The organism is Aliirhizobium sp. YIM B11859, assembly GCF_057163345.1.
Map to the genome: position 1 here is coordinate 499930 of NZ_JBXHAY010000002.1, position 57671 is coordinate 557600.

General features: G+C 60.7%; 46 protein-coding genes and 1 tRNA gene (1 of these 47 running past the window's edge). 20 read left to right on the forward strand and 27 right to left on the reverse strand.

What is annotated here, in order from left to right; all coding sequences use genetic code 11:
• The first annotated feature begins 81 nt into the window (after positions 1-81).
• The 4 genes from prmB (at position 82) to AC2GXZ_RS08730 (ending at position 5271) form a co-directional block, all read left to right on the forward strand.
• The gene (gene prmB, locus AC2GXZ_RS08715) at positions 82-996 is read left to right on the forward strand and encodes a 50S ribosomal protein L3 N(5)-glutamine methyltransferase (RefSeq protein ID WP_483758758.1); all 915 of its coding nucleotides are present in this window, start codon (positions 82-84) and stop codon (positions 994-996) included.
• Positions 997-1084: 88 nt separating this feature from the next.
• Entirely contained in the window at positions 1085-2335 is a 1251-nt protein-coding gene (locus AC2GXZ_RS08720) for an NAD(P)/FAD-dependent oxidoreductase (protein ID WP_483758759.1), read from the forward strand.
• A gap of 238 nt (positions 2336-2573) precedes the next feature.
• On the forward strand, positions 2574-3968 hold the full coding sequence (locus AC2GXZ_RS08725; protein ID WP_483758760.1) for a glutamine synthetase family protein: 1395 nt from the start codon (positions 2574-2576) through the stop codon (positions 3966-3968).
• A 1-nt stretch (position 3969) separates the two neighbouring features.
• The gene (locus tag AC2GXZ_RS08730; protein ID WP_483758761.1) at positions 3970-5271 is read left to right on the forward strand and encodes an NAD(P)/FAD-dependent oxidoreductase; all 1302 of its coding nucleotides are present in this window, start codon (positions 3970-3972) and stop codon (positions 5269-5271) included.
• A 100-nt stretch (positions 5272-5371) separates the two neighbouring features.
• Here the strand turns inward: AC2GXZ_RS08730 and AC2GXZ_RS08735 are convergent, their stop codons facing one another.
• The 5 genes from AC2GXZ_RS08735 to AC2GXZ_RS08755 all read right to left on the reverse strand — a co-directional run bounded on the left by AC2GXZ_RS08735 (position 5372) and on the right by AC2GXZ_RS08755 (position 9653).
• Positions 5372-6028 (reverse strand): TetR/AcrR family transcriptional regulator, encoded by a 657-nt coding sequence (locus AC2GXZ_RS08735; RefSeq protein WP_483758762.1) that lies wholly within the window; start codon positions 6026-6028, stop codon positions 5372-5374.
• A gap of 263 nt (positions 6029-6291) precedes the next feature.
• Entirely contained in the window at positions 6292-6816 is a 525-nt protein-coding gene (locus AC2GXZ_RS08740) for a gluconokinase (RefSeq protein WP_483758763.1), read from the reverse strand.
• A gap of 172 nt (positions 6817-6988) precedes the next feature.
• A complete protein-coding gene (rirA, locus tag AC2GXZ_RS08745; RefSeq protein WP_483758764.1) occupies positions 6989-7459 on the reverse strand; it encodes an iron-responsive transcriptional regulator RirA in 471 nt (156 codons plus the stop codon).
• Between the two features lie 440 nt (positions 7460-7899).
• A complete protein-coding gene (locus AC2GXZ_RS08750) occupies positions 7900-8022 on the reverse strand; it encodes a hypothetical protein (RefSeq protein WP_483758765.1) in 123 nt (40 codons plus the stop codon).
• Positions 8023-8156: 134 nt separating this feature from the next.
• Entirely contained in the window at positions 8157-9653 is a 1497-nt protein-coding gene (locus tag AC2GXZ_RS08755) for a CoA-acylating methylmalonate-semialdehyde dehydrogenase (protein ID WP_483758766.1), read from the reverse strand.
• 109 nt (positions 9654-9762) lie between these two features.
• On the opposite strand from AC2GXZ_RS08755, the gene AC2GXZ_RS08760 reads away from it, so the two are divergent.
• Complete coding sequence (locus AC2GXZ_RS08760; RefSeq protein WP_483758767.1) at positions 9763-10662, forward strand: LysR family transcriptional regulator; 900 nt, start codon at positions 9763-9765, stop codon at positions 10660-10662.
• Between the two features lie 146 nt (positions 10663-10808).
• On the opposite strand, the gene AC2GXZ_RS08765 is transcribed toward AC2GXZ_RS08760, so the two are convergent.
• On the reverse strand, positions 10809-11054 hold the full coding sequence (locus AC2GXZ_RS08765; protein WP_483758768.1) for a helix-turn-helix domain-containing protein: 246 nt from the start codon (positions 11052-11054) through the stop codon (positions 10809-10811).
• A gap of 241 nt (positions 11055-11295) precedes the next feature.
• Between AC2GXZ_RS08765 and AC2GXZ_RS08770 the strand changes: the two genes are divergently transcribed.
• From AC2GXZ_RS08770 to AC2GXZ_RS08780, 3 genes are all read left to right on the forward strand, one after another.
• On the forward strand, positions 11296-11808 hold the full coding sequence (locus AC2GXZ_RS08770) for a hypothetical protein (RefSeq protein WP_483758769.1): 513 nt from the start codon (positions 11296-11298) through the stop codon (positions 11806-11808).
• A 244-nt stretch (positions 11809-12052) separates the two neighbouring features.
• Positions 12053-13090: an alcohol dehydrogenase AdhP gene (gene adhP, locus AC2GXZ_RS08775; RefSeq protein ID WP_483758770.1), complete on the forward strand. Its 1038-nt coding sequence runs from the start codon at positions 12053-12055 to the stop codon at positions 13088-13090.
• Positions 13091-13457: 367 nt separating this feature from the next.
• Positions 13458-15857 carry a phosphoketolase family protein gene (locus AC2GXZ_RS08780; RefSeq protein ID WP_483759387.1) on the forward strand — a complete coding sequence of 800 codons (2400 nt, stop codon included), beginning with the start codon at positions 13458-13460 and terminating at the stop codon, positions 15855-15857.
• Between the two features lie 93 nt (positions 15858-15950).
• Here the strand turns inward: AC2GXZ_RS08780 and AC2GXZ_RS08785 are convergent, their stop codons facing one another.
• Complete coding sequence (locus AC2GXZ_RS08785) at positions 15951-16712, reverse strand: SDR family oxidoreductase (protein WP_483758771.1); 762 nt, start codon at positions 16710-16712, stop codon at positions 15951-15953.
• A 96-nt stretch (positions 16713-16808) separates the two neighbouring features.
• Between AC2GXZ_RS08785 and AC2GXZ_RS08790 the strand changes: the two genes are divergently transcribed.
• On the forward strand, positions 16809-17726 hold the full coding sequence (locus AC2GXZ_RS08790; protein ID WP_483758772.1) for an AraC family transcriptional regulator: 918 nt from the start codon (positions 16809-16811) through the stop codon (positions 17724-17726).
• A gap of 167 nt (positions 17727-17893) precedes the next feature.
• A complete protein-coding gene (locus tag AC2GXZ_RS08795; protein WP_483758773.1) occupies positions 17894-18547 on the forward strand; it encodes a helix-turn-helix domain-containing protein in 654 nt (217 codons plus the stop codon).
• A gap of 105 nt (positions 18548-18652) precedes the next feature.
• Here AC2GXZ_RS08795 and AC2GXZ_RS08800 read toward each other — a convergent pair.
• Both AC2GXZ_RS08800 and AC2GXZ_RS08805 read right to left on the reverse strand, forming a co-directional pair.
• Positions 18653-18729, reverse strand: a tRNA-His gene (locus AC2GXZ_RS08800).
• A 206-nt stretch (positions 18730-18935) separates the two neighbouring features.
• On the reverse strand, positions 18936-19379 hold the full coding sequence (locus tag AC2GXZ_RS08805) for a phasin (RefSeq protein WP_483758774.1): 444 nt from the start codon (positions 19377-19379) through the stop codon (positions 18936-18938).
• Between the two features lie 237 nt (positions 19380-19616).
• On the opposite strand from AC2GXZ_RS08805, the gene AC2GXZ_RS08810 reads away from it, so the two are divergent.
• The gene (locus tag AC2GXZ_RS08810) at positions 19617-23960 is read left to right on the forward strand and encodes an ATP-binding protein (protein WP_483758775.1); all 4344 of its coding nucleotides are present in this window, start codon (positions 19617-19619) and stop codon (positions 23958-23960) included.
• Between the two features lie 296 nt (positions 23961-24256).
• On the opposite strand, the gene AC2GXZ_RS08815 is transcribed toward AC2GXZ_RS08810, so the two are convergent.
• Positions 24257-26218, reverse strand: coding sequence for an acetoacetate--CoA ligase (locus AC2GXZ_RS08815; protein WP_483758776.1), 1962 nt, complete (start codon positions 26216-26218; stop codon positions 24257-24259).
• Between the two features lie 147 nt (positions 26219-26365).
• Between AC2GXZ_RS08815 and AC2GXZ_RS08820 the strand changes: the two genes are divergently transcribed.
• Positions 26366-28222: an AsmA family protein gene (locus tag AC2GXZ_RS08820; protein WP_483758777.1), complete on the forward strand. Its 1857-nt coding sequence runs from the start codon at positions 26366-26368 to the stop codon at positions 28220-28222.
• A 4-nt stretch (positions 28223-28226) separates the two neighbouring features.
• Here AC2GXZ_RS08820 and AC2GXZ_RS08825 read toward each other — a convergent pair whose 3' ends face one another.
• From AC2GXZ_RS08825 to AC2GXZ_RS08845, 5 genes are all read right to left on the reverse strand, one after another.
• Entirely contained in the window at positions 28227-29048 is an 822-nt protein-coding gene (locus tag AC2GXZ_RS08825) for an ABC transporter permease (RefSeq protein WP_483758778.1), read from the reverse strand.
• Positions 29048-29965: an ABC transporter permease subunit gene (locus AC2GXZ_RS08830; protein WP_483758779.1), complete on the reverse strand. Its 918-nt coding sequence runs from the start codon at positions 29963-29965 to the stop codon at positions 29048-29050. Before AC2GXZ_RS08830 ends, AC2GXZ_RS08825 begins: the two co-directional genes overlap by 1 nt.
• 18 nt (positions 29966-29983) lie before the next feature.
• Positions 29984-31141, reverse strand: a complete 1158-nt coding sequence (locus AC2GXZ_RS08835) for an ABC transporter ATP-binding protein (protein ID WP_483758780.1) — start codon at positions 31139-31141, stop codon at positions 29984-29986.
• 93 nt (positions 31142-31234) lie between these two features.
• Positions 31235-32329 carry a polyamine ABC transporter substrate-binding protein gene (locus AC2GXZ_RS08840; RefSeq protein ID WP_483758781.1) on the reverse strand — a complete coding sequence of 365 codons (1095 nt, stop codon included), beginning with the start codon at positions 32327-32329 and terminating at the stop codon, positions 31235-31237.
• A gap of 131 nt (positions 32330-32460) precedes the next feature.
• Complete coding sequence (locus AC2GXZ_RS08845) at positions 32461-33876, reverse strand: helix-turn-helix domain-containing protein (RefSeq protein ID WP_483758782.1); 1416 nt, start codon at positions 33874-33876, stop codon at positions 32461-32463.
• A gap of 199 nt (positions 33877-34075) precedes the next feature.
• On the opposite strand from AC2GXZ_RS08845, the gene aceA reads away from it, so the two are divergent.
• Both aceA and AC2GXZ_RS08855 read left to right on the forward strand, forming a co-directional pair.
• Positions 34076-35365: an isocitrate lyase gene (aceA, locus tag AC2GXZ_RS08850; protein ID WP_483758783.1), complete on the forward strand. Its 1290-nt coding sequence runs from the start codon at positions 34076-34078 to the stop codon at positions 35363-35365.
• Between the two features lie 262 nt (positions 35366-35627).
• A complete protein-coding gene (locus tag AC2GXZ_RS08855; protein ID WP_483758784.1) occupies positions 35628-35879 on the forward strand; it encodes an SMc00767 family acetate metabolism repressor in 252 nt (83 codons plus the stop codon).
• Between the two features lie 222 nt (positions 35880-36101).
• Here AC2GXZ_RS08855 and AC2GXZ_RS08860 read toward each other — a convergent pair whose 3' ends face one another.
• From AC2GXZ_RS08860 to AC2GXZ_RS08870, 3 genes are all read right to left on the reverse strand, one after another.
• Entirely contained in the window at positions 36102-37946 is a 1845-nt protein-coding gene (locus AC2GXZ_RS08860) for a methyl-accepting chemotaxis protein (RefSeq protein ID WP_483758785.1), read from the reverse strand.
• A gap of 150 nt (positions 37947-38096) precedes the next feature.
• Complete coding sequence (locus AC2GXZ_RS08865) at positions 38097-38231, reverse strand: hypothetical protein (protein WP_483758786.1); 135 nt, start codon at positions 38229-38231, stop codon at positions 38097-38099.
• Between the two features lie 163 nt (positions 38232-38394).
• The gene (locus AC2GXZ_RS08870; protein WP_483758787.1) at positions 38395-39579 is read right to left on the reverse strand and encodes a BaiN/RdsA family NAD(P)/FAD-dependent oxidoreductase; all 1185 of its coding nucleotides are present in this window, start codon (positions 39577-39579) and stop codon (positions 38395-38397) included.
• Positions 39580-39706: 127 nt separating this feature from the next.
• On the opposite strand from AC2GXZ_RS08870, the gene AC2GXZ_RS08875 reads away from it, so the two are divergent.
• The 5 genes from AC2GXZ_RS08875 to edd all read left to right on the forward strand — a co-directional run bounded on the left by AC2GXZ_RS08875 (position 39707) and on the right by edd (position 46641).
• Complete coding sequence (locus AC2GXZ_RS08875; RefSeq protein ID WP_483758788.1) at positions 39707-41149, forward strand: glutamine synthetase family protein; 1443 nt, start codon at positions 39707-39709, stop codon at positions 41147-41149.
• A gap of 10 nt (positions 41150-41159) precedes the next feature.
• Positions 41160-42449, forward strand: coding sequence for an NAD(P)/FAD-dependent oxidoreductase (locus tag AC2GXZ_RS08880; protein ID WP_483758789.1), 1290 nt, complete (start codon positions 41160-41162; stop codon positions 42447-42449).
• 78 nt (positions 42450-42527) lie between these two features.
• Complete coding sequence (zwf, locus tag AC2GXZ_RS08885; RefSeq protein WP_483758790.1) at positions 42528-44006, forward strand: glucose-6-phosphate dehydrogenase; 1479 nt, start codon at positions 42528-42530, stop codon at positions 44004-44006.
• A 6-nt stretch (positions 44007-44012) separates the two neighbouring features.
• Positions 44013-44711 (forward strand): 6-phosphogluconolactonase, encoded by a 699-nt coding sequence (pgl, locus tag AC2GXZ_RS08890; protein ID WP_483758791.1) that lies wholly within the window; start codon positions 44013-44015, stop codon positions 44709-44711.
• Between the two features lie 112 nt (positions 44712-44823).
• Positions 44824-46641 carry a phosphogluconate dehydratase gene (gene edd, locus AC2GXZ_RS08895; RefSeq protein ID WP_483758792.1) on the forward strand — a complete coding sequence of 606 codons (1818 nt, stop codon included), beginning with the start codon at positions 44824-44826 and terminating at the stop codon, positions 46639-46641.
• 81 nt (positions 46642-46722) lie between these two features.
• On the opposite strand, the gene AC2GXZ_RS08900 is transcribed toward edd, so the two are convergent.
• A complete protein-coding gene (locus AC2GXZ_RS08900; protein ID WP_483758793.1) occupies positions 46723-47226 on the reverse strand; it encodes an isochorismatase family protein in 504 nt (167 codons plus the stop codon).
• 89 nt (positions 47227-47315) lie between these two features.
• On the opposite strand from AC2GXZ_RS08900, the gene AC2GXZ_RS08905 reads away from it, so the two are divergent.
• The gene (locus AC2GXZ_RS08905) at positions 47316-48251 is read left to right on the forward strand and encodes a GlxA family transcriptional regulator (protein WP_483758794.1); all 936 of its coding nucleotides are present in this window, start codon (positions 47316-47318) and stop codon (positions 48249-48251) included.
• Between the two features lie 50 nt (positions 48252-48301).
• Here the strand turns inward: AC2GXZ_RS08905 and AC2GXZ_RS08910 are convergent, their stop codons facing one another.
• From AC2GXZ_RS08910 to AC2GXZ_RS08945, 8 genes are all read right to left on the reverse strand, one after another.
• Positions 48302-48658 carry a hypothetical protein gene (locus AC2GXZ_RS08910; protein ID WP_483758795.1) on the reverse strand — a complete coding sequence of 119 codons (357 nt, stop codon included), beginning with the start codon at positions 48656-48658 and terminating at the stop codon, positions 48302-48304.
• Between the two features lie 177 nt (positions 48659-48835).
• Positions 48836-49924, reverse strand: coding sequence for an ABC transporter ATP-binding protein (locus tag AC2GXZ_RS08915; protein ID WP_483758796.1), 1089 nt, complete (start codon positions 49922-49924; stop codon positions 48836-48838).
• A gap of 27 nt (positions 49925-49951) precedes the next feature.
• Positions 49952-51631 carry a beta-galactosidase BglA gene (gene bglA, locus AC2GXZ_RS08920; protein WP_483758797.1) on the reverse strand — a complete coding sequence of 560 codons (1680 nt, stop codon included), beginning with the start codon at positions 51629-51631 and terminating at the stop codon, positions 49952-49954.
• 26 nt (positions 51632-51657) lie between these two features.
• Positions 51658-52839 carry a carbohydrate ABC transporter permease gene (locus AC2GXZ_RS08925; protein WP_483758798.1) on the reverse strand — a complete coding sequence of 394 codons (1182 nt, stop codon included), beginning with the start codon at positions 52837-52839 and terminating at the stop codon, positions 51658-51660.
• Position 52840: 1 nt separating this feature from the next.
• Positions 52841-53854, reverse strand: coding sequence for a carbohydrate ABC transporter permease (locus tag AC2GXZ_RS08930; protein WP_483758799.1), 1014 nt, complete (start codon positions 53852-53854; stop codon positions 52841-52843).
• Between the two features lie 197 nt (positions 53855-54051).
• Entirely contained in the window at positions 54052-55413 is a 1362-nt protein-coding gene (locus AC2GXZ_RS08935) for an ABC transporter substrate-binding protein (RefSeq protein WP_483758800.1), read from the reverse strand.
• A 146-nt stretch (positions 55414-55559) separates the two neighbouring features.
• The gene (gene folD / locus AC2GXZ_RS08940) at positions 55560-56459 is read right to left on the reverse strand and encodes a bifunctional methylenetetrahydrofolate dehydrogenase/methenyltetrahydrofolate cyclohydrolase FolD (protein WP_483758801.1); all 900 of its coding nucleotides are present in this window, start codon (positions 56457-56459) and stop codon (positions 55560-55562) included.
• A gap of 132 nt (positions 56460-56591) precedes the next feature.
• Positions 56592-57671 carry the 3' portion of a GumC domain-containing protein gene (locus AC2GXZ_RS08945; RefSeq protein WP_483758802.1) on the reverse strand. Its footprint extends 690 nt past the window's final position, so only the last 1080 of its 1770 coding nucleotides appear in the window; its start codon lies off the right edge, out of view; the stop codon is at positions 56592-56594.

A 57671-nucleotide genomic window follows, 5' to 3' on the forward strand; every position in this document is an offset into this window, starting at 1 on the left:
CTTGCCATTCTATGCCGGGCTCCGTCCAGCCCTATATGCTGGCAGAGAGCAAAACATCGCAGCGACCGAAGAGAGAGCCCGTTGAGCCAGGACAATATTACAACAGACCTCGTGACGCTGCGCGATTACTGGCGTTATGCGATTTCCCGTTTCAATGCTGCCGAGCTGGGTTACGGCCATGGCACAACGACGGCAGGCGACGATGCGGCCTTCCTGCTGCTCGACAGCCTCAACCTGCCGATCGATGCGCTCGATCCGTTTCTCGACGCGCGGCTTTTGCCTTCGGAACGCACGTTGCTGACCGACCGGATCGAGACGCGCGTTTCGACCCGCAAACCGTCCTCCTATATTACCGGCCATGCCTATATCCAGGGCGTGCGGTTTCATGTCGACGAACGGGTGATCGTGCCGCGTTCGCATATCGGCGAGATCCTTTTTTCGGAATATCTGGGCGGACAGGGCTCGGCCTACCTGCCGGACCCGTTTGCGGTGGAAAGCGCCGTCGATATCTGCACCGGCTCCGGCTGCCTTGCCGTGCTTGCGGCAAAGTTCTTCCCCAATGCAACGATCGATGCCGTCGATCTGTCGGGTGATGCACTGGAAGTGGCGAAGATCAATGTTGCCGATCACGAGGTCGAAGAGCAGGTATCGCTGCATCAGGGCGATCTGTTCGGTCCGCTGAAGGGCAAGACCTACGACCTGATCATCACCAACCCTCCTTATGTCGATCACGCCTCGATGCACGGTTTTCCCGCCGAACACCGTGCAGAACCGGCGATGGCACATGACGGCGGTGAGGACGGTCTCGACCTGGTGCGCCAGATCCTCAATCAGGCCGGCGACTATCTCAATCCCGAAGGCGGGATGATCTGCGAGATCGGCTCGGGCCGCGAGATCCTCGAAGAGGAGTTCCCGCATCTGGAATTCCTCTGGCTGGAAACGGCGGAATCGCAGGATGCCGTGTTCTGGATTTCGGCCGAGGCGCTGAAGGCCTAAACCACCGTCATTTCGAGATTTTTCGTTTGCGCAGCGATCTCCGGAGCGGCATGTTCCGGGGATCGGATGGGTGTGGAGACGAAGAAACATGGCGGCAGCGGATGTCATCGTGCTTGGGGCCGGCATTGTCGGCGTATCGACGGCGTTACAGCTTGCCCGGCGCGGCAAGTCGGTGGTGCTGGTCGATCGGGGCGAGCCCGGACGGGAGACATCCTTCGGCAATGCCGGGCTGATCCAGCGCGAGGGCGTGGTGCCCTACGGCTTTCCCCAGCAGTTCGGCCAGATCCTGCGCTATACGCTGAACAACCGGATCGACGCGCATTTCCATTGGCGGGCTATTCCTTCGGTATCGTCGTTTCTGGCGAAATACTGGTGGCATTCCAATCTTTCCCGCCACCAGCAGATCGCCCGCGCCTATGCGCCGCTGATCGAACATTCGCTCTCCACCCATAACGAGTTGATCGAGGAAGCCGGCGCCGAGAGCCTGATTGCGAAGAACGGCTGGACGGAAATATTCCGCACACCGGCGAAGCGCGATGGCGAGTTGCGCGAGGCGGAACGGCTGAAACGCGAGTATGGTATCGCCTTCGAGGCCTTGTCGGCGGCGGAGCTTGGCGAACGCGAGCCTTATCTTTCACGCGATTTTTCCGGTGCGCTGCGCTGGGAAGACCCGTGGTCGGTCAAGGATCCGCTGGCACTGACGCTGGCCTATCTGCGGCTGTTTGAAAAACTCGGCGGGCAGATGTTGAAGGGCGATGCCCGCAGCCTGTCCAAGACGACGACCGGCTGGCGTGTCGTTGCCGGTGATGGGACAATCGAGGCCAGGGACGTGGCGGTGACGCTGGGACCGTGGTCGGATGTGGTCACGAAGCCGCTCGGTTATGAATTTCTCGTCGGCGTGAAGCGCGGTTATCACATGCATTATGCGCCGAAGGATAATGCGACGCTGAACGGCTGGATCATGGATGCCGAGCGCGGTTATCTGCTGGCGCCGATGCAGCAGGGGATAAGGCTGACGACCGGCGCCGAATTTGCCCGCCGCGATGCGCCGAAAACGCCGGTGCAGCTTGCCCGTGCGGAAGCTGCGGCGAAAGCGATCTTTCCGCTTGGGGAAAGGCTGGATAACGAGCCGTGGATGGGCGCCCGCCCCTGCACGCCGGACATGATGCCGGTGATCGGCAAGGCGCCGCGGCACGAAGGCCTCTGGTTCGCCTTCGGCCATGCACATCACGGGCTGACGCTTGGTCCGGTCACCGGCCAGGTGATCGCCGAGGCGATGCTTGGCGAAAAGACGCTGATCGACATTTCCGCCTATCGCCCGGAGCGGTTTAACGCATGAGCGCCATTCCGGCAGGAAGCTGGCGATCAAGACGGCTGGCTTTTGCCCGAGAGAAGGGCTAGGCTCGGGCAACAATCGAAGGGAACGATGCCCGGACGATCCCATTGATCCCGCCGGGCCGACGCGACAATGGCACGATATCTCATCTACAACGCCAGATTTCTCGACCGTTAGCGGGCTTTAAAAAGCACGAGCGGGCGCAGGCGCGCCCAGGAATGACGCGAATTTCTGGTGTTTCATGGATGATATTGCCGACCCAAGTTCTTCTCTCGACAATCAGACCCTTTTGGATGCGCAGGCGTTTTTCGATGCCAATCCCGATATCGAGGTTCTCGAAGCCTTTGTGATCGACGTCAACGGCGTGCCGCGCGGGAAGTGGGTGCCGCGGGAACGGGCACTCGACGTGTTGTCGAAGGGCATGGCGATGCCGCGCTCGGTCTATGCGCTCGACGTTTGGGGCCGCGACGTCAATGCGGCGGGCCTGGCGCAGGGGACAGGTGACCCGGACGGATTATGTTTTCCCGTTCAAGGCACGCTGTCGCGCATCAACTGGCTGAACCGGCCGACGGCGCAGGTGTTGCTCGGCATGCACGAGCCTGACGGAGCCGGTTTTTACGGCGACCCGCGACAGGTGCTGGCGAATGTCGTCAACGGTTTTGCCCGGATCGGCCTGACCCCGGTGGTGGCGACCGAGCTCGAATTTTACCTGATCGACCCGGTGCGTTCGGCGATCGATCCGGTCCGGCCGCCGAATTCGCGCGAGGGTCGCTGGCATACCGGCCAGACGCAGGTACTGTCGATTTCCGAACTGCAGGATTTCGAGGAGGTCTTTCACGGGATCGCCAGTGCGGCGCGGGCACAAGGAATACCCGCCGATATGGTGGTGCGCGAAAACGGGCCGGGCCAATACGAGATCAATCTCAACCATGTGCCGGACGCGCTGAAGGCTGCCGACTATGCGGTGCTCTTGAAACGGATCGTAAAAGGCGTCGCACGCGCCAACGATCTCGACGCCACCTTCATGGCAAAGCCCTATGGCATGCAGGCGGGAAGCGGCATGCATGCGCATTTTTCGCTGGTCGATGCGAGCGGCCGCAATGTCTATGCCGGCGAGGACGGACCGTCCGACCTCCTGTTTCATTCGGTCGGCGGCCTCTTGGAATATATGGGCGAGAGCATGGCGGTGTTTGCGCCGCATGCCAATTCCTACCGGCGCTTGAGGCCATCGGAACATGCGCCGACCTATGCGTCCTGGGGGTTCGACAACCGGTCGGCTGCGGTGCGCGTCATTACCGCGTCGAAGCCGGCGACCCGGATCGAACATCGCGTCGCCGGTGCCGACGTCAATCCGTATCTGGCGCTTGCAATGATCCTCAATGCGGCACTTTCCGGCATCAAGGAAAAACGCCATCCGGGCGGGGCGATTACCGGCGACGATCACGCGATCAACCACGACCCTTTGCCGACCAACTGGGACTATGCGCTGCGGCAGTTTGCCCGGTCCACTTTCGCCTATGCCACACTCGGCCCGAAATACCGCTCGCTCTATAGTGCCTGCAAAGCCCAGGAACTTGCCGAGTTTTCACTGCGCGTCACCGATGTGGAATACGACGCCTATATAAGGACGGTATGAGATGACGTTTACGGATAACACCAATCCCGGCCATGCCGGTTCGTGGTATGCGGCAAGCGCCAAGGACAAGCGGCTGCGCCCTGCCCTTTCCGGTGATCTGACGGCCGATATCTGCATTATCGGCGCGGGTTTCACCGGCATTTCGGCAGCGCTAGAACTCGTCGAGCGCGGTTATTCCGTCATCGTGCTGGAAAGCGAACGTATCGGCTTCGGTGCATCGGGGCGGAACGGCGGCCAGATCGTCAACGGTTATAGCCGGGATCTCGAAACGATTGCCGGGCGTTACGGAAAAGACAAGGCGATAGCACTTGGCAAGATGTCGCTCGAAGGCGGCAACATCATCCGCGAGCGGGTGCAGAAATACGGCATCGACTGCGGTCTGCAACAGGGAGGGTTCTTTGCCGCCTTTACCGACAAGCAGATCCGCGAGATGGCGCATCACAAGGCCGACTGGGAGCGCCATGGCCATCCGGGTCTCGAAATGGTGTCCAAGGCCGAGGTCGGCAAATATGTCAAGACCGACCGGTATGCGGGCGGGATGATCGATACGCTGGGCGGCCATATCCATCCGCTGGACTACCTGCTTGGCGAAGCGGCGGCCGCGGAAAAACTCGGTACGAAGATCTTCGAGGGGTCGCGGGCGATCGCGGTGGACAAGGACAGGAAACAGCCGGTGGTGAGCACCGGGGCCGGCTCGGTGACCGCGTCCTACGTGCTGATCTGCGGCAACGCCTATCTGGCGCCGCTGATGCCGGAAATCCATGGGCGGATGATGCCAGTGTCGAGCCAGGTGATGGTGACCGAGCCGCTCGAGCCTCACCTGATCGAAAGCCTGCTGCCGGCCAATTACTGCGTCGAGGATGCCAATTATATTCTCGATTATTATCGCCGCACCGCCGACAACCGGCTGCTTTATGGCGGCGGCATCGGTTATGGCGGCAGCGATCCGAAAAACCTGACCGGTGTCATCCGGCCGAACATGCTGAAAACGTTTCCGCAGCTTGAAAACACCAGGATCGACTATGCCTGGAGCGGTAATTTCGCGCTGACGCTGACGCGCATCCCGCATATGGGCAGGCTGTCGGACACGATCTATTTCTCGCATGGCGACAGCGGCCATGGCGTGACCACCACGCAGCTGCTCGGCAAGATCCTCGGAGAGGCGGTCGCCGGCCATGCGGAGCGGTTCGATGTCTGGGCATCACTGCCCAACCTGCCCTTCCCCGGCGGACGGATATTGCGCGTGCCGCTCACCGCTCTTGGTGCATGGTGGTACGGCCTGCGGGACAAACTCGGCGTCTGACGAGGTCTGGAGCATCGACAAGCGGTATCGCCTTCGATGATCCAAACCTCTGATTTTTCAATTGAGGGCGCAGAACCGATACGCCCTTGCCGGATGCCGCTTAAACCACCACCTCGGGGAAATGTCCCTTGAGGAAATAGGTCGCGTGGGTGCGCACGATCGACTTGAACTGGGTGGAGATTTGTTGCGCCTCGTTCGGCACCATCAAGGCAAGGCGCAAAGTAGCGCCGGCCATGTGGAACATCACGAACAGCGTCTGACGGTAGCTTTCGCGCAACTGTTCGGCGACGAAATGCTGCGTCACCTGGAAGAAACCTTCGGCCTGCGCGCGCGTTTCACCAATGTCGAGATCGGCCAGCGTCTTGTCGGCCTGGATGGCGTTCAGGAGGTCTTGGGTGGAGGGCTCGAGCCGCATGCGCTCGTAATACATGTCGAACAGATCGTCCGTCGCCTGCAAGGCGTCCTCGGCAGTCTCGATGCGGGCGATATGGCCGGCAATCAGTTCGCGCACATCATCGACATAAAGCTCGTAGAGCATGGCGATGATCGCCGACTTGTTGGGGAAATACTGATAGACCGAGGCGATCGGACCGCCGGAGAGCGAAGCGATCTCCTTCATGGTAACCGCATCGATACCCTTCTGTCCGATCAGTTCCTTCGCAACTTTCAGGATCTCGCCGATACGCTCGCGACTTCTTTCCTGTTTCGGCACCCGGCGAAGCGCGGCACGTCCCGCACCCTGGCTCGACTCCTGCATGCGATCTCTTTTCCCAACAACACTCATTGAACACACGCCGCCAGTCTTACCGGCAACGCTAATGAAGCGTTATACGTAGGAAGGTTTATTTCAGATCACTTGGCCAAGCAGAAAAGATAAAGAAAAGGTTAATACACGCGATTGTAGAAATTCCGTTAACCAAAGCGCGTTGCGATCATACAGATCGGTCGACCGCTCCTTGGCCTTTTGTTTTCGCGGATGCCGTTTCCTGAGGAGCGCCGCAAAATTTGGCGCGACATGCTCTATCCGTTGTCTCTATCCCAGAGTTGCTTCAGTTTTCCGATAGCATCGTCGACAATATCGCTTACCGGAGCGTCGATATCGACCGTCACGACAGCGGCTTCATCTTCCGGGCTTTCAAGTGTCGCCAGCTGGCTTTGAAGCAGAGCCGTCGGCATGAAATGTCCCTTGCGCGCGCCCATCCGCTCGGCGAGCAATTCCGGTGTGCCCTTCAAAAAGACGAAATACAGCGGCTCGCCACCGGCGGAGCGCAGTTTCTGGCGGTAGCTCTTTTTCAGCGAGGAGCAGGTGAGGACGATATCTCGACCGGCAGCGTGCGCGGATTGCAGTTCCTGGCCGATGATTTCCAGCCACGGCCAGCGGTCTTCGTCGGTCAGCGGCGTTCCTTCGGCCATCTTCTTGACGTTCGCCTCCGGATGGAGCCGGTCGCCTTCGACGAATTGCGAGCCGATACGGCTGGCCAGAAGCTCGGCGATCGACGACTTGCCAGCCCCGCTCACGCCCATAACGATAATCGCCTTCGACATTTTACTCTCCTGCCCTCACATGCGCTTTGCCCGCAGACATATCATTTCAACGCGGCGTGAAAACTCATATTTTCAGTCGGGACAGTCGGCAGGAGATCGAAGCAGAAATGAAAAAACGCCGGGCATGGCCGGCGTTTCATCAAAATCAGCAGGTCTATCTATCCGCCAAAGATCAGGCGGCCGGTGCGATAGCCTTGCGGTTGTCGGTGAGATCGATGCCGAGCAGGAAGTTGATCTGCGGGCGGGCCTTGACCAGGTCGTCGATCGTATAGTCGGCCAGAACGTCGAAGAAAGCGTTCAAAGCCTTGCGCAGCGCCGAGTTCAGGCCACAGCTATCGACCAGCGGACATTCCACCACACCGTCTTCGAAACATTCGGCCATGGCGAAACTGTCTTCGGTGACGCGGATGACATCGAACAGGGTGATCTTGTCGGCCGCGCGGCCGAGCCTGACGCCGCCATTGCGACCGCGAACGGTCTCGACCAGGCCGGCCTTGTTGAGCGGCTGCAGGATCTTGAAGAGGAAAAGTTCTGATACGCCATAAGCCCTGGCGATCTCGGGGATCCGGCTGAGATGCCCATCATTGGCCGCGCAATACATCAGCATCCGCACGGCGTAATTGGTCTGCTTCGTCAAACGCATTTCATTCTCCCGAGGGGGTCTTTTCCCCTGTATATAGCGTCAGCTAGTTTTGAACAATTCCAAATTAGAGATTTTCCGTCGAATTCCGCGGCGCCGGTTGCTGCTTGCCGACCGGACTTCCGGTTTGCAATCCCACGGCAGCCGAATCTTGAGCCTTTATGTCAGGATACGAATATAGGTAAAAGGCGTCTTCGTCACTAGCGGACCGGCAAAGGATTTTTCCAGACTTGTCTTAATCGTTCAGTCGCGGCTGTCCATGACAATGTCACGCCATGACGGCGGGCTTTTCGACGCATCAAGGAGATTGTCGCTGAGGCATGCCGCGAGGCCGCATCACGCCCATCGCAGGGAAAAACAGGTCGGCGCGCAGACCTGGAGGTCCCATGCCTCCATATATAGGACGCAGGGTCGGGCAGGTATTTCAGATCGGCGCTACGGTGTCAGGTCAGCCACGCCATGGCTGCTACGGAAATTCCGGAAAACAACATCGCCACTGCAAACATGGCGGTCCACCGGCCGAGCTTGGCGTATCGAGCTCGTTTTTCGTCCCACTCGTAAACCATGTACTCCCACTCCTACTCACGGTTAAGTTATACCACCGGAGCGTGAGGTCAATGGTTCGTGATGACACATCGTCGCGGCAGGCGCTAATCGCACCTGCCGCGACGAGAAAACCGGATGTCTGTTATTTCATCGTCTATTTCATGACCGGCATGGAGAACTCGGCTCCATCCTTGATGCCCGAGGGCCAGCGGGCGGTGATCGTCTTGGTGCGGGTCCAGAACTTGATCGAATCCGTGCCGTGCTGGTTGAGGTCACCGAAGGAGGAGGCCTTCCAGCCACCGAAGGAGTGATAGGCAAGCGGCGTCGGGATCGGCACGTTGATGCCGATCATGCCGATATTGATGCGGGACGCAAAGTCGCGAGCGGCATCGCCGTCACGGGTGAAGATCGCGACGCCATTGCCGTATTCGTGTTTCAGCGGCAGCGACAGGGCATCCTCGTAATTGCCCGCACGGACGACGGACAGAACCGGGCCGAAAATCTCCTGCTTGTAGATCTCCATATCCGGCGTGACGTTGTCGAACAGCGTGCCGCCGACGAAATAACCGTTTTCGTAACCCTGCAACTTGAAGCCGCGGCCATCGACGACGAGCTTGGCGCCTTCCTCGACGCCCTTGTCGATCAGCCCGTTGATGCGGACCTGGGCTTCCTTGGTAACCACCGGGCCCATATCGGCCTTGTCGTCGGTATAAGGACCGATACGCAGGGATTCGATCTTCGGGATCAGCTTTTCGACGAGGCGGTTGGCAGTCTCCTCGCCGACCGGGACGGCAACGGAGACGGCCATGCAGCGTTCGCCGGCCGAGCCGTAACCTGCACCGATCAACGCGTTGACGGCCTGATCGAGGTCGGCATCCGGCATGATGATCATGTGGTTCTTGGCGCCGCCGAAGCATTGCGCGCGCTTGCCGTTGGCGGCCGCCTGGCCGTAGACGTAGCGGGCAATCGGGGTGGAGCCGACGAAGGAGACGGCACCGATATCCGGGTCCGTCAGGATCGCATCGACGGCCGCCTTGTCGCCATTGATGACATTCAGGATACCGGCAGGAAGGCCCGCCTCGATCATCAGTTCGGCGAGGCGGATCGGCAGCGACGGATCGCGCTCGGAGGGCTTGAGGATGAACGCGTTGCCGCAGGCGATGGCCGGCGCGAACATCCACATCGGGATCATGCCGGGAAAGTTGAACGGGGTGATGCCGGCGCCGATGCCGACAGGCTGGCGGATCGAATACATGTCGATCTGCGGGCCGGCTCCTTCGGTGAACTCACCCTTGGAAAGATGCGGGATGCCGATCACGAATTCGCAGACTTCCAGGCCGCGGATGATATCGCCCTTCGAGTCCTCGACCGTCTTGCCATGTTCCTTCGACAGCATTTCCGCCAGCTCGTCCATGTTCTGATTGAGCAGATCGACGAACTTCATGAAGACGCGGGCGCGGCGCTGCGGGTTGATCGCAGCCCATGCCGGCTGCGCGGCCTTGGCATCTTCAACGGCTGCGCGGATTTCCGCCACGCTGGCGAGCGCCACCCTTGCCTGGACTTCGCCGGTGGCCGGGTTGAAAACATCCGCCGCACGTCCGCTTGTGCCGGCGACATGCTTGCCGCCGATGAAATGACCGATTTCCTTCATGGTTTTCCTCCGAGTTTAATTCCGGGCAGAATGTCACTCGAATTTGCGCAATTCAACGCGATAGTTTACGCAACCGTTGTGCAAAATTCGACATTGGCGAGCTAATATTATGGATTGGGATGATGTCAGGATGTTTCTGGCGGTGGCACGCACCGGCCAGTTGCTGTCCGCCTCACGCAGGCTCGGCATCAATCACGCAACACTCGGGCGGCGCATGACGGCACTGGAGGCTGCGCTGCAAACCCGCCTCCTGATCCGCCGCACCAATGGCTGCACACTCACGGCCGAAGGCGAGATCCTGCTTGCGTCCGCCGAGCGGATGGAGACCGAGATGCTGTCGGCGCAGGCCAAGGCCGCCAGCACCGACAGCGTGATCGCCGGTACAGTCCGCATCGGCGCACCGGATGGTTTCGGGGTGTCCTTCCTCGCCTCGCGCATGGGACGGCTGACCCGCCGTCACCCGCAGTTGAAGATCCAGCTCGTGCCGGTTCCGCGGCATTTTTCTTTGTCCCAGAGAGAGGCCGATATCGCGATCACCATCGAACAGCCGGAACAGGGCCGCCTCGTCTCCTCCAAACTGACCGACTATACGCTCGGCCTTTATGCTTCGCGCAGCTATCTCGACACGGAGGGCATGCCGAAAAATGCCGAGGAACTGAGGCAGCACGCGCGGGTCGGTTATGTCGAGGACCTGATCTTTTCACCGTCGCTGAATTTCACCGGGGAAGTGATGCGCGACTGGGACGCCGGTTTCGAGGTGTCGAGTGCCATCGGCCAGACGGAAGCGGTGAAGGCCGGGGCCGGGATCGGCATCCTGCACGACTATGTGGCACGGCAATATCCCGAACTCGTCCAGATCATGCCGGAGATGACCATCCGCCGCTCCTATTGGACGACCTATCACGAGACATCGCGGGATCTGGTGAGGCTACGGACCGTGGTCGATTTTATCCGTGAATTGGTTGCAGCCGAGAGCGGCATTTTCGTCATGGCACAAGGCGCGGCCTGAAGGCAGATACAGAAAAGCCCGGTCGAAACCGGGCTTCTTCTACAACGCCATATATGGTCGATGACGAACAAGGGGCGCTGCAGCAGTTCAAAGTCCTTGCATTGCGGCGCGTGAAAACCGTTCCGGTTTTCGGCCGATGCGTTGGATCAGGCCAGCAGAAAAGCCGATGGCGGCATTTTCAGTGCAGCGGCAATCCGCTTCACCTTCGACGGATCGGCATTCGACCCTTCCTCGACACCGACGATCTCGTCGTGAACGAGGCCTGTCGTCAGGGCAAGTTCGTCAATGCTGTAACCGGCGGCAACACGTGCCTCGGCGACGGCGCGAGCCACTTGACCGGAAATGACGGCGCCGCTCTGAGATGCCTTGATGTTGCTAATTGAGACTGTCATGGTTTCATCCTTCTTGGAAAAACCCGCCGCTTCTGACGGGTGAAGGCGGTCAAACGACCCAAACTGCGACATGCGGTCGCGGGTAGAAGATAGGCCATCGGGCGCATTGTGCAAGGGGCAATGCTGCACCGCACAAGCTCGGAGGCGAAAAAACGGCGGAGCCTCCGTATTTACCGCCAGAAATCAATACAGAACAAAAGCAGGCCTTCGCGCGTTCTCCTGCCAAATGAGGACGACTGCCATGCCCTATTCCGATTTCATCCGCTCGATACCCGGTCGCGACGGCCATCATGAAACGGATGCACAGCTGTTGCAGGCCGCCCACCAGCTTGTCGACGTCTTCCTTGTCTATCTGCGCGAAAACGACACCGGCGGCGATCTGTTCGACACCGAAGAGCTTCCCGCCTCCAAGGAGGCGCTGATCAATGCCTTCCGGGTGGTGATCGCCACCGAGAGCCGTCCGGGCGTGCGTTCGCTTCTGGTCAAGGCCGGCATGGCACTTGCCCAGTTCCAGGACAATATCGGTGCGCGCATGTCGGTCAGGCCGGCGGGACTGACGGGCGACGGAGCGACCTCGGGCCATTACCCGCATGCCGGCCGTTCCCCAAATGATGGCCTTCGCCATCCGGGTGCCGGCGCATTGCGCCGGTTCGACCAGGCGCTGATGCGGCTTGGCGAGGACCGGACGCGGCTGGTCCAGATGTTCCGGCAGGCTTCGGATATCGCCGAGCACAAACCACGCCATCATGCCTGATCCGAGGCCTGGTCCTCGAGCGTGATCCTCTGCGTGACGCCTGCTGCTAATCGTTTAAATCCGAAGATTGCGCTGGATCAATGAAGTCTCCGGCAATTCTCCTAGCCTCCTTTCACAGGCCTTGAGGGCCTTGCGTCCGACAGGGCGCAGACAAGACGCTGTGACATTTTGGAGGGTGCACATCGGACTTTTTCGAAAACCGGTTTCGGTTTTCGGGTGGATGTGCCGGAGAAGGAGACCCTGCATGCCTCAGACCATGAAAGCCGCCGTCGTCAAGCAGTTCGGAAAGCCTCTTTCGATCGAATGCGTCGCCGTTCCCGTACCGGGTCCGGGCGAAGTGCTGGTCAAGGTGATGGCCTGCGGCGTCTGCCATACGGACCTGCATGCCGCCGATGGCGACTGGCCGGTCAAGCCGAACCCACCCTTCATTCCCGGACACGAAGCTGCCGGCATCGTGGTCGAGACCGGACCCGGCGTCACGGACCTCAAGTCAGGTGATGCGGTGGGCGTTGCTTGGCTGCATGATGCCTGCGGACGGTGCGAATATTGCCAGACCGGTTGGGAAACGCTCTGCCAGAAACAGCAGAATACCGGCTATAGCTGCAATGGCGGGTTTGCCGAATATGTCATCGCGTCTGCAGCCTTTGCGGCGAAACTGCCGGCAGGCATAGACTTTGCGGCGATTTCGCCGATCCTTTGCGCCGGGGTGACGACTTACAAGGGGCTGAAGGAAACCGAGGCGCGTCCCGGCGAATGGGTGGCGATCTCGGGGATAGGCGGGCTCGGTCATGTCGCCGTGCAATATGCCAAGGCCATGGGCCTGCATGTCGCAGCCCTCGATGTCAGCGCCGACAAGCTTGCGCTTGCCCGCACGCTCGGGGCCGACATCGCCATCGATGCCCGCTCGCCCGATGCGGTGGAGCAGGTGATCAAGGCGACCAGCGGCGGCGCTCATGGCGTGCTCGTCACAGCGGTGTCGCCACCGGCTTTCGCCCAGGCGATCAAGCTTACCCGACGCAAGGGCACGGTCAGCCTCGTCGGCCTGCCGCCGGGCGACTTTCCGACGCCGATATTCGACGTCGTCTTGAACCGCATCACCGTCAGAGGCTCGATCGTCGGCACCCGGCGCGACCTTGACGAGGCAATCGCGTTTGCCGCCGAGGGCAAGGTGAAGGCTGAGATCAGCACAGCGCCGCTGGAAGACATCAACGATATCTTCGCGCGGCTCAAGGACGGCACCGTCGAGGGCCGGGTCGTGCTTGATTTCGCACCCCCTGCCTGAGCGGTGGCTGGGAGAACGGCGTGGCGGAGGCCGCGCCGTTCCCCTCCCCCCTCTTTAAGACTTGGACTGGCAATTGCGGGATGTGACCCTATCCTCCCAAGACACCCGCAAAAGCGCAGCGCATTCCGGCCTCCCCCGGTTGCCTGCGCCGCCAGTCCGCCAGAACCGACGGGAGAGCCCTGGTGAGAGGACAGGCCGACACGACCGGCCGCCTGTTCGCCATCCCCGGTGTCACATTCGCGACGCCATAGTCATGACCATACTTGCAGCCGAACAACACCCCTGCCCGGTAGCGACTAACCTTGAGGAGAAAACGATGCAGACGAACAGTCTTGCCCAGCAAGCCGCAATTCAAACTCCCCTGCAGATGTCATCCCAAACCTCGCAGGAGGGCGCGCTTTCCGACGCCGAACTGAAGCTGATGGACCGCTATTGGCGGGCGGCGAACTATCTGTCGGTCGGGCAGATCTACCTTCTCGACAATCCACTTCTGCGCGAACCTCTGCAGCCGCAGCACATCAAGCCGCGACTGCTCGGCCACTGGGGCACGACACCGGGCCTCAACTTCATCTACGCACATCTCAATCGGGTGATCAAAAAGCGCGATCTCAGCGTCATCTATATTTGCGGCCCCGGCCATGGCGGGCCGGGCATGGTGGCCAATACCTGGCTCGAGGGCATCTATAGCGAGATCTATCCGGATGTGTCGGAAGATGCCGAAGGCATGCACCGGCTGTTCCGGCAATTTTCCTTCCCCGGTGGCATTCCGAGCCATGCGGCACCGGAAACCCCCGGCTCCATCCATGAGGGCGGCGAACTGGGGTATGCGCTGGTGCATGCCTATGGGGCCGCCTTCGACAATCCGGACCTGATCGTCGCCTGCGTGGTGGGTGACGGCGAGGCGGAAACCGGACCGCTGGCAGCAAGCTGGCATTCCAACAAGTTCCTCAACCCTGCCCGCGACGGCGCCGTCCTGCCGATCCTGCATCTCAACGGCTACAAGATCGCCAATCCGACGCTGCTTTCGCGGATTCCCGACGCGGATCTGAGGAAGCTGTTCGAAGGTTATGGTTATGAGCCGATCTTCGTCGAAGGCCATGAGCCGGAAGCGATGCACCGGCTGATGGCAGTCGCCATGGATGCGGCGACCGACACGATCCGGGCAATCCAGGACAAGGCGCGTGTCGGTTCGGATGGTGCGGCACATGCCGAGCTGCCGCGCTGGCCGATGATCGTGCTGCGCAGCCCGAAAGGCTGGACCGGACCGAAGGAAGTCGACGGCAAGAAGGTGGAGGATTTCTGGCGCGCTCACCAGGTTCCGGTGGCCAATTGCCGGGAGAACGCCGACCACCGCAAGATCCTTGAAGACTGGATGCGCTCCTACGATCCGGAGGACCTGTTTGATGCCGCTGGCGGACTGAAGGACGAGTTGAAGGCGCTGGCGCCCGAAGGCGAAAAACGGATGGGCGCCAACCCGCATGCCAATGGCGGTCTGCTGCGCAAGGAACTGAAATGCCCGCCGCTTGCCGATTATGCGGTGGATGTGCCGGTGCCCGGCAAGACGATGGTGCAGACGACCGAAATCCTCGGCCGATATCTGCGTGACATCTTCACGCTGAACGACGAAGAGAAGAATTTTCGGGTTTTCGGTCCCGACGAGACGGAATCCAACCGGCTCGGCGCCGTGTTCGAAGTGACCGATCGCGTCTGGATGGAAAAGATCGAGCCTTATGACGTGCATCTTTCGCCCGATGGGCGGGTGATGGAAGTGCTGTCGGAACATCTGTGCCAAGGCTGGCTGGAAGGTTATCTGCTGACCGGCCGGCACGGGTTCTTTTCCTGCTACGAAGCCTTCATCCATATTATCGACAGCATGTTCAACCAGCATGCCAAATGGCTGAAGGTGACGCGCGAACTGGAATGGAGAAAGCCGGTTTCGTCGCTCAACTACCTGCTCACCTCGCATGTGTGGCGGCAGGACCATAACGGCTTTTCCCACCAGGATCCCGGCTTCGTCGATCTGGTCGCCAACAAGAAGGCCGACGTGGTGCGCATCTACCTGCCGCCGGATGCCAATACGCTTTTATGGGTCGCCGACCATTGCCTGAAGACCTGGGACCGGATCAACGTCATTGTCGCCGGCAAGCAGCCGCAACCGCAATGGCTCAATATCGAGGATGCGGCCAGACATTGCCAGGCCGGCATCGGCATCTGGGACTGGGCCGGCAACGAGGATGACGCGATCACGCCCGACGTAGTGATGGTGTGTGCCGGCGACGTGCCGACGATGGAAACGCTGGCGGCGGTGATGATCCTGCGCGAGGCGATACCGGAACTGAAGATCCGCGTCGTCAACGTCGTCGACCTGATGACGCTGCAGGCCAAGGAAGAACATTCGCATGGCTTGAGCGACGAGGATTTCGACCGGATGTTTACCACCGAGCGGCCGGTGATCTTCGCATATCACGGTTATCCCTATCTGATCCACCGGCTGACCTACAAGCGCAGCAACCACCGCAACATGCATGTGCGCGGCTTCATCGAGGAAGGCACGACGACGACGCCTTTCGACATGACCGTGCTGAACCAGCTCGACCGGTTCCACCTGGCGCTCGACGTGATCGAAAGGGTGCCGGAACTGAAGGAAAAGGTGCCGCATGTGGTCGAGATGCTGAACGGCAAGCTTGCCGAACACACGGCCCATGTGCGCGAATATGGCGAGGACCTGCCGGAAATCCTGAAATGGACCTGGTCGGCACGCGGGTGAAGGCTGGCAGTCAGGCCTGAACCAACTTTCGAGGAAGAACCCGCCGGACCGGCTGATGGTCCGGCGGGCTCTGTTTTGATGGGTAGGCGCCAATCAGGCCTGCGCGTTGGCGAGCGCCACCGCATCGGCGCCGGCCGGCAGGCGGATCGGGCAGGACGGGTCGGTCGCGGCACGCCAGACGGCCTCTGCGACATCGATCGACTGCGTGACCGCGCCTTGCTGCATCGTCTGCGTCATCGCAGCGAGAACTTGCCGTGTGTAATCCGCGTAGGCCTCGTGGAAGCCGCCATGTCCCTCGATCCGCGACAATGCCGTTTTGCCGAAACTCGTTTCAGGTGCCGCACCCGGCAGGACGATCCGGGCAGTGATGCCATGCGGCTGCAGTTCCAACGCCAGCGATTCCGTGAACGCATTCACGGCGGCCTTACTGGCGGTGTAGATCGACAACAGCGGCAGCGGCTTCAAGGTCACGGTCGAGGTGACGTTGATGATGATGCCGGCTTTGCGTTCGCGAAACTGCGGCAGAACGGCATTCACCATGCGCATCGTGCCGAAAGTGTTGGTCTCGAATATGTCCCGGATGACATCGATCGGCGTGCCTTCCAGCGCGTTCAGCCAGCCGATACCGGCATTGTTGACCAGAACGTCGATCGGACCGGCCAGATCAACCGCGCGGCGCACACTCTCGTCGTCGCGAACATCGAGCGGGATGATATGCAGGTTTTCCGAGGCCGGCAGCAGGTCCTGCTTCGGCGTGCGCATCGTCGCGATCACCTTCCAGCCGCGATCGAGAAACAGTTTTGCGATGTCCAGGCCAAAGCCGGACGAGCAGCCGGTGATGAGAACGGTTTTCATGATGGCTCCTTTCATGGTTGCCATGTTGAAAGGTAGACATCGCCGACGGGACTTTCTATCATCGAAAGTCCTGGTTTGCTTTTCGAAAGTCCCGAATTGACCGATCCCTTTGCCGATCTTGTGGCCTTGCTGCAGCCCAGCCTGCCGTTTTCGAAACTGGCGAGCGGATCCGGGCCATGGCGGGTCGAGGGACCAGCAACGGCCCGGCCGCTTTTCTGCGTGATCCTGGATGGCGCCGCGCGGCTTTCCCTCAGCGGTGAGCCGCCGATCGATCTTCAGGCCGACGATTTCGTGCTCATTCCGGCCGCCTGCGACTTTGCCATGTCGAGCATCGATGCCGTCGATATCAACAACCCCGCCCATTTCGCGGTGAGCAAGCGCGACGACGAGACGCGCCACGGCGATCCGGACGGGCCTGCCAATATGCGCATGCTGGTCGGCGGGCTGGAATTCGGTTCGCCGGATGCAAGCCTGCTGGTTTCGCTGCTGCCCAGGCTCGTTCACATTCGCGGGGAAAAGCAGTTTGCCACGATCGTGCAACTCATCCGCAACGAGGCGCGCGAGGACAAGCCGGCGCGGGCGATGATCCTGTCGCGGCTTCTGGAAGTGCTGCTGATCGAGGCGCTGCGCTCGGTCTCCGGCACGGCTGCATCCACCGGGCTGCTGCGTGGGCTTTCCGACGACAGGCTGGCGGCGGCACTGCGCCGGATGCACGAGGACCCGCGGCACGATTGGACGGTGGAAAAGCTCGCCGGCGAGGCTGCCCTGTCGCGTTCGGTGTTTTTCGAGCGGTTTCGCAAGGCGATGGGGGTGGCGCCGATGGAATATCTGTTGTCATGGCGGATGGCGCTTGCCAAGAACCTGCTGCGGCGCGGCGAGACCGGCATTAAGGAGATTGCCGATCGTATCGGTTATGGCTCGGCCAGTTCGTTCAGCGTCGCCTTCGCCCGATTTGTGGGCGTGCCGCCCACCCATTACGCCCGCGCAAACACGGGAGATGACAGTCACGACTGAGCCGAATTCCGAGGAGGGATCGAAAGCCGTGGAAACTTCGTCTGCCGCAATTTTGCCTCATTGTCACCCGCGCCGAGTTAGGCTCTGTTGACATAAGTCATTTCCGATCATGCGTGTTTTTATATTTTATGCCCAGAGAAGCCCCGTTTACAGCCGTTTCCCGAAAAATGCTGGATGCCTGGATCGAGACCGATCCGTTACAACCGGTTCAGCCGGAGCAGGTGTATAAAAGCGTTCTGGACATGCTGTCGATCAAGATGCGGCTGACGGTGTTCAGGATCGACGGTAACGATCCGTTGGACTGGCAGATGACACCGGTGAGGCATTCCGGCTTCACGACAAGCCTTTTCGAGGTCAACAAGATCTTCGAGGAGCAACGGATCGGCAATTTCAAGGATCAGGCCTATATGGCCGAAGCCGTCATTCCGCGTCTCAAACAAGTTATCGAAAACCAGCAGCCTTCGATCGAACTGGTGAAAACCAAGATCTTCGGCATCAATCTCGGTTATGACCGGATTCTGATCCCGCAGCGCAACACGGTGCGGCCGCAATGGGTGATCTCGTCTTCCTATGCACGGTTTCTGCTCGATACGCCGAAGAACTACGGCAATTTCGACGTCGGCGACGAAGCCGTGGTGCAACTGCTTCTGGAGGGCTGCACGGCCAAGGAAATAGCCGCCCAGCTCGGCCTTTCGCACCGGACGATAGAACATCGGCTGGAGAAGCTGAAAGAGCGGTTCGGGGCGCGCAACACGGTGCATCTGGTGGTGATGCTGCTCGGCAGCCACGTCAACCGTGACGGCAGCGGCAAGATCAGCTGAAACACCGCACTATGCGTATCCGGCTGCGCGTTGGCGATCATGCCGCAGAAAAATACCCGGCGGTTCTATCCTGCGCTTGGGTAAGACGTGACTTTTAGGGAAAAATGGTACGGTTGGGGGGTCTCGAACCTCCGACCTCAGGTGCCACAAACCTGCGCTCTAACCAACTGAGCTACAACCGCATACATCGCCTCTGCGACGTTCGACCGGTCACATACGGCCATCGAATGAAGATTGCAAGTCCTTTCCGACCGACATAATCGAGCGATCCAAGATCATCGGTGGATGACGTCACCAAAGCCGCGGGTGACGCCCTGTGCCGTGCGCCGCATCCAGCAGAGGTCGATGCGCACATGCAAGCGACCTGCGGAAAAGACAAAGCCAGGGCTCAGGCGCCCTTGACGCCGCCCATGGCCTTTTCGGCGGCCTGCTTGCCGGGTTTGGCCACATCGTCGGCGACTTTCCGGGCCGCCTGCTGCATCGCTCTTGCGTGCTCGACAGTAAATTCCGCCTGCTTGCGCACGAATGTCGCCTGCAATTCCAGGACTTCCGAGAAGGATTTCGCGCTGATCAGCTGTTCCATGTGGGAAAGCGACATTTCGGTATTGGTGCGAAGCGCGTCGATCGCCTTCAGGCCAAACTCCATCGTACCCGCCTGGGCCGAATGGATTGTGGATTGCATCGTCTGGGTGGCTTCCTCGGCGGCGGTTTTCATCCTACCGTAGGTCTCACGGGACTGGGTCGTGCCTTGCTCTGCGAATTCGCGCCAGCCTTGCGTCAGCTTGGCCGGATCGAATGCCGAAAACGAAAATATATCGTCAGTGTAAGCCATGACCAGTTCCTCCATGTTCCGGTACGGCGAAAAAACAGGCATCGCCGAACCTCTCCTGCCGTAAAGATAGTCGATGCTATTGTGCATTGCAACATGAAGTGGCGAACAACCGGCCGGCGTTAACCCTGTTTGCGCGTTCCTTATCCTCCCTTGTGGACCCCCGGAGTGGGGAAGGATATTAACAAGAGGTTAATTTCATGGCCTTATGGGCCAACACGTAAAATCACAGGCTTGCCCATGTCGGACGTGCAATACCCATTCATCGACGTCGCCGTACACGACCGTGTCAGCGAAGCCTTTGCGGCGGGTATGGCGGTCGTGCTGTTTTCACCTGACCTGCGCTCGGTTTCCTGGGCAAACGGCCGGGGGGCGGCGCTGTTCGGCTTCGGCTCGATCTACGACTTTCTCGACCAGGGCCTTGACCGCGGCGAACTGATGTTCCGCCAGGTGGAACCGGTCGTACGCTCGCTGAAGGCTGTCGGCGACCGGCGCACCTTCACCGTGCGCATCGCATCGGGCTTCCTCAGGGTCGCCGTGCAGGCGCGCTGCGAAATGATCCGGATACAGAACAAGCCCTGCATTCTTCTGTCTGTGCCGATCGACAACCAGCGTCTGACGCTTGGGGAACGCGCCGCACGGCTGATCGAGGGTTTTGACGACCCCGAAACGCATATGGCCGTGCTCGACGAACAGGGCACGATCATTGCCCAATCCGGCCAGTTTTCGACGCTTGCCATTTCCGTGCAATCCACCCGCATGCTGGTGTCGATGGTCGGGAACGACCGCCACCGGCTGATCAAGCGACCGATCGCGACCGCCAGCGGATATCTGCCGGCGGCGATCGGGCGCGTGTCGGAAGACCCGTCGCTCAATCTGCTTTGCGTCGTCGGCACCGCCCGGACGCAGACCGCGGTCACGACGACGCCGGAGATAACCGGACCGGAAATCACGGTAGCGGACATTGCGGAAGCAAAGATCGGCGAGCGCGAAAACGAAGAACCGGTGGTTCCGGCAGATGAGGTTTCCAACGAGATCGAAGCTGGCGAGATCGAAGCTGGCGAGGTTGTCGAGACCACGGTCGGTGAGTTGCCCGACTATGAGGAGGCCTTGAATGCCGTTGCGGCGATCGAGGAAAATCCCGAGATCGAGGAAGAGATTTCGCTCGACGATGCCCCGGATAACGCAGGCTTCGAGGCCGCCCCCGAGCACGACACTGCAGCGTTGACGGACAATGGGGCGATTGTCTTTGCCGAAGCCGGGTCCGATGAAGAGATAGACAATGACGGCGAGGCATTTGCCTTCACCGCTGATCACGATCGGCCGGAAGACGTCGGGCCGCGATTTGCCGAGCCCGAGGATTTCGGCGCAAAGCACAGTTACGCCGATAATGTTCCGGTGGAAGACCTGATCCCCTTTCCGGATGAAACGACGGATGCCGGAGAGTGGACAAGAGCCGAGACCGGGGAATTGCCGGAGACGATGGCACTCGAAGAACCGGTCGGTGCGGATCAGGCGGATAACGAGGATATTATCGTCCACGCCGTCGATGGACAGCCGATCGAAGAGAACCAAGCCGAGGCGCCAGCCGTCGAAAGCGATACAGCCGAAAACGGCCCGACCGAGAATGATGTCGCGGAATACGACGTCGTGGACGAACAGCCCGCACCGGTGGTGAATGACGTGCCTGCCTATCTGGTAGAGCCCATCCCGGTCGTCACCGATAGCCATGTCGAACCTGTGCCGTCGCCAACGGTCGAGCCCGAGCCGACACGCCTGCTCAAGACGGTGCGCTTTGTCTGGAAGATCGATGCAAGTGGCCGGTTCAGCGAAGTCTCGCGGGAATTTGCCGACGCGGTCGGCCCGCATGCCGCCGATATCGCCGGCATGGCGTTTTCCGATCTCGCAGCACTCTTCAACCTCGATCCGGACGGCAAGATCGCCGAACTGCTCAGCAAGCGCGACACATGGTCGGGACGGACGATCTGGTGGCCGGTGGAAAGCACCTCGCTGGTCGTGCCGGTCGATCTCGCGGCTCTGCCGACCTATACGCGGGCACGGGAATTCGACGGTTTCCGCGGTTTCGGCATCGTCAGGATGGGCGATGCGGCCGAAGACCCGAATGCAGCCGGCCTGTCGCTCGGAGCGGTGCGGCAGGACGGTCACGAAGAGACCGTCGGTTTTGCCGATGAGGTGATGGCGGCCGGTGGTACGGTTTTCGCAGACGAGCCCGGCGATCCGGTTTCGGGCGACGAAGCGGCCCCCCATCTTGCTGCAGATGATTCCGTTGCGGAACCCCAAATCCTTGAAGAGGACGACGTTGCGACGGTTCAAGATGTGCTGCCCGAGGCGCATGAGCCGGTTTCGGACGGCGAAGCGACCTTCGCTGCCAATGATGATGTGCCGAATGCTTTCGTACCCGGTGACGAATTCGTAGCTGACACGACTGACGGCAATGGTGTCGAGGAAAGCCCGCGTGAAGACACGGTCGGCGGCGCGGACGCGCTTGGCGGTGACGAGCCGGAAGGCGAACGCCCTGCCCTGGCACTGGTCGGAAACCCCGGCCGGCGGCAATCCGACAAGGTGATCCGGCTGGAAGAACATCGTTCGCGGCTCAGCCCCGGCGAACAGGCCAATTTCCAGGAGATCGCCCGCCGGCTCGATACATTCGTGAAATCCGCCGAAGAGGCGGAGGCCGAAGGCAACACGACGGAACAGACAAGCGCCAGCGCGCCGGACGCGGATGATGCCTTCGAACCGGGCCACATCATCGACGGCGTATTGCCCGAAGACGGGCAGGAAAATCCGCAGGATATCGAAGAGCGGTCCGAGGACGTTGCGTCCGAAGCTGACGAGGCGATCGTCAGCCCGGAAAAGGCTGATGCGGCAGAGATGGCCGCTGATAATGCCGCCGAGGAATTCGACACGGAAGAATTCGACGCGGGGACGACCGAGGGCGCTGCAAGCGAAGCCGATCCCGTCATCGAAGAGAGCGCGACGTCGGCCATGTCGGCGCCAGCCGATATCGACGCGGAAGCCGAAAGCTTTGCCGCCATGCTGCCCGGCCGCGATCGTACCGGACTGTCGGCGGAGATCATCGACCAGATGCCGGTAGCACTGCTGGTGCATGCCGGCGACCGGCTGATCCACGCCAATGGCGAATTCCTCAAGATCACCGGTTATGCCTCGCTGGATGCGCTGGCGGATGTCGGCGGACTGGATGCGCTGTTGCAGCGGCAGGAGCTTGAAGACAAGACCACTCATGCCGGCGGCATGGTGGTGGTGCGCGCCGACGACGCGATCGTGCCGGTGACGGCGCGGCTGCAGTCGATCCGCTGGAACGATGGTTCGGCGCTGATGCTGGCACTGATGCCTGTGGCCGGCCCCGAGACCGAGCAATCCGAAGATACGGGCGCCGACGTGCTGCCGCTGCACCCCTTGCGCACCGCCGACCAGTTGGCGAAGCTGCAGGTCGAGGTGGAGGAACTGCGCGCCATTCTCGAAACCGCCACAGACGGCGTGGTGATCATCGGCTCCGAGGGCGACATCCGCTCGATGAACCGGGCGGCAAGCGCACTGTTCAATTTCGATGGCGAGGAAATCAACGGCAAGCCGTTCGTCACGCTGTTTGCCCATGAAAGCCAGCGGGCGATCATCGACTATCTTTCCGGTCTTTCCGGCCATGGTGTCGCCAGCGTGCTGAATGACGGGCGCGAGGTGATCGGTCGCGAGGCGTCCGGCGGGTTCATCCCGCTGTTCATGACAATCGGCCGGCTGACCTCGTCCAATGGGTATTGCGCCGTCATCCGCGACATTACCCAGTGGAAACGGACGGAAGAAGAGTTGCGCACCGCCAAGCGCGCGGCCGAAACGGCCAATGCCCACAAGAGCGAATTCCTGGCGCATGTGAGCCACGAGATCCGCACGCCGCTCAATGCGATCATCGGCTTTGCCGACATGATGGCGTCGGAACGGCTCGGGCCGGTTGGCCACGCGCGTTATATCGAATATTCCAACGACATCGGCCGGTCGGGCCGGCATGTGCTGGATATCGTCAACGATCTGCTCGACATTTCCAAGATCGAGGCGGGTGAGCTGGATCTCGATTTCATCGCGGTCGGTCTCAACGAAACGGTTTCCGAGGCGGTGTCGCTGGTCCAGCCGCAGGCAAACGGCCAGCGGGTGATCATCCGCACCGCCCTTTCCCAGACGGTGCCGCAGGTGGTGGCCGATCTGCGCTCGATCAAGCAGATCGTGCTGAACGTGCTGTCGAATGCGATCCGCTTCACCCCGTCCGGCGGGCAGATCGTGGTGTCGACGGCCTATGAAGCAAATGGCAGCGTGGTCCTGAGGATCCGCGACACCGGTATCGGCATGACCCGCCCTGAACTGGAACTGGCGATGAAGCCATTCCGGCAGGTCGCCGGCGCATCGCGCAAGCGTGGCGACGGCACCGGGCTCGGCCTGCCGCTGACAAAAGCGATGGTCGATGCCAACCGGGCGAATTTCGCGATTTCATCGGCACCCAATGAAGGAACGCTGGTCGAAATCACGTTCCCCTCGCAGCGGGTGCTGGCAAGCTGAACCGTGGTTCCGAACAGCAGAACCGGATCCGATCAACCGTAAAATGTGACAATATGTCATTTAAACACGTTATGCGTGCATAAGCATTTAAAAGAAAGGCAGCCTTGGCTGCCTTTTAAGAAATTGTGCTGTCCAACGACGACTGGGGTGCGGGGGCGCCTCAAAATCTCATCGCATGCCGACATTGATACACCGCATCGGGCCGTTCTGCGCCATGTTTGACGAACGTCACTCAACAACAGCTTAAACCTGTACCGATCCGGATCATCGCGATGTATTGCTGCATTGCAGCAAGGTCAGTCGCCAAGCGCTGCAAGGTTTTCGTAGAGGTTCAGCGCATCCGGATTGGCAAGTGCCTCCCTGTTCCTGACCGGTCTTCCGTGGACGATATCGCGCACCGCGAGCTCGACGATCTTGCCGGATTTCGTCCTTGGAATATCGGCCACCTGGATGACCTTGGCGGGGACGTGGCGGGGTGACGCGCCGGTGCGGATACGGGTGCGGATCGCCTTTTCCAAATCATCGTCGAGGGACAACCCATCGGCGAGCCGGACGAAAAGCACGACACGAACATCATCCTGCCAATCCTGGCCGATGCAGATCGCTTCGGCCACCTCTTCCATCAGCTCCACCTGATTGTAGATCTCGGCGGTGCCGATGCGAACGCCGCCGGGATTGAGCGTGGCGTCGGAACGGCCATGGATGATCAGTCCGCCGTGATCCGTCCATTCGGCAAAATCGCCGTGGCACCAGACATTGTCGAAACGCTCGAAATAGGCGGAACGGTATTTGGACATGCCCGGATCGTTCCAGAACATCACCGGCTGACAGGGAAAGGCACCGGTGCAGACGAGCTCGCCCTTCTGTCCGCGTACCGGTTTTCCCTCGTCGTCCCAGACATCGACGGCAAGGCCGAGGCCCGGTCCCTGGATTTCACCCTTCCAGACGGGTGTCAGGGGATTGCCGAGCACGAAGCAGGAGACGATATCCGTGCCGCCGGAGATAGAGGCCAGATGAATGTCATCCTTGATGCCGTCATAAACGAATGAAAAGCCCTCGGGCGACAGCGGCGAACCGGTCGAGGTCATCAGGCGGAGCGCCGAAAGATCATGGCTCTGTTTCGGGACCAGGCCGGACTTGCGCAGCGCATCGATATATTTGGCCGAGGTGCCGAAGACCGCGAAACCTTCTTCGGCGGCATAATCGAACAGCACATTGCCATCGGAGGCGAAAGGAGAACCGTCGTACAGGCAGAGCGTCGCGCCGACCGCAAGGCCCGAGACCAGCCAGTTCCACATCATCCAGCCGCAGGTGGTGAAGTAGAACAACCGCTCGCCCGGCTCGATGCTGCAGTGGAGGCGATGCTCCTTCAGATGCTGCAGCAACGTGCCGCCAGCCGAGTGAACGATGCATTTCGGGATGCCGGTCGTGCCTGATGAAAACAGGATATAGAGCGGGTGGGAAAAAGGAAGCCGCTCGAATTCAAGCGGCTTCTGATCGTAGGCGGCGGTCAGATCGGGATAGGTGTGCGCAGCCGGCAGGCTTGCAGCAAGGACACCCGCGTCACCGGCATAGGGCACGACGATGACCGACACGGCAAGTTCAGCTGCCACGGTCTTCACCTTGGCCGAGACGTCCTGCGGTTTGCCGTTATACCAGTAGCCGTCACAGGCGATGAACAGTTTCGGTTCGATCTGGCCGAAACGATCGAGCACACCCTGCTCACCGAAATCAGGGGAACAGGAGGACCAGATCGCCCCGAGCGACGCTGCCGCCAGCATGCAGGCGACAGTTTCCGGCATGTTCGGCATCATCGCCGCGACGCGGTCGCCTTGCCTGACACCTAGATCGCGAAAGGCCTGCTGAAGTCTGGACACTTCCGAATGCAGCCTGCCCCAGCTCCAGTCGTCACGGACTTTGTCCTCGCCACGGAAGATCAGCGCCTTCGCCTCTTGATCGTCTTTATGGGCGAGCAGGTTTTCGGCAAAATTCAGCCGGGCATCGGGAAAGAAACGCGCCGCCAGCATGTCGTCGCCATTGACCAGCGCCGTCTCCCCGCGCTGCCCCACGACGCCGCAAAAGTCCCATATCGCCGACCAGAAGTCCTCGCGTTGCGCCACCGACCAGGCATGGAAGTCGTCATAACCGGAAAATTGCGTCGCGTGGCGTTCCTCGCACCGGCGCATGAACCGGTAAAGCGGTGTCGCACGCTGTCGTTCTTCGGACAGGGTCCAAAGTGGCTTATCCTGATCGAGCATGTTCTCCCTTTCCTCGCCGTCACGACCGGCCTCCTCATGCCAGCGCGTGCTTATGTGCATAAAATGTCGCATGTCGTGCCGGTGCAAGCTCTTTGTCCGGCGCCCGCCTGAATTGCGCCTCATCTGCATTTCCTATATGCGCCTTGCATGTTCATCAAAGCCGCCCAGACAATTCGCAGGCACGCCCGCCGGCCCTATGGCCGAGCGCTGATGATTGCGGCTGTCGTGATGATCCTCGCCGGTGCCCTGTTCCGTATCGTCACGCCCTTCCTGATCTCCGAGGCCATGGTACGGGAGGACATGGAACAGGCGGTCGAACGATGGACCGGCCACGAGGCGACGATCAGCGGCGTTTCGACCATCCGCTTCTGGCCGCATCCCGAAGTGGTGCTCTCCGATATCACCATCCACAATGACGGAGAGGGCGAACGCAAATTGCTGGCGACGATCGACGAATTGTCGGCCTCGTTCGACCTGGCGGAGGCACTGCTCGACCAGCCGGTCTTCGAGGATTTCCATCTCGTCAATCCGCATGTCTATCTCAACCGCGGCCAGGACGGCCGGCTGCAATGGGCACAAGGCGGACTGCTGGTGGACGCAATCGCCAAGGCGGTTGCCAATGGCAGTCGCCAGTCGCTGCCGCAGGAACTTGATGCGCCGATCGGCGATGTGCAGGTTACCAATGGCGTGATCGAAATTGCCGGAGGCACCCATGGGCGCAACCTGCGTCTCGATGCGATCAATGGCCGAGTGGGCTGGCCGAGCCTTTCCGACGCGGCCCTGATCCGGGGCGAGGCGATGGTCCACGGCCGCAAGTTGGGTGTCGACCTGCGCAGCACTCAGCCGCTGCTGCTTCTCGACGGCCGAAGCGGAGAATTCCAGGGCCGGGCGAATACGGATATCGGACAGGCGAAATTCGACGGTGTCGCGAGCCTTACCAGGCGCGGTTATTTTTCCGGCGACGCAGAATTGCAGACATCCGACATGCCCGCCATGCTGCGCTGGTTCGACGTCGATCCGGCGCTGGTCGACGGGCTGCAATCGGCTTCGGTGGCCGCCAAGGTGATCGCTGACCGGCAGGAGCTGAGGTTCGAGAACCTGGAACTCGGCCTCAATAACGAACATGCCACGGGGTTGATGGAACTGGACACACCGGCGTCAGGACAGCCGCGGCTGACCGGGACGCTCGCCTTCGACCACATCGATCTACTGCGCCTGCTTGCAGCCTTGCGGCCGGCGATCAGCAAGGATGCAGAAGCCCTGCCCTCGCTGATCACCGATCTGGAACTCGATCTCAGGATTTCGTCGCAGGTCGCCGCCTTCGGTGCGATCCAGATCCGTGACATTGCGCTTGGACTGATGAATGTCGCGCAGCAGTTCCGGCTCGATATTCTGGACAGCGACCTGCAGCCTGGCAGCCTGACCGGCAGGATCAGCACGATCAAGGAAACGCTCGGCAAGGATGGCAACGGCAAAGCCGTCGCCTTCCGCGCGTCGATACGCGGGGCGGATTTTGCCGCGCTGTCACAACAATTGCAGCTTGCCGGCCCGATACCGGCAGCACAAGGGACGCTGGATATTGCCCTCGACGTGCCGCAGCCAATCAACCCGAGCGCCTGGAATGCCGCGACAGGCACGTTCAATTTCCAGGCGGGTCCAGGCCGGCTTAACGGCGTAGACATGGCCGTCATCCGCCAGATGGCCAGCCAGAAGCCCTATTTTTCGCTGAGCGACGCTGCAACGGGTTCGATCGACTTCGACGCAATCAGTGCGTCGGCGGTGATACGCGACGGGATCGCCGATTTCGACAAAGCCGAAATCGTCGGACGCAACGAGACGATCTCGCTGAAGGGTGCCGTACCGCTCGCCACCCGCAGCCTGGCCCTTTCGGCCTCGATAAAGCCGAAGGACGACAGTCAGCCGCTCGGTTTCTTCGTCGGTGGTGCCTGGCCGAGCCCGATCCTCTGGCCGATAGCGGCGCCGGTGGCGAAACCCAGCGAATAGAAAATCAGGACGACGCCCCCCGGATGGCGAGATGTTCGTCGCGGATGCGCTTCATCTCCGTCCGCTTGGTGCTCAGCGAGGCGATGATGACGCCGACGGTGACAAGCGCGATGAGAATGGTGCAGATGGCGTTGATTTCCGGCGTCACACCGAGGCGGACCTGCGAATAGATCTTGATCGGCAGCGTCGTTGCGCCCGGACCGGTGTTGAAGCTGGCGATCACCAGATCGTCGAGCGACAGGGTGAAGGCCAGCATCCAACCGGCGATGACGGCCGGGAAGATCAGCGGCAGGGTGATCTTGAAGAAGGTTTTGACCGGCGGGCAACCGAGATCGAGGGCGGCCTCTTCCAGGCTGCGATCGAAGGTCAGGAGCCGCGACTGCACGACGATCGCCACATAACACATGGTGAAAGTGGTGTGGGCGATGGTGACCGTCCAGAAACCGCGATCGACATTCAAGGCCACGAAGAGCAGCAGCATGGACAGGCCGGTGATGACCTCGGGCATGACGATCGGGGCGTAGATCATGCCGGAAAACAGCATGCGGCCGGGGAAACGCGAAAAACGGGTGAGCGCAAGGGCCGCGAGCGTGCCGAGAATGGTGCCGAGTGTGGCGCTCAAGACGCCGACGCGGGCGGTGACCCAGGCGGCATCCATCAGGCCCTGGTTCGACCACATGGTCGAATACCAGTGCAGCGAAAATCCGCCCCAGACCGTGACCAGCCGCGATGCGTTGAACGAATAAACGATCAGGATGATGATCGGGATGTAGAGGAAGGCAAAACCCAGGGTCAGAACCGTGGCATCGAAACGGGGCGATCTCATCACGCCACCTTTTTCTGCTGGTTCTGGAAGATCATGATCGGCACGACCAGCATGATCAGCAGGATGACGGCCACGGCCGAGGCAAGCGGCCAGTCGCGATTGCCGAAGAACTCGGTCCACAGCGTCTTGCCGATCATCAGCGTATCGGCGCCGCCGAGCAGATCCGGAATGACGAATTCACCGGTGATCGGGATGAAGCAGATCATCGCGCCGGCGATGACGCCCGGCATGGAGAGCGGGAAGGTGATCTTCCAGAAGGCCTTCCAGGGCGGGCAGCCGAGATCGCTTGCGGCTTCCAAGAGCGAATGGTCCATCTTTTCCAGCGCCGAATAGAGCGGCAGGACCATGAAGGGCAGATAGGAATAGACGATACCGATGAAGACGGCGGTATCGGTGCGGAAGATCTGCACCTGATCGTCCGGCCCCATCAGGCCGATCGTTTGTAAAAGCAGCGTCAGCAGGCCGTCCGGTTTCAGGATGCCGATCCAGGCGTAGACGCGGATCAGGAACGAGGTCCAGAAGGGCAGGATGACCATCATGACGAGCGTCGGCCGGATCGAGGTCGGGGCACGCGCCATGGCAAGCGCCATCGGATAACCGATCAGCAGCAAAAGCACTGTCGAGATCGCGGCGATGCGGAGCGACGACAGGTAGGAGAGGATGTAGAGCTGGTCGTCAGTCAGGAAGACGTAATTTTCGAAGTCCAGTTCAGAGATGAAGTCGCTTATCGCGCCAAAACCTTCGAAGACCGGCGTATAGGGCGGCATGGCGATCGCCGTGTCGGACAGCGAGATTTTCACGATGATCAGGAAGGGCGCGACGAAGAAAAGCAGCAGCCAGATATAAGGTACGATGACCACGAGCCAGCGTGTCCAGGATGGGCCGCCAGCGAGATGGGTTTCCGAAACATTCGCCATGGTTCAGCCTCCCCTTCCCTAACGTGTCAGAACAAGGCCGGCATCGCGCGACCAGGTCAGCCAGACCATGTCGCCGAAGGTGATCGGCCGGTCGACGAGGCGCGAAACGTTGGCCTGGGCCGCACGCAGGATGCGACCGTCCTCCGAGCGGACGAGGAAAAGCGAAAAGTCGCCGAGATAACCGATATCCCAGACCTCGCCGTAAAAGCTGTTGACCGCGGGATCGGCCGGCGCATCGAGCGAGATGCGGACCTTTTCCGGACGCACGGCAAACGCCACCTTGTCGCCCTTGACCGCCTGGCATTCCTGCTCGACGGCGACGGGCAGACCGCCGCAATCGATGCTGACGATGCCCGGCGCACCGAGCGCGCTTGTCGTCTCGGTGATCGTGCCTTCTATGATGTTGATGTCGCCGATGAAATCCGCGACATAACGGCTGTTCGGCGCCTCGTAGATTTCTGCCGGTGTGGCCACCTGGACGATGATACCCTTGTCCATGACGGCGATGCGGTCCGACACGGTCATCGCCTCCTCCTGGTCATGGGTAACGATCAGGAAGGTGAGGCCGAGCGTATGCTGCAGGTCCATCAGTTCGAACTGGGTTTCCTCACGCAGCTTCTTGTCGAGCGCACCGAGCGGTTCGTCGAGCAGCAGGACCTTTGGCCGTTTGGCGAGCGAACGGGCGAGCGCCACGCGCTGGCGCTGGCCGCCGGAAAGCTGGTTGGGCTTGCGTTTGGCGAACTGTTCCAGCTTGACGAGTTTCAGCATTTCCTCGACGCGGGCGGTGATTTCGCCCTTGGGCAGATTGTCCTGTTCAAGGCCGAAAGCGATGTTCTTTTCGACCGTCATATGCGGGAAAAGCGCGTAGGACTGGAACATCATGTTGGTCGGGCGGCGATAGGGCGGCACGCCCCTTATGTCCTGCCCCTGGAGAAGGATGCGGCCCTCGGTCGGCTCTTCGAAACCGGCCAGCATGCGCATCAGCGTGGTCTTGCCGCAGCCAGACGGGCCGAGCAGCGAGAAGAACTCCTTCTCGTAGATATCGAGGGTGAGATTATCGACGGCCGTGAAGGTGCCGAACTTCTTGGTGATATTCTCGAAACGGATGAAGGGGACCGCCTGCGGGTCGGTCCAGGGAGAAAATTTGCGCTTAACCGGTCCGAGAGATTTCGCCATGCGTGATACCTTGCCCCAGCGTGTCTTCTAGTCTCGATATGTCCATGGAAATGAAAAGGGCGGGTCAGAGCCCGCCCTTTCAAAGATCGGCGCTTATTTGCCGGTCTTGATCTGCGTCCAGACCCGGTTCAGCACGCGCTGTTCCTTGGGGCCGTAAGGCGAGATGGTGAAGAGTTTCTTGGTCACCTCTTCCGACGGATAGACGTTCGGATTGTCCAGCACTTCCTTGTCGACGAACTGCTGCGAGGCAAGGTTGCCGTTGGCATACTGGACGTAGTTGGAGGCCTTGGCGATGATTTCGGGCTTCATCAGGTAGTTGATGAAGGCATGGGCTTCGTCGACATTCTTGGCATCCGCGGGGATGGCAAGGTTGTCGAACCACATATAGGTGCCTTCCTTGGGGATGATGAAATTGACGTTGACGCCGTTCTTGGCTTCTTCGGCGCGGGTCTTGGCCTGCAGAACGTCGCCCGACCAGCCGATGGTGATGCAGCTGTCGCCATTGGCGAGCTCATCGATATAGGCCGACGCGTTGAAGGTCTTCACCGAGGGGCGGATCTTCTTGTAGACGTCGCCTGCGGCTTCCAGATCGGCGGTCTTCTTGCTGTCCGGGTCCTTGCCGAGATAATTCATCGCGATCGCGAAGGTCTCGTCGGAGGCATCGAGGATGTTGATGCCGCAGGATTTCAGCTTCTTGGCGTTTTCCGGCTTGAACAGGACATCCCAGCTGTCGATCGGCACATCGCCCAGTGCGGCCTTCACCTTGTCGACATTGTAGCCGATGCCGGTCGTGCCCCACATGTAGTTGACGGCATATTCGTTGCCGGGGTCGTATTTGGCCAGCCGCTCGCTGACCAGCGGCCACATGTTCTTGAGGTTCGGCAGCTTCGACTTGTCGAGCTTCTGGAACACGCCGGCCTGGATCTGGCGGGCAAGGAAGGGACCGGTCGGGACAACGACATCGTAACCTGAGCCACCGGCAAGCAGCTTGGTTTCCAAGAGATCGTTGTTGTCGAAGACGTCATAGACGACCTTGATGCCGGTTTCCTTGGTGAAATCCTCGAGAATGGACTCGTCGATATAGTCCGACCAGTTGTAAACGTGGACAACCTTTTCCTGCGCCATGGCAGAAGAGGCAAAGACAGTCGCGGCAAGCGCGGCCGCAAAGCCAAGTAGATGGTTTCTCATGATTTCTCCTGTTCCAGCTGATGCTGCGACCGGGGCCGCGCAAAGTTTCCCGCATTGTTTTTTTACCAGACTAGAAAGGATTTTTGCTGCCCACAAGGGGGAATGTGCAGTGCGGCAACGGTTGTCCTTTTCTATTGGAAGTCGAAAGCGCTCAATCCGGTCACCATTTCGTCGAGACCAAGCGGGCGGGTGATCGGCGGCTCGGCACGCGACAGGCAGGCGCGGCGTTCACAGATGCGGCAGGCGGGACCGGCAGTGACGACGAAACCGGAGGCCGGCAAGGCGGCGGCATAGACCACCTCGCCGGCATGGGCCATGTCGCAGCCGAGAAGGATGGCGGTGCGCCTGATACGCTCGCCGAAATCGGCCTGCGGGCCTTCGAGCGTCCTTGCCACGGTGAGGAAGACATCGCCCTCGGGCATTTCCACCCGATCGACGAGAATGCGGCCGGGTTCGGCAAAGGCCGAATGAATGCCGAGTTTCGGGCAGAGACCGCCGAAACGCGAGCGGGGAAAACCTTGCGCGCCGGCGCGGCGCACGACATTGCCGGCATGATCGATCTCCATCAGGAAAAACGGAATGCCGGCGGAATCGGGACGACAGAGCGTGGAGAGACGGCTGGCGGCCTGTTCGAAGGAGACGTCGAAACGGGAGCGCAACACGTCGATATCGTAACGGGCGCGGGTGGCGGCGGCGAGGAAGGCGCTATAGGGCATGAGCAGCGCATGGGCGGCATAACGGGCAAGCTCGAAACGGGCGATGCGGCGCGCTTCGGCCGTCTGCAGCAGCAGGCCATCGAGTTCGGCATCGATATCCGGCGCCATCGCCAAGAGTGCCACTTCCATGGCGAGTTCGCGGTTGCGGTCGAAGGGCGACAGGCGTTCTGAGAGGAAAAGCCGCATGCTGTGGCGATCGTAACGGCGGCGCAGCGCCGGCATGACATGCGCCGGCAAGGTGCGCACCGTGATGCCGCGCTCGTTCTTCAGCCAGGCCCGCAAAGCCGATGGCAGATCGTCACCGGCGGCAAAGTTTTTCGCCAGCGCCTCGGCCGCATCCTCGATGCGGGCAAAGAAGTTCGGCCGGCGTTCGAGCGCCTGGCGCACCTCGTCTATCGGCATGCGGCTGTCGGCCGATGCCATTTCGCGGCCTTCGCTGGCTAGCAATGTCGCCAGATCGGAGAGGCGGGCCGTCTGTTCGCGATAGGCGCGGTAAAGCTTGACCGTGGCGAGTGCGGCATTGGGGGCAGCCTCGGCCACTTCGACGATTTCCTGGTCGCCGGGGATTTCGCCGGCGAGAAGTGGATCGGCAAAGACCTCGCGCAGCTGCGCCGAAAGACCGCCGCCTTCCCCCTGCAGCGCATCGAGATCGAGCTTGTAGGTTGAGGCGAGTTTCAACAGCAACTGCACAGTGAGCGGGCGCTGGTTACGTTCGATCAGATTGAGATAGGAGGGCGAGATTTCCAGCGCCCCCGCCATGGCCGTCTGGGTCAGGCCCAGACCCAAACGGACACGCCGGACACGGCCGCCCGCAAACACCTTTCGCTCCATCTTCGACCTCCTCCTGTCAAAGTTTTACGCGGCTGTTGTTTTACAATATTTACAAAATTACCTTGGCATCTGTGTAAGCCGTGACATCGTAACTTCTTTTATATCATGGACTTATAGAATTAACATTCGTCATTCTGTAAATATTTCACATGAACTTCCGAGAGGTGAGGATGTTCAAGTTCAAGTGGGAGAGAGACAGATGACAGATTTTGACAGGCTGGTCGCCAGCGCTCCGCAAGGCCGTTTCGATGGCATTAGCCGCCCCTATTCGCCCGAGGACGTGACGCGGCTGCGCGGGTCGATCGAGATCCGCTATTCGCTGGCGGAAAAGGGTGCCAACCGGCTGTGGTCGCTGCTGAACAGCGAGGACTTCGTCAATGCGCTGGGCGCCATGACGGGCAATCAGGCGATGCAGCAGGTTCGCGCCGGGCTGAAGGCGATCTATCTCTCCGGCTGGCAGGTGGCCGCCGATAGCAACACGGCGTCATCGATGTATCCCGACCAGTCGCTTTATCCGGCCAATGCCGCACCGGAACTGGCACGGCGGATCAATCGGACACTGCAGCGGGCCGACCAGATCGAGACGGCGGAAGGCAAGGGCCTGTCGGTCGACACCTGGTTTGCGCCGATCATTGCCGATGCGGAAGCCGGTTTCGGCGGGCCGCTCAATGCTTTCGAGATCATGAAAGCGTTTATCGAGGCGGGGGCTGCCGGCGTGCATTTCGAGGATCAGCTGGCGTCTGAAAAGAAATGCGGCCATCTGGGCGGCAAGGTCCTGATCCCGACGGCGGCGCATATCCGCAACCTGACGGCGGCTCGGCTTGCGGCCGACGTCATGGGCGTTCCGACACTGGTCATTGCCCGCACCGATGCCGAGGCGGCGAAACTGCTGACATCGGATATCGACGAGCGCGACCAGCCTTTCGTCGATTACGAGGCCGGGCGGACGGCCGAAGGCTTTTATCGGGTGCGCAACGGGCTCGAGCCCTGCATTGCCCGCGCCGTCGCCTATGCGCCCTACTGCGATCTCATCTGGTGCGAAACATCGAAGCCGGATCTGGAACAGGCGCGAAAGTTTGCCGAAGGGGTCCACAAGGTCCATCCGGGCAAGATGCTCGCTTACAACTGCTCGCCGTCGTTCAACTGGAAAAAGAACCTCGACGACGCGACGATTGCCAGGTTCCAGCGGGAACTGGGCGCGATGGGCTACAAGTTCCAGTTCATCACGCTTGCCGGTTTCCACCAGCTGAATTTCGGCATGTTCGAACTGTCGCGCGGATACAGGGACCGCCAGATGGCCGCCTATTCGGAGCTGCAGGAGGCGGAATTCGCCTCCGAGATCAACGGCTACACCGCGACCAAACACCAGCGGGAGGTCGGCACGGGTTATTTCGATGCCGTATCGATGGCCATCACCGGCGGCCTGTCGTCGACGACAGGCATGGGTGAATCGACGGAGCATGCGCAGTTTCGGCCGGCGGCGGAGTGAGGCTTCACCCCTGAATTACCGGACTGCACTTGCGTCCCGTTCTGGGCTGCCCCTCACCCTAACCCTCTCCCCGTAAACGGGGAGAGGGGACATGCCCCGCTCAACGTTTCAGAGGGACCGAAACCTTGGCCGTAGGAGGCCCTTCGCCCCGCCTGCGGGGAGAAGGTGGCGGCAGCCGGATGAGGGGCAGACGCCGACATCGAGGACAAAACACCGAGGCTTAAGGCAGGCACCACAAACCCAATAGAGAGGAGACCCCGAGATGACGATCCAGACCCCGATCAAGACCCATGTCAAGGAACGCGCCGAGGAGCAGGCGAGCGCGATGAGCAACGACCAGCAGGCGGCGATCCGTGCGCTGGCCAACGACCTGCACCGGCTGAACCATGCCGTCATGAAGGCGGTCGAGGCGGGTGTCTCGGTCGAGCTGATCCGCTCGGCGCGGCATCACGGTGGCGATGGTCACTGGGGAGACCTGATGGTTCCGGTCGTCATGACCAACCGGCCGCAATAGCAAGCATCAGGCTGTTGACTGCAAGACGGTACGGCGTTTCGATTGTCGCAATTCCGATGGCACACCGCTTTCTACTTCACCGGAATTGCCGCATACACCGGCCGCGACCAAGAGCCGGGTCCATGGCGGCTTCGGCCAACCATACTTCCGATCTCCCCCAAAAGAGAAAGGGCGGTCAAAACCGCCCTTTCTCGCAAATACTATCTGGTCTTTGCCTGCCGATCAGGCGGCCCGGTCGTAACGGCGGCCGGTCTGCGTCGCGGCGGCATCGATACGGAACTGCTGCAGCAGGCCGAACAGGGCTTCGGTTTCGTCTGCCAGGCGGCGGCTTGCCTCGCTGGTTTCAGCCACCATCGCACCGTTCTGCTGGGTCATCTGGTCCATCTGGTTGACGGACTGGTTGATGTTCTGCAGCGCTGCCGACTGGTCGCGGCTGGCGGTGGCGATGGTTTCGACATGCTGGCTGATGACAACGATTTCGCTGCTGATCGTGGCAAGAACCTCACCTGCCTGCTGAACGAGTGAGGCACCGGCACCGACCTCGTTGGTCGACTGGTTGATCAGGCCCTTGATTTCCTTGGCGGCGTCTGCCGAGCGTTGCGCCAGTTCACGGACTTCCTGTGCAACGACCGCGAACCCCTTGCCGGCTTCACCGGCACGGGCTGCCTCGATACCGGCATTGAGCGCCAGAAGATTGGTCTGGAAGGCGATATCGTCGATGACTTCGATGATCAGCTCGATCTTCTGCGAGGCATCCTCGATACGGCCCATGGCGGCAACGGCGTTCTTGACGACCACGCCGGAATTGTCGGCGTTTTTCTTGGTGTGGGTGACGGCTTCATTTGCCTCACGGGCACGATCGGCCGACGAGCGCACGGTCGTGGTGATTTCATCGACGGCAGCGGCGGTCTCTTCCAGCGAGGCCGCCTGGCTTTCGGTGCGGCGCGACAGATCGGCCGACGAACTGCTGAGATCGGCGCTGCTCTTCTGGATCGCCATCGTGCTCTGGCGGATATTGGACAGCGTGTCGCGCAGCTTGAGGATCGAACCGTTGAAATCGGCGCGAAGCGCTTCCAGCTTGCCGGAGAAAGGCTGGTCGATGGTGACGGAAAGATCGCCCTGCGACAGGCGCGACAGGGCGGAACCGAGAGCAGTAACCGCCTGATCGATCTGGCCGTCGACCATGCGCTTGTCGCTGTCGTTGCGCTCGCGCTCGGCTTCGGCCTCGGCGCGTTCCATCGAACTCTGATGTTCGATGCGCAGCTTTTCCAGCGCGTTGTCACGGAAAATCTGCAGGGCGCGGGCAATATTGCCGAATTCGTCGGCGCGTGCCGTGTAGGGGATTTCAGACTTGTTGTCGCCAGCGGCAATCGCCCGGACCGAACCGGTCAGCACGCCAAGCGGGTGGATGAGCTTGCGGATGACGAAATAGCTGGCAACCGCGATGAACAGAAGAGCAACCAGCGACGAAATCATGATCGCCATGCCGGCAGAGGCAATATGGGCGAAATAAACTTCCATCGGGATGCCGATGAAAAGCACGCCGCTGACGGCACCAGCTGCGTTCGTGATCGGGTAATAGGCGGTCATGAAATCGCGGCCGAACAGGACGGCGGGGCCATAATAGGCTGCGCCCTTGGCAAGTGCTGCCTGCGCCGGATGATCGGCGGCAAGTTTTGTGCCGATGGCGCGATCGCCCTTTTCGTTCTTCACATTGGTTGAAATACGAACGTAATCGCTGCCCTGCTTTTCGAACACGGTCGAAACGCCACCGATCGAGCCGGCGGTGCGATCGACGAGATCGTGGCCCTGCAGCGCACCGTCGCCGGCCGCGACCCTGGAGAGCTTTCCATCGCTGAGCGTCGTCTTCGTGCCTGCCACAGCGGTTTCGTAGATCAGGGCCATCGTCCGAATGGATTTCTGCGTATCCTCGACGGCCGTCTCCATGATGTCCTTGCGAAACGTATTATACGCCAGGCCAGAAACCGCGGAGACCGCAACAACGATGAGGAAAAGACACAGGAATACAATTTTGGTGACGACCGAAGACGGAACGATCTTTTTCATGGCGGGCTCCAGTGGGAGTAACTATCCCTGGATTAATCGCCGATAGAGGTGAATTTTTGCTAAATTTGACTAAAGTCAAAAACAATACGCGGCCGTAGCGAAGCAACGACAAGCGTAACTACTTGCGCGTGAAATTATATTAGCTTGCTATCAAAATACAACCGGCAGAGCCAGAAGTGCGGCCGTGGCGCCGACGGCGATCATCACGAGACGAAATCGCAACAGAGCGGCACGGTCGTCCGCCTTGGCAATTGCGATGGCGCGGGCACGGCGAGCATTCGGCATATAACGAACTCCCAGACGATGAACGGACTGATACTGACAGCCTATCGATGTTTTGAACACAGAAATTAGCTGGCAATATGGCAGCATCTGCCAGGCATATTAACAAGTGCTGAACAAAACTTTGGCGGCCCTGTTCAAGCCGCGGCTTGCATCAGCCTCAAGATCAGATCGACTCTCCACAGACATGTCCGCAAGACCATGCCCATTGGAAGTTGTAGCCGCCGAGCCAGCCGGTAACATCGACGCATTCGCCGATGAAATAAAGACCGGGGACATTCTTCGCCTGCATGGTCTTAGACTCCAGCTCCGAAGTATCGATGCCGCCAAGTGTAACTTCCGCCGTTCGATAACCTTCGGAACCGGCCGGTCGGATGCGCCAGTCCTGGATCGAGGCTGCAACCGTATCGAAAAGCCTGTCTGAACAGTCTGCAAGCTTGATCGCTGCCGGATGCTTTTCGGCAAAGAACTGCGCCAGTCGTTTCGGCAGGATTTCGCCGAGTGCCGTCTGAACCAGCTGCCTGCCGTTCGCTTTTCTCGCCGCCTTCAAGTCCTCGGCGATCCGCCGGTCCGGCTCGAGGACCAAAGTGATTTCGTCGCCTTCGCGCCAATAGGAGGAAATCTGCAGGATTGCCGGCCCGCTCAAGCCCCGGTGAGTGAACAGCAAGGCTTCGCGGAACGCCGTTTTGCCATGACGGATTTCGGCCGGAACCGCGATGCCCGACAGTGGCGAAAGCTTTTCCAGCAGATTGGGATCGAGCGTCAGCGGCACGAGGCCTGGCCGTGTCTCGACGGTTTTCAGGCCGAATTGCCGGGCGATGTCATAGGCAAACCCCGTTGCGCCCATTTTGGGGATCGACTTGCCGCCGGTTGCGACGACGAGGGATGTTGCCTCGATCACCTCATTGCGGGTGGTGGTGACGCGAAAACCTCCCTCCACCTTGTCGACTGCGGTGACGCCGATCTGAAGCTCAAGTTTCGCGCCTGCAGCCTCCATCTCGGACATCAACATGCGAATGATGTCCTTTGCGCTGTCGTCGCAAAACAATTGCCCGAGGGTCTTTTCGTGAAAGGCGATGCGGTGACGGTTTACGAGATCGATGAAATCCTGCGCTGAGTAACGGGCAAGCGCGGATTTGACGAAATGCGGATTGGACGACAGGTAATTCTTCGGCCCGGCATTGATATTGGTGAAGTTGCAGCGGCCGCCACCGGAAATGCGGATCTTTTCGCCGGGCGCCTTGGCATGGTCGATAACCAGCACGGAACGGCCGCGCTTGGCAGCACGGATAGCACACATCATGCCGGCGGCACCGGCGCCAAGGATCACCACATCAAATTTACGCGCCAATCTTCATTCCTCAGGTTGCCTCTCCCGCTGTTCGCCATAGTTCATCCAAAGTCAACGCTTCCCCCCTCGCCAATCGCCAATCGGTGGCTATGATGGCAACATTCGATCAACCTCACCCCGGTGTGTCATGCCCACAAAAAAAGCCAATCCTGCTGCTGCTGAAGTCGGTACGGTCGCCAAAGCTGCCGTCGCCCAACCAACGCTTACCTCGCTTCGAGGCGTGGCCGACTGGCAGGAAGCGGCGGCGTGGCTGAGAGCCCGCGGGATCGAGGATATCGAATGCATCACGCCCGACCTTGCCGGCGTGCCGCGCGGCAAGATGATGCCGTCATCGAAATTCACCTCCAATACGTCGCTGGCACTGCCTTCGGCGCTCTACCGCCATACGATTTCCGGCGAATATCCGGAAGAAACGGAGAATTTCCGCTACGAGCCGCGTGACAGCGACCTGAAGCTGATGCCCGATCTTTCAACGCTGTCCGTCGTGCCGTGGGAAACCGACCCGACCGCGCAGGTCATCTGCGACATCGTCAATACCGAAGGCGATGCGGTGAGTTACACGCCGCGCAACGTGCTGAAAAATGTCGTCCGGCTTTATACCGAGCGCGGATGGAAGCCCGTCGTCGCACCAGAAATCGAATTCTATCTGGTCGCCAAGAACGAAGATCCGGATTATCCGCTACATCCGCCGAAAGGTCGCTCCGGACGTGCCATCCTCGGCGGCCAGGGTTATTCGATCGCCGGCATCAACGAGTTCGACGAGCTGATCGACGATATCTACCATTTCTCCGAAAAGCAGGGTCTGGAGATCGACACGCTGATCCATGAGGAGGGTCCGGCACAGCTCGAGATCAACCTTCGCCACGGCGATCCGATCGAGCTTGCAGACCAGGTGTTCATGTTCAAGCGGACGATCCGCGAGGCGGCACTGAAACACGGCATCTACGCCACGTTCATGGCCAAGCCGATGCAGGGCCAGGCGGGGTCGGCCATGCATATCCATCAGTCGGTGGTGGATATAGAGACCGGCGCCAATATCTTCACCAACAAGGACGGATCGCCGTCGAAGGAATTCTTCCAGTTCATCGGCGGGATGCAGACCTATATTCCAAAGGCGCTGGTGATGATGGCGCCCTATGTTAATTCCTACCGCCGCCTGACACCGGACATGGCAGCCCCGGTCAATACCGCCTGGGGTTACGACAACCGCACCACGGCCTTCCGCGTGCCGGTCTCCGATCCCGTCGCGCGGCGGGTGGAGAACCGTCTGCCGAGCTCGGATGCCAATCCTTATCTGGCGCTTGCCGCCTCGCTCGGCTGCGGCCTTCTCGGCATCATGAACGGGATAGAGCCGACGCCGCCGACCGACGAATCCGCCAACGAAGGCACGATCGACCTGCCCCGCGACCTGTTGAAGGCCGTCTCGTTGCTGGAGGAAGAGCCGGCGCTGACGGACGTGTTCAGCAAGGAATTCATCGGCATCTATGCGGGTGTCAAGCGCGGCGAATTCGAAACCTTCATGCAGGTGATCAGCCCGTGGGAGCGAGAGTTCCTGCTTCTCAACGTTTAAGGTGAGCAGCATGGACAATTGGCAAAGCCCGATCGCACCGGGTCTTTCATGGTATCAGGCAACCGTCGACGATCGCCCGAGCTACCCTTCGCTCGACGGATCGGCATCGGTCGATGTCGCGATCATCGGCGGCGGTTACACCGGTCTTCAGGCGGCCTATAACCTGGCCAAGGCTGGCGTATCCGTCGCATTGATCGAAGATGCCCGTTTCGGAGACGGCGCCTCGGGCCGCAATGGCGGGCAATTGGGCACCGGCCAGCGCTGGTGGCCGGAAGAAGCCGAGAAGGAACTCGGCTATGAGCGTTCCAGACTGCTGTTCGACATGGCAGAAAACGCCAAGCGCCATCTCCACGATTTTGCAACACTCAACGGCATAGACATGGACTATATGCCGGGCCAGCTCAACGTGTCGCATAAACCTGGATACGAGCGGGATTACCGCGCCAATGCGGAGATCGCGGCCGAGCGTTACGGATATTCGCAGATGACCTTCATGGACACTGCGGAGACGGCCGAGCGCGTCGGCACCAAGGATTATTATTGCGGCGTGCGCGATACCGGCACCGGCCATATCCATCCGCTGAAACTGCTGGTCGGGCTGGCGAAAGTCGCCAAGGCCGCCGGTGCGGCAATCTACGAGAATACCAGGGCAACGGCGATCCGTCGCGAGGGCGGCAAGATCAAGGTTGAGACAAAGAGCGGTACACTGACGGCCGACCGGTTGCTGATTGCCACCAATGCGTATGTCGGCAATCTGGAGCCCGTTACTTCGGCGCATGTGATGCCGATCGGCTCTTTCATCGCCGCCACCGAACCGCTCGATGCCTATCCGCATGTCATTCCCGGCATGGAGGCGGTCTGCGACAGTCGTTTCGTGGTGCGCTATTTCCGCAAGTCGAAGGACAACCGGCTGTTGTTCGGCGGCCGGGAAGTTTATTCTTCGAAAGATCCGAAGGATACGGCCGAGGCGATCCGCCAGCAGATCGTCACCACCTATCCGGCATTGAAGGATGTGCGCATCACCCATGCCTGGGGCGGCAATGTCGGGATCACCCTGCCCCGGCGACCGTTCGTGCGCCAGGTCATGCCCGGCGTTACCTCGATCGGCGGTTATTCCGGCCATGGCGTGATGCTGTCAAATTATTGTGGCAAGCTTTATGCTGAAATGGTCGCTGGGCGAAAGAGTGAGCTTGACGCGCTCGCTGATCTCAATATTCCAGCATTTCCCGGAGGACATGCCATGCGCAAACCCTTGCTTTTTCTCGCACTGACCTGGTTCGCGCTAAGAGACCGCATCTGACGGCACGATTTCGGGCTAGCGTTTTTAAATCGATTAGCATAAGACACACCCCAACCACCACACGATGAAAGTTGAGCGATGAGCAGCCAGATCATTCCAGTGGAACCATTCGATTGCATCGTCTTCGGCGGAACCGGCGATCTTGCGGAGCGCAAGCTTCTTCCGGCGCTTTACCACCGCCAGATCGAAGGCCAGTTCACGGAGCCGACACGCATCATCGGCGCGTCGCGTAGCGCCCTTTCCCACGAGGAATACCGCAAATTCGCCGAGGATGCCCTCAAGGAGCATCTTAAAAAGGGCGAATATGACGAAGCGCAGGTCAAGACTTTCTGCGAACGCATCTATTATATCCCGGTCGATGCCAAGTCCGACCAGGGCTGGGACAAGCTGAAGAAGCTGCTCGACGAAGGTACCGGCAAGGACCGCGTGCGCGCCTTCTACCTGGCCGTCGCACCGGGCATTTTCGGCGCCATTTCGGAAAAGATCCGCGACCACAAGCTGATCACGCCGAAGACCCGTATCGTCGTCGAAAAGCCGATAGGCCGTGACCTCGCTTCGGCCCTGGTGCTCAACGACACGATCGGCAAGGTGTTCAAGGAAGAGCAGATCTACCGTATCGACCATTATCTGGGCAAGGAAACGGTCCAGAACCTGATGGCGCTGCGTTTCGCCAACGCGCTCTACGAGCCGCTCTGGAACGCCAACTATATCGACCACGTGCAGATCACGGTTGCCGAAGCCGTCGGCCTCGAAGGCCGTGCCGGTTATTACGATACGGCCGGCGCGCTGCGCGACATGGTTCAGAACCACATCATGCAGCTGCTTTGCCTGGTTGCGATGGAAACCCCGTCTTCGATGGATTCGGAAGCGGTTCGCGACGAAAAGCTCAAGGTCCTGCGGGCGCTGAAGCCCATCAATGCCGACAATGTCGAGCAGATGACGGTGCGCGGCCAGTATCGCGCCGGCGCTTCGGCCGGCGGGCCGGTCAAGGGTTACCTCGAAGAGCTGGAAGGCGGCGTCTCCAATATCGAGACCTTCGTCGCCATCAAGGCAGAAATCGGCAACTGGCGCTGGGCGGGCGTGCCCTTCTACATCCGCACGGGCAAGCGCCTGGCAAGCCGCGTTTCGGAAATCGTGATTTCCTTCAAGCCGGTGCCGCACAACATTTTCGACACGGCCGCCGGTCGTATTTCGGCCAACCAGCTGATCATCCGGCTGCAGCCGGACGAAGGCGTCAAGCAGTCGCTGATGATCAAGGATCCGGGTCCGGGCGGCATGCGCCTGCGCAACGTGTCGCTCGACATGAGCTTCGCGGAAGCGTTCAATGCCCGCAGCCCCGACGCATACGAGCGTCTGTTGATGGACACGATCCGCGCCAACCAGACGCTGTTCATGCGCCGCGACGAAGTGGAAGCGGCGTGGGAATGGGTCGACCCGATCCTCAAGGGCTGGGAAGAAACCGGACAGGTGGCACAGGGTTATACCGCCGGCACCTGGGGTCCGAGCCAGGCTATCGCGCTGATCGAGCGTGACGGCCGCACGTGGCACGAAGGCTGATCGACCATGACATCGACTTTGCATAGCTTCGCCGACGGAGCGGAACTTGCCGCAGCACTTGCGGACGAGGTTGCAACGCGGCTTTCGGCAGCGATTTCGAACAAGGGGACGGCGTCCATCGCCGTCTCCGGCGGATCGACGCCGAAGCGGTTCTTCGAGGTGCTTTCGGAGAAGGATATCGACTGGGCAAAGGTAACGGTGACGCTGGTCGACGAGCGTTTCGTGCCGGAAGACAGCCCGCGCTCCAACCATCTTCTGGTCGCGACACATCTGCTCAAGGACAAGGCTGCGGCCGCGACCTTTATTCCCCTTTACCACGAGGCACCGTCGATAGACGCTGCAGCGGAAATCGCCACGAAGGCCGTATCGTCGATCGGCAATCCTTTCGATGTGGCGATCCTCGGCATGGGTGGTGACGGCCACACCGCGTCGTTTTTCCCGCATGGCAATCACCTTGCCAAGGCGATCGATCTTTCGACGCCGCGCGGCATCATGACGATGGCGGCGGCGGGTGCCGGCGAAGAGCGCCTGACCTTCACCTTCTCGGCTCTGTCTGATGCGCATCTGCTGGTGCTGCATATCGAGGGGCAGGAAAAGAAGGACGTGCTTTCGAAGGCCGAGGCAGGGTCGGACGAGACCGAGATGCCGATCCGCGCCGTACTCAACCGGGCGGCCTCGCCGATCGAGATCTATTGGGCGCCATAAGGCACCCGTTCCGGCGCCCGACGATACGCAGGGCGCCGGCAGAATTATCATACCTGTGATCCCGGTGGCCTTGGCCTTTCCCAAGCCGGGATTGAGCGAAGGAGAGTTTGACATGGCGGCGCATTCCAGCATCCAGGCTATCACGGCAAGGATCGTCGAACGATCCAAACCGCATCGCGAGGCCTATCTCGACCGTCTGCAAAGGGCGGTCGCCAAAGGTCCGCACCGCACGGTTCTCTCCTGTGGCAATCTGGCTCATGGATTTGCGGTCTGTTCCCCCGCCGAGAAGGACGCGCTCGCTGGAGACGTCGTCCCGAACCTCGGCATCATCACCGCCTATAACGACATGCTCTCGGCTCACCAGCCCTACGAGACCTTTCCGCAGATCATTCGTGACGCGGCGCGCGAGGCGGGCGGCATTGCACAGGTTGCCGGTGCTGTGCCTGCCATGTGCGACGGCGTCACCCAGGGCCAGCCGGGCATGGAACTGTCGCTGTTTTCGCGCGACACGATTGCGATGGCGGCCGGGATCGGCCTGTCGCACAACATGTTCGATGCCTCTGTCTATCTCGGCATCTGCGACAAGATCGTGCCGGGCCTCGTCATCGCGGCGCTTTCGTTCGGGCATCTGCCGGCCGTGTTCATTCCGGCCGGGCCGATGACAACCGGCCTGCCGAACGACGAAAAATCGCGCATCCGCCAGCTTTATGCGGAAGGCAAGGTCGGCCGCGCCGAGCTTCTGGAGGCGGAATCCAAATCCTATCACGGTCCCGGCACCTGTACCTTCTACGGCACGGCGAATTCCAACCAGATGCTGATGGAGATCATGGGCTTCCACATGCCCGGCGCCTCCTTCGTCAATCCGGGCACGCCTTTGCGCGAAGCCCTTACCCGCGAGGCCGCCAAGCGGGCGCTCGCCATCACCGCCATGGGCAATGAGTTCACGCCGGCCGGCGAAATGATCGATGAACGCTCGATCGTCAACGGCGTCGTCGGCCTGCACGCGACCGGCGGATCGACCAATCATACGATGCATCTCGTCGCCATGGCACGCGCGGCCGGCATCCATCTGACATGGCATGACATGTCCGAACTTTCGGATGTCGTGCCGCTTCTCACCCGCGTCTACCCGAACGGGCTTGCCGACGTGAACCATTTCCACGCGGCAGGCGGCATGGGCTTCCTGATCAAGCAGCTGCTGCGCGGAGGTTATGTGCATGACGACGTGCGCACCGTGTTCGGCCACGGGCTGGAGGCCTATACGGTCGAGGCCAAGCTTGGCAGCGATGGTCAGGTCACCCGCGAAAGCGTGCCGGACGTCAGCGGCGACCCGAAGGTGCTGACAACGATCGACCAGCCGTTCCAGAAGAGCGGCGGGTTGAAGATGCTGACCGGCAATATCGGCCTCGGCGTCATCAAGATCTCGGCCGTCAAGCCGGAACGCCATGTCATCGAAGCCCCGGCGATCGTCTTCCAGGACCAGCAGGGCCTGCAGGATGCATTCAAGCGCGGCGAGCTGAACCGCGATTTCGTTGCCGTCGTGCGGTTCCAGGGACCGAAAGCGAACGGCATGCCGGAACTGCATCGCCTCACCCCGTCGCTCGGCGTGCTGCAGGATCGCGGCTTCAAGGTAGCGCTGGTCACCGACGGCCGCATGTCGGGTGCATCCGGCAAGGTGCCGGCGGCAATCCACATGACGCCGGAAGCCTGTGATGGCGGCGCAATCGCCAGGATCAGGGACGGTGATATGATCCGCCTCGATGCCGTTGCCGGCACGCTGGAAGTGCTGGTTGACGCGGCCGAACTTGCCGCTCGCCCGATGGCCGAGGCCGATCTTTCCGAGAACGAATTCGGCATGGGCCGCGAACTCTTCTCCGCCTTCCGCCGCAATGTCGGCCGGGCGGACCAGGGCGCCAGCGTCTTCGCCTGACGTCCGGACAACACGGCCGGGAGACGATCTCTCCTCAAGCAGGCTGGTGCAGCCGCGGTTTGATCCGCGGCTGTTATCGTTTCACGACCAGAGATCCCTCGCCTCGACCAGCGGCAGTTTCGATTTCAGTGCACTGAGCGCGATGGCGTGGACTGCCGCAGACGGCGCGGCGCAAAGATCGGCGATGACCTTCACCTCGAAAGCATCCGCGGCGCGCGACATGGCCGTGAAGACGACGCAGTTCTGGGTCATCATCCCGCAGACGAAAAGCGTTTCGACACCGTCAAGGTGGGTGGCAAGATCCGTCTCCTGAAAGGCATCGGCGAAGCGCTTGGTGACGACGGGCACATTGCCCGCCGCGGCAAGTATCGCCGGCCGGATGTCGATACCGGTGCCGGAGGCGGCAAACAGCCCGCTCTCGGCTGAAGACACATGCCGGACCAGGATGATCCGGTCACCGGCCTCCCTGGCCTGCCCGATCGCCGTGACAAGCTGCGCCTCCGCCTCCTCCGGCTGATGCAGGGGAAGAGCCCCGCCCGGGAAATAATCGTTCTGGACGTCAATGACGAGTAATGCGCGGCTCATGAAATTCTCTCCGTTGATGGGACATTCCTAGACCGGGATCACAGACGGTTTCAGTGGCCCGATGGACATGTTTGGGGCATATTGGGCCAATGCGTATTGCCATACTCGCCTATAACGGGATCAGCCCGTTCATGCTGTCCACACCGCTTGCCGTGTTCGGCGAACCCTTTGTCGCAAGCGGCCATGAGGTGATGGTCTGTGGCGAGAAGCAGCGCATGTCTGCAACGGGCGGATTGTCGATCGAGACCCCCTATCGGCTGGATGAGGCCGGCGAGGCAGATGTCGTGATCCTTCCCGGCTGGCGCAATGTCGATGAGGCGATACCACCTGCAATCCTCGACGAGATCGTGAAAGCTGCGCGGCGTGGCGCGATGGTGGCGGGCCTCTGCCTCGGCGCCTTCGCGCTCGCGGAAGCAGGTCTGCTCGACGGGCGGCGGGCGACGACACATTGGGCGCGAGTTGAGATATTTGCGTCCCGCTATCCCGCCGTGCGGGTCGATCCCGGCGCGATCTACGTCGACAAAGGCCTGGTGCTGACATCTGCAGGCATCGCATCGGGGCTGGATTGCTGCCTTCACATCCTTGCCCGGCTGTCGGGCAGTAACGAGGCCAATCGCGTCGCCCGCCAACTTGTTGTACCGGCACAAAGAGGCGGCGGGCAGCCACAGTTGATCGAAAGGCCCGCCGCCGGCTCATCCCCAGAACGTCGCCTGTCGAAAATTCTCGACGATCTGCTTGCCGCTCCGACGCAGACACCTTCGTTGGACGAACTTGCCAAACGAGCGGGTATGAGCCGACGCAGCGTCAGCCGTCACATCCGCGCCCATACCGGCGACAGTCTGGGCGCATGGCTGCGCCGCGCGCGGGTGGCGCTGGCGCAGGATCTTCTGATCAAGGGTTCAGGCGGTCTCGATCGGATAGCCAACCGCAGCGGTTTTGCCGATGCCAAATCGCTGCGCACGGCCTTTCGTATCGAGACAGGCGTGACGCCGAAGCAATGGCAGGCGAGACAGAGGCTGGATTGAAGCGCCGATCCGGCAACCAAAAACGGGGCCGATTTATTTCAAAGAGGCGGTTACCAGGTGCGAACGTCGAGTTTCTTGTCGCGATGGCGAGGATGGGTCGAAAACACGAAAATGCGATCCAGTTCCTTCTGGGTCAGCATCCGCAGGAAACGAACGTCGATCGTGTTGTTCATGTTGATACGCATCAACAGACAGCCGACCTTGTTGATGCGGGCATCGGGAATATCGAGGTAGAATTGCTGGGGAAGATTATACTGGGTGAGAAGGCCGAGAACGGCACCGCTCTGGGAGATCTGCAGCACGTCGCAGCGGCGCTGCGCCATGTTGAGGATTGCCTTCTCGGTATATTCGATGCGGCCGGCATTCATCGTATCTTCCATCTTGAACCGCTGCTCGCGGTCGTACATGAAAGATTCTTCCTTGTTCAGAAAATGATTTTTGTTAGTCGGCGCCGCGCCCAAGACAATTCTCCTACACTTGCACGGCAAGACTAGGCGATGAAGTTTAACAACGGGTTGGCGCGTCCCATTTACGCACATGAGAGGACGTCAGACCCCTTGATGTGGTGAATACAGGATTACCGTCTAGACTTGATATGTTCTGCCTTCGGCATCAAAGAGATGCAGCTTGCCGGCATCGGCCGTCAGGCGGACCATATCGCCCTTGGCATGGGGCGATATCCCCTGCAGCTTGGCGATCACCGGCTCCTCGCCGGGTGCCAGTTCGACATAAAGCAGGGTTACTTCACCCAGCGCTTCCACCAGGAGAATACGGCCCTCGATCAGACCGCTGCCGTCGCGAGTGACAACGAGGTCTTCCGGGCGTATGCCGAGGCTTGCCGGAGTTCCCTGTTGCTGAGGCGGCACTGAGATCGGCACGATGGCGGTTCTTCTGTCCTTCAAGACAACGGCCGTCCTGTCGCCGGGTTCGGCGATCGTGACCGGCAATATGTTCATCGCCGGCGACCCGATGAAACGCGCGACGAAGAGGTTGGCGGGACGCTCGTAGAGTTCCAGCGGCGGGCCGACCTGTTCGATCTTTCCCGCAGACAGGACGACGATGCGGTCGGCAAGCGTCATCGCTTCGACCTGATCATGGGTGACGTAGATCATCGTCGTATCGGCCATCTTCTCCTTCAGCCGGGCGATCTCGATGCGGGTCGCGACGCGCAAGGCGGCATCGAGGTTCGAGAGCGGCTCATCGAAGAGGAAAACCTTTGGGTTGCGGCAGATGGCGCGGCCGATGGCGACCCGCTGGCGCTGACCGCCGGAGAGCGCCTTGGGCAGGCGATCGAGATAGGGGGTGAGCTGCAGGATATCGGCCGCCGCGCGCACGCGGCGATCGATCTCAGTCTTGGCCTCGCGGGCGATCTTCATGCCGAAGGCCATGTTGTCGTAGACGGTCATATGCGGATAAAGCGCATAGGACTGGAAGACCATGGCGATGCCGCGACGCGAGGGAGGCACATCGTTGACCACCTCGCCATCGATCGACATCTCGCCGGCGGTGACGCTTTCGAGCCCTGCGATCATTCTGAGCAAGGTCGATTTCCCGCAGCCGGACGGGCCGACGAAAACGATGAATTCGCCCTGTTCTATTTCCAGGTCGATGCCGTGCAGCACCTTCACCTGGCCATAGGACTTACGGATTTCCTTTAGCGTTACGCCGGTCATGATCGTCCCTCCTCCCCGTTTCGTTGTTTAGATCTGGCGGGCGAAAAACGCGCCCCAGGCCGGTAGTTCGATGCTCTCGCCATCCCGCACCGCCTCGAACCCGTGGCTGTCCAGTGCTTCCCATTCACCGGACGGCAAGGTGCCTGATACTGAATTAGGGCTCATGTTGAACAAACACAGGATGGTCTCGTTGCCATAATGCCGCTGATAGGCGAGCAGCGGTTCGTCCGTCGCCGTGAAGCTGATCTCGCCCTTGGCGAAGGCCGGGTGCGCCTTGCGGAAGGCGAGGAAGCGACGGTACTGCTCCAGCACCGAAGACGGGTCGCCATATTGGGCACTGACGGCCTTCAGCTGATGTTCCACCGGGATGGGCAGCCAGGTGCGTTCGGCCGTCGAGAACCCTGCCTGCAGCGCCTGCGCATCCCAGACCATCGGTGTGCGGCAGCCGTCGCGGCCCTTGAATTCCGGCCAGAACTGGATGCCATAGGGATCCTGCAGGTCGGCATAGGCGATATCGGCTTCGGTGAGGCCCAGTTCCTCGCCCTGATAAAGGCAGACGGAGCCGCGCTGTGACAGAAGGATGGCCGAGAGCATTTTTGCAAAGCCGTCGCGGTCCAGCACCTCCTGCCCCCAGCGGCTGACATGGCGCACGACGTCATGGTTGGAAAAGGCCCAGCAGGCCCAGCCTTCGGGGGCGGCCGTCGCAAACGCCTTCTGCACGTCGGCGACACGCGGCGCGGTGAGTGCGTCGGGTGCGAGGAATTCGAAGGCGTAACACATCTGCATCTTGTCATCGCCGGACGTGTATTCGCCGACGATTTCCAGCCCGCGTTGGCTGTCACCGACTTCGCCGACGGCAGCGATTGCCGGGAACTCGTTCAGCACGGCACGGAAGCGCTTGAGGAATTCGAGGTTTTCCGGGCGGTTCTTGTCGTAGAGATGTTCCTGGAAATTGTAGGGATTAACCGCCGGTGCGGTCGACGCATTGCGGCGCGACGGATCGAGCGCCGGGTTGTCGCGCAGCTCTCTGTCGTGGAAGTAGAAGTTGATCGTGTCGAGACGGAAACCATCGACACCGCGCTTCAGCCAGAAGCGGGTCATGTCGAGCAGCGCGTCCTGAACCTCGGGATTGTGCAGGTTGAGATCCGGCTGCGAGGTGAGGAAGTTGTGCATGTAATATTGCATGCGCGTCGGGTCCCAATGCCAGGCGGACCCGCCGAAGATCGACAGCCAGTTGTTGGGCGGCGTGCCATCGGGCCTTGCATCCGACCAGACATACCAGTCGGCCTTGGGGTTGAAGCGCGAGGACCGGCTTTCGATGAACCAGGGATGCTGGTCGGAGGAATGCGACATGACGAGGTCGATCATCACCTTGATGCCGAGGCGATGGGCTTCTGCGATCATGCCGTCGAAATCCGACAGGGTGCCGAACATCGGATCGACATCGGTATAGTTCGACACGTCGTAGCCGAAATCCTTCATCGGCGACGGGAAGAAGGGCGAGATCCACACCGCATCGGCGCCGAGCGCTGCGATATGCGGAAGGCGGGCGGTGATGCCCTTCAGATCGCCGATGCCGTCGCCATTGGAATCCTGAAAGGAACGAGGATAGATCTGGTAGATGACGGCGCCGCGCCACCAGTCGCGATCAGGACCCTGATCGGGCGCATTGGCGGACGTGGCAACGGCTTCTGCGGAAATGCTCATTCAATATCCTTGTGCGTTGGTTTGGGTCAGCCGCCCTTGACGGAACCTGCAAGCAGGCCGCGGACGAGATATCGCTGCAGTGCAAAAAAGACGATAATCGGGACGATAATGGTAATGAAGGCCGATGCGGTGAGGATTTCCCACTTGCCGCCCATCGAACCGAGCAGCGCATTGAGCGCGCCGGTCAAGACGAGCTGGTCCTTGCCGGTGCCGAGGAAGACCATGGCGACAAGCAAATCGTTCCAGGTCCAGAGGAACTGGAAGATAGAGAAGGAGGCGAGCGCCGGGAAGGAGAGCGGCAGCACGATGCGCACGAAGATTTCGAAGTCGCTGGCGCCATCGACGCGGGCGGATTCGATCACTTCCTTCGGCAGGCCGGCGATATAGTTGCGCAGCAGATAGATGGCGAGCGGCATGCCGAAGGCTGCATGCGCCAGCCAGATGCCGACATAACTGCGCGACGGCACACCGAAGATCGCACCGATCTGGTTATAGAGGGTGAGAAGCGGGATCAGCGACATCTGCAGCGGCACGACGATCAGGCCGACAACGACGGCGATGATCAGCGCGCGGCCCGGAAACCGCATCCAGGACAGTGCGTAGGCGGCAAAGGCCGAGATCAGGATCGGGATGATGGTGGCCGGGATGGCGACCGTCAGCGAATTGACGAAGGCCTGACCGATACCCTGCGACGTCAGCACCGTGCGATAGTTGTCAAGCGTGAAGCTCGGTGGCTGGGCGACCGAGAGATAGACGCGCTTGCCGCGCTTGTCGGTAAAGGGCGCGTTCCTGGTGAGGGTGTAGCTGCCATCCTCGTTGACAGTAAGCGTTTCGCCATCGCCGAGATCGGCGGGAGATCCCGCCGCAAATTCGGTGGGGGCTGCGACCTTGGTGCCGAAGGCGCGGACCTGTCCGCCCTTGGTCTCACCCGGCTTGGTTTGCCCGCCGTCGAAGACCGAGCCGGAGATGACGTAGTTCGGGCCGTCCTGTTTTGCCGAGGACGGGTCACCGAGCCGGGCGGCGCTGGTTTCGGCGGCACCGGTAAACGCCGTCCACCAGCCGGACGAGGTGATCTGGCCCGGATCGCGAAACGAGGTGACGAGGATGCCGAGCGTCGGGATCAGCCAGAGGATGCAGATCACAAGAACCGAGACATGGACGATGAGGCGCGGGAGGCCGATGCGGCGGAGTTGAAGGGCGGCGTTCATCTCAGTGCTCCCCTCCCTCGTCCTTCGCCTGGCGGATGTTCCAGATCATGATCGGCGTGACGGCGGCCATGATGACCAGCGCGATGACGGCGCTGCGGCCACTGTCGCCACCGCCACGGAACATCCAGTCGAACATCAGGTTGGCGAGCACCATCGTGTTCCACTGGCCGTTGGTCATGGTCAGCACGATGTCGAAGACCTTCAGCACGAGAATGGTGATGGTCGTCCAGACGACGGCGATCGTGCCCCAGATCTGCGGCACCATGATCTTCCAGAAGATCTGCCAGCCATTGGCGCCGTCGATGACGGCCGCCTCGATCGTTTCTTCCGGAATGCCGCGCAGTGCCGCTGAGAGGATGACCATGGCAAAACCGGTCTGGATCCAGATGAGGATCGCCATGAGGAAGAAGTTGTTCCACAACGGCAGCGCGATCCAGACCTGCGGATCGCCGCCGAAAAACTGCACGATGGCGTTCAAGAGGCCGATCTGGGTGCCGTCCGCGCCGCGATATTCATAGATGAATTTCCAGATCACCGAAGCGCCGACAAACGAGATCGCCATCGGCATGAAGATCAGGCTTTTGGCGATATTGCCCCACCATATGCGGTCGGTGAGAACGGCGATGACGAGGCCGAAAAACGTGCAGGCGGCGGGCACGACGGCCAGCCACAGGATGTTGTTGAAGATCGACTGGCGGAACTGCTCGTCGGTTGCCGCCCAGCGATAATTGGCAAGACCGACAAAATTGCCGCCGGAACGATCGTAGAAGGAGAGGATGAAGGTGGCGATCACCGGATAGATGAGATAGACCGCGAGCAGCAGCAAAGCCGGGCCGAGGAACAGCCAGGGCCGGATCGACGATTGGGTTTGCAGGTTGGCCGAGGCCCGCCTCGCATCACCGCCGCGCACAGGAAAGGCAAGCTGCAGCAGCTTGTCGGAAAACCAGTAATAAAAGGCACAGGCAAACACGCCCGCGATGACGGCTCCGAAAGCCGTGACGATCTGTGCTGCCATGCTGCCCCTCCCGTTATTTCATTCGGCTTTTTGTTGAATTTGGGTCTGCCCCTCACCCAGCCTCCGCTTTGTTCGGCGCACCCTCTCCCCGTAAACGGGGCGAGGGTGACCGGAGAGGCTGCGGCTTCGTCCTTCTCCCCGTTTACGGGGAGAAGGTGCCGGCAGGCGGATGAGGGGCAAGCCCCCAAAGACCGCCGCTACTTCAACCCATCCCAGGCCTTCTGGATCTCGTCTGCCGAGGCTTTCGCATCCTTGCCGCCGACATAGTCGATCATGCCGGTCCAGAAGGCGCCGGCGCCGATCTTGCCGGGCATCAGGTCGGAGGCATCGAAGCGGAAGGTGGTGGCCTTGGTCAGAAGCTCGCCCTCCTTCTTCATCGTGTCATTGGCATAGGCATCGAGATTGACGCCCTTGTAGGGCGTGAGGAACGAGGTCTGCGCCATCCAGACTTCGTGGGCGATCGGCGTCTTCAAAAATTCGATGAAGGCGCGGGCGGCCGGCGTATCCTTGGTGATGGAAAACATCGTGCCGGCGCCGAGAACCGGCGTGCCAAGCTCGGGCTTCGACGCATAGGTCGGCAGATAGAAGAAATCGGCATCGACGCCGACCTCCTTGTCCGGCGGGAAGAAGGACGGGACGAACGAGGCCTGGTGATGCAGGTAACATTTCGGCGGAATGTCGAAGAGGCCCTTGGGGCTGTCGCGGAAATCGGTGGAGGCAACGGCCGGCACGCCGCCGGCGACATATTTGTCGTTCTTGGCAAACCGGCCGAATTCCTCGATCGCACCGATCACGGCCGGATCGTTGAACTTCACCTCGTTGGACACCCATTTGTCGTAGACATCCGGTTTCTGGGTGCGCAGCATCATGTCCTCGACCCAGTCGGTCGCCGGCCAGCCGGTGGCGCCGCCTGATCCCAGCCCGATGCACCAGGGCACGCCGCCATCGGCAACGATCTGGTCAGAGAGCTTGATCAAGTCCTCCATCGTCTTCGGGACTTCGTAACCGGCTTCCTCGAAGTTTTCCGGCACGTACCAGACGATCGATTTCAGGTCGGCCTTGAAGGGAAAGCCGAAATAACCCTGCTGTCCATCCTTGCCCTTGTAGGTGCCGTAACGGATCCAGTCCTCGCCGGAGCCATAATTGGTCTTGACCCAATCCTCGGTTTCCTTGCCGAGCGGCGCCAGAAGCCCTTTGGGCGCCAGATCGGCAAGCAGGCCCGGTTGCGGCATGATGGCGATATTCGGCGGCGAGCCGGCTTGCGTATCGATGACGATCTGCTGCTCGTAATTTTCAGACGACGAATATTTGCCGCTGACGCCGGTGGCGGCGTTAAAATAGGCGAGCACGCTGTTGAACAGCACCTCGTCCTCGCCACGCCACGGGCCAAACAACGTCAGGCTCTGGCCCTTCAGGTCGGCATGTGCCGCCTTGAACTCGTCATAACTTTTCCAGTTGAACCTGGCATCGCTTCCCGGCGGAAACTTCAGTTCCTGCGCATGGGCCATGCCGGCGATCAGGGCCACCACAGCGGTGCCGATCCAGATAGATGTCCTCATCAAATCCTCCTCCCTCTCAAAATCGTTTAAGTCGACTTCAAAAGGCTGCCGCCTGCGACAAGACGGCAACCGGAGTGATGATTTAACGCGCCAGCAGAGGAATCAAGGGGCTATCGCGCAACCATGGCGCGACAAATGTTCCAAGGTCAGAATTTCGGCACGGGAAGGCTGCAGGCGCGGTGCGCGGCAATCACCGTATTGGCCATCAGCATGGCAATCGTCATCGGACCGACACCGCCCGGGACCGGGGTGATCGAAGCCGCGACTTCGGAGGCTTCAGCAAAGGCGACGTCGCCAACCAGTTTATTCTTACCCTCGCCCTTTTCCGGTGCCGGCACACGATTGATGCCAACATCGATGACGGTGGCGCCAGGTTTCACCCAGTCGCGCTTGACCATTTCGGCTCGGCCGACGGCGGCAACGAGAATATCGGCATTGCGGCAGACGCCAGCCAGATCCTTCGTCTTCGAATGCGCCATGGTGACGGTCGCGTTGGCGGCAAGAAGCAGCAGGCCCATCGGTTTGCCGAACAGGTTGGAGCGGCCGATGACAACGGCGTTAAGGCCCGACAGGTCAGCGCCATGGACGCGCTTGACGAGCAGCATGGCGCCGGCCGGCGTGCAGGAGATGAGGCCGCTTTCGAGATCACCCGTGGCGATCTTGCCGGCATTGGCAATGCTCAGGCCATCGACATCCTTTTCCGGCAGGATAGACTGGATGATCGCATCGCTGTCGAAATGTTTCGGCAGCGGCAGCTGGACGAGGATGCCGTGGATCGCCGGATCGGCGTTCAGCATATCGACGAGCGCCTGCAGATCCTGCTGCGTCGTGTCTTCCGGCAGAGTGTGCTGGACGGAATTGAAGCCGCATTGCTTGGCCATCTTGCCCTTGGAATTGACATAGGCGTGGCTTGCCGGATCGTTGCCGACGATGACGACGGCGAGGCCCGGCGCGATGCCGGTCTGCTGCGTCAGTGATGCGGATGCCTCGGTTACGGCGGAAATCACGGAAGCGGCGGCTTCCTTGCCATCAATCACAAATGCCACGGATGAACTCCTCGCTTTTCAGCGTCAAATTAGGGGATCGGCAGAGAGCCGATTGCCCGTGAACGCCCTATGCTGTCCCGATCAGGCAAATGCAAGGAATTTGTCGGGGATGGCGCTTTCGCCCCATGGACGTCAGCCGGTGGCCTTCAGCGCGCGGGCGGCGGTCTCGATACGCACCAGTTCGCGCAGTTCGGCAAGCTCGCGCTGCAGTTCGACAAGCTCCTGCATGTCATGGTCCGGATCGGCTAAGACCATGCCGGTGAACTCCAGGCCGGCCTCTTCTTTCAGGCGGCTCGAATGCGCCACCGCCGAGGCAAGCAACGGTGGAAGGTTCGCCTGTTCGGCGGGCCGCCCATGATCGGCAAGCAGCGACCTGATCCTGTCGCCGAAGGTGATGTCGTTGGCGACGATCCGCTGCTCAAGATACCGGTCATCGAATTCATCATCCGGGAGGAAGTGATCGTCATGGCCTTGATGACCAACTGGCGCGGTATCGATGACGGCCTCCAACTCGTCCATCATGAGCGGATCGACAGTGAGATCGTCCCGCATATCTGCCACGGAGACATCGAGATCAACCGGCATCTCGTCGAGTTCGTCCGCAAGACGGGACTGGCGTCGATAGCGCATCGCAATGAGGACAAGGCCGGCGAACAATCCGGTAGCGGCACCGGCACCGGCAAGCATTGCCAAGTTCGGCCCAAGCCTTTGCGCACCGACCGCCGTTGCCGGCATCAGGACAGGCGGCAGCGAGACTGCGACCGGCTTGACGGCGGCTGTGCCCGACAGGAGCTTTTCGAGATTGCGGCGAGCCTCTTCGGCGCCGGCCTGGAGCAACGACAGCTGTTTTGCCGTGTCGTTCAACGGCCTGTCTGCCCGAAGCACGGCCTTGCGGTCGTTGAGATCGGCAAGCGACCTGCCGGCCGAGGCGAGTTCGTCCTTCAGCGAGGCGGAAAGCTGGCGCAACGCGCTGCCGATATCCCGTTTGGCACCGTTGACTGCACCTTGTGCCGCAGCCCGTCTTGGATGGAGCGGTCCGAGATTGACGGAAAGCTGCTGGAGCGTCAGTTCCGACTGGACATATCTTTCCCGTTCATATTCGAGGCCGGTGAATTCAAGGCTGTCGGGAAGCGGCTTGGCCAGAACATCGGACAGGGTCATCGACGCCGCCATCTTCTGCTTTTCGCCGAGATCCGCCAGCCGCTGTTCGGC

Coding starts and splice junctions, on each gene's coding strand:
- pgl (WP_483758791.1), top strand. CDS start 44,013: ATGACATCGACTTTGCATAGCTTCGCCGACGGAGCGGAACTTGCCGCA.
- AC2GXZ_RS08720 (WP_483758759.1), top strand. CDS start 1,085: ATGGCGGCAGCGGATGTCATCGTGCTTGGGGCCGGCATTGTCGGCGTA.
- AC2GXZ_RS08785 (WP_483758771.1), bottom strand. CDS start 16,712: ATGAAAACCGTTCTCATCACCGGCTGCTCGTCCGGCTTTGGCCTGGAC.
- AC2GXZ_RS08760 (WP_483758767.1), top strand. CDS start 9,763: ATGGATTGGGATGATGTCAGGATGTTTCTGGCGGTGGCACGCACCGGC.
- AC2GXZ_RS08900 (WP_483758793.1), bottom strand. CDS start 47,226: ATGAGCCGCGCATTACTCGTCATTGACGTCCAGAACGATTATTTCCCG.
- AC2GXZ_RS08765 (WP_483758768.1), bottom strand. CDS start 11,054: ATGACAGTCTCAATTAGCAACATCAAGGCATCTCAGAGCGGCGCCGTC.
- AC2GXZ_RS08840 (WP_483758781.1), bottom strand. CDS start 32,329: ATGAGAAACCATCTACTTGGCTTTGCGGCCGCGCTTGCCGCGACTGTC.
- AC2GXZ_RS08755 (WP_483758766.1), bottom strand. CDS start 9,653: ATGAAGGAAATCGGTCATTTCATCGGCGGCAAGCATGTCGCCGGCACA.
- AC2GXZ_RS08825 (WP_483758778.1), bottom strand. CDS start 29,048: ATGAGATCGCCCCGTTTCGATGCCACGGTTCTGACCCTGGGTTTTGCC.
- AC2GXZ_RS08815 (WP_483758776.1), bottom strand. CDS start 26,218: ATGCTCGATCAGGATAAGCCACTTTGGACCCTGTCCGAAGAACGACAG.
- edd (WP_483758792.1), top strand. CDS start 44,824: ATGGCGGCGCATTCCAGCATCCAGGCTATCACGGCAAGGATCGTCGAA.
- AC2GXZ_RS08935 (WP_483758800.1), bottom strand. CDS start 55,413: ATGAGGACATCTATCTGGATCGGCACCGCTGTGGTGGCCCTGATCGCC.
- AC2GXZ_RS08875 (WP_483758788.1), top strand. CDS start 39,707: ATGCCCACAAAAAAAGCCAATCCTGCTGCTGCTGAAGTCGGTACGGTC.
- AC2GXZ_RS08880 (WP_483758789.1), top strand. CDS start 41,160: ATGGACAATTGGCAAAGCCCGATCGCACCGGGTCTTTCATGGTATCAG.
- AC2GXZ_RS08835 (WP_483758780.1), bottom strand. CDS start 31,141: ATGGCGAAATCTCTCGGACCGGTTAAGCGCAAATTTTCTCCCTGGACC.
- AC2GXZ_RS08930 (WP_483758799.1), bottom strand. CDS start 53,854: ATGGCAGCACAGATCGTCACGGCTTTCGGAGCCGTCATCGCGGGCGTG.
- AC2GXZ_RS08905 (WP_483758794.1), top strand. CDS start 47,316: ATGCGTATTGCCATACTCGCCTATAACGGGATCAGCCCGTTCATGCTG.
- AC2GXZ_RS08810 (WP_483758775.1), top strand. CDS start 19,617: ATGTCGGACGTGCAATACCCATTCATCGACGTCGCCGTACACGACCGT.
- AC2GXZ_RS08820 (WP_483758777.1), top strand. CDS start 26,366: ATGTTCATCAAAGCCGCCCAGACAATTCGCAGGCACGCCCGCCGGCCC.
- bglA (WP_483758797.1), bottom strand. CDS start 51,631: ATGAGCATTTCCGCAGAAGCCGTTGCCACGTCCGCCAATGCGCCCGAT.
- AC2GXZ_RS08730 (WP_483758761.1), top strand. CDS start 3,970: ATGACGTTTACGGATAACACCAATCCCGGCCATGCCGGTTCGTGGTAT.
- AC2GXZ_RS08795 (WP_483758773.1), top strand. CDS start 17,894: ATGCTGGATGCCTGGATCGAGACCGATCCGTTACAACCGGTTCAGCCG.
- AC2GXZ_RS08750 (WP_483758765.1), bottom strand. CDS start 8,022: ATGGTTTACGAGTGGGACGAAAAACGAGCTCGATACGCCAAGCTCGGC.
- AC2GXZ_RS08860 (WP_483758785.1), bottom strand. CDS start 37,946: ATGAAAAAGATCGTTCCGTCTTCGGTCGTCACCAAAATTGTATTCCTG.
- AC2GXZ_RS08925 (WP_483758798.1), bottom strand. CDS start 52,839: ATGAACGCCGCCCTTCAACTCCGCCGCATCGGCCTCCCGCGCCTCATC.
- AC2GXZ_RS08910 (WP_483758795.1), bottom strand. CDS start 48,658: ATGTACGACCGCGAGCAGCGGTTCAAGATGGAAGATACGATGAATGCC.
- AC2GXZ_RS08855 (WP_483758784.1), top strand. CDS start 35,628: ATGACGATCCAGACCCCGATCAAGACCCATGTCAAGGAACGCGCCGAG.
- zwf (WP_483758790.1), top strand. CDS start 42,528: ATGAGCAGCCAGATCATTCCAGTGGAACCATTCGATTGCATCGTCTTC.
- aceA (WP_483758783.1), top strand. CDS start 34,076: ATGACAGATTTTGACAGGCTGGTCGCCAGCGCTCCGCAAGGCCGTTTC.
- AC2GXZ_RS08740 (WP_483758763.1), bottom strand. CDS start 6,816: ATGTCGAAGGCGATTATCGTTATGGGCGTGAGCGGGGCTGGCAAGTCG.
- AC2GXZ_RS08915 (WP_483758796.1), bottom strand. CDS start 49,924: ATGACCGGCGTAACGCTAAAGGAAATCCGTAAGTCCTATGGCCAGGTG.
- AC2GXZ_RS08865 (WP_483758786.1), bottom strand. CDS start 38,231: ATGCCGAATGCTCGCCGTGCCCGCGCCATCGCAATTGCCAAGGCGGAC.
- AC2GXZ_RS08735 (WP_483758762.1), bottom strand. CDS start 6,028: ATGCAGGAGTCGAGCCAGGGTGCGGGACGTGCCGCGCTTCGCCGGGTG.
- AC2GXZ_RS08805 (WP_483758774.1), bottom strand. CDS start 19,379: ATGGCTTACACTGACGATATATTTTCGTTTTCGGCATTCGATCCGGCC.
- AC2GXZ_RS08770 (WP_483758769.1), top strand. CDS start 11,296: ATGCCCTATTCCGATTTCATCCGCTCGATACCCGGTCGCGACGGCCAT.
- adhP (WP_483758770.1), top strand. CDS start 12,053: ATGCCTCAGACCATGAAAGCCGCCGTCGTCAAGCAGTTCGGAAAGCCT.
- AC2GXZ_RS08725 (WP_483758760.1), top strand. CDS start 2,574: ATGGATGATATTGCCGACCCAAGTTCTTCTCTCGACAATCAGACCCTT.
- AC2GXZ_RS08830 (WP_483758779.1), bottom strand. CDS start 29,965: ATGGCGAATGTTTCGGAAACCCATCTCGCTGGCGGCCCATCCTGGACA.
- rirA (WP_483758764.1), bottom strand. CDS start 7,459: ATGCGTTTGACGAAGCAGACCAATTACGCCGTGCGGATGCTGATGTAT.
- AC2GXZ_RS08780 (WP_483759387.1), top strand. CDS start 13,458: ATGTCATCCCAAACCTCGCAGGAGGGCGCGCTTTCCGACGCCGAACTG.
- AC2GXZ_RS08845 (WP_483758782.1), bottom strand. CDS start 33,876: ATGGAGCGAAAGGTGTTTGCGGGCGGCCGTGTCCGGCGTGTCCGTTTG.